General features: G+C 72.1%; 50 protein-coding genes and 1 pseudogene (1 of these 51 running past the window's edge). 24 read left to right on the forward strand and 27 right to left on the reverse strand.

Annotation, left to right across the window (positions count from 1 at the left end):
* Positions 1-510: 510 nt before the first annotated feature.
* Positions 511-819, reverse strand: coding sequence for an AzlD domain-containing protein (locus ACIA5C_RS28265; protein WP_396059827.1), 309 nt, complete (start codon positions 817-819; stop codon positions 511-513).
* On the reverse strand, positions 813-1,511 hold the full coding sequence (locus ACIA5C_RS28270) for an AzlC family ABC transporter permease (protein WP_396059829.1): 699 nt from the start codon (positions 1,509-1,511) through the stop codon (positions 813-815). The genes ACIA5C_RS28265 and ACIA5C_RS28270 overlap by 7 nt, the downstream gene beginning before the upstream one ends.
* Positions 1,512-1,577: 66 nt before the next feature.
* Between ACIA5C_RS28270 and ACIA5C_RS28275 the strand changes: the two genes are divergently transcribed.
* The gene (locus ACIA5C_RS28275) at positions 1,578-2,135 is read left to right on the forward strand and encodes a helix-turn-helix domain-containing protein (RefSeq protein ID WP_396059831.1); all 558 of its coding nucleotides are present in this window, start codon (positions 1,578-1,580) and stop codon (positions 2,133-2,135) included.
* Between the two features lie 19 nt (positions 2,136-2,154).
* Here ACIA5C_RS28275 and ACIA5C_RS28280 read toward each other — a convergent pair whose 3' ends face one another.
* The 6 genes from ACIA5C_RS28280 to ACIA5C_RS28305 all read right to left on the reverse strand — a co-directional run bounded on the left by ACIA5C_RS28280 (position 2,155) and on the right by ACIA5C_RS28305 (position 9,464).
* Positions 2,155-3,120 carry an ATP-binding cassette domain-containing protein gene (locus tag ACIA5C_RS28280; protein WP_396059833.1) on the reverse strand — a complete coding sequence of 322 codons (966 nt, stop codon included), beginning with the start codon at positions 3,118-3,120 and terminating at the stop codon, positions 2,155-2,157.
* Positions 3,117-3,917 (reverse strand): ABC transporter permease, encoded by an 801-nt coding sequence (locus tag ACIA5C_RS28285; protein WP_396059835.1) that lies wholly within the window; start codon positions 3,915-3,917, stop codon positions 3,117-3,119. Before ACIA5C_RS28285 ends, ACIA5C_RS28280 begins: the two co-directional genes overlap by 4 nt.
* On the reverse strand, positions 3,910-4,761 hold the full coding sequence (locus tag ACIA5C_RS28290; protein WP_396060611.1) for an ABC transporter permease: 852 nt from the start codon (positions 4,759-4,761) through the stop codon (positions 3,910-3,912). The genes ACIA5C_RS28285 and ACIA5C_RS28290 overlap by 8 nt, the downstream gene beginning before the upstream one ends.
* 663 nt (positions 4,762-5,424) lie before the next feature.
* Positions 5,425-6,174: a hypothetical protein gene (locus tag ACIA5C_RS28295; protein WP_396059837.1), complete on the reverse strand. Its 750-nt coding sequence runs from the start codon at positions 6,172-6,174 to the stop codon at positions 5,425-5,427.
* A 1,643-nt stretch (positions 6,175-7,817) separates the two neighbouring features.
* Positions 7,818-8,444 (reverse strand): pentapeptide repeat-containing protein, encoded by a 627-nt coding sequence (locus tag ACIA5C_RS28300; RefSeq protein ID WP_396060614.1) that lies wholly within the window; start codon positions 8,442-8,444, stop codon positions 7,818-7,820.
* Positions 8,445-8,459: 15 nt separating this feature from the next.
* On the reverse strand, positions 8,460-9,464 hold the full coding sequence (locus ACIA5C_RS28305; protein WP_396059839.1) for a hypothetical protein: 1,005 nt from the start codon (positions 9,462-9,464) through the stop codon (positions 8,460-8,462).
* Positions 9,465-10,347: 883 nt separating this feature from the next.
* Here ACIA5C_RS28305 and ACIA5C_RS28310 point away from each other — a divergent pair.
* Positions 10,348-11,619: a WG repeat-containing protein gene (locus ACIA5C_RS28310; RefSeq protein WP_396059841.1), complete on the forward strand. Its 1,272-nt coding sequence runs from the start codon at positions 10,348-10,350 to the stop codon at positions 11,617-11,619.
* A 10-nt stretch (positions 11,620-11,629) separates the two neighbouring features.
* On the forward strand, positions 11,630-12,625 hold the full coding sequence (locus ACIA5C_RS28315) for an aldo/keto reductase family protein (protein WP_396059843.1): 996 nt from the start codon (positions 11,630-11,632) through the stop codon (positions 12,623-12,625).
* 37 nt (positions 12,626-12,662) lie between these two features.
* Here ACIA5C_RS28315 and ACIA5C_RS28320 read toward each other — a convergent pair whose 3' ends face one another.
* Entirely contained in the window at positions 12,663-13,457 is a 795-nt protein-coding gene (locus ACIA5C_RS28320) for a site-2 protease family protein (protein ID WP_396059845.1), read from the reverse strand.
* Position 13,458: 1 nt separating this feature from the next.
* Positions 13,459-13,656 carry a hypothetical protein gene (locus tag ACIA5C_RS28325; RefSeq protein WP_396059847.1) on the reverse strand — a complete coding sequence of 66 codons (198 nt, stop codon included), beginning with the start codon at positions 13,654-13,656 and terminating at the stop codon, positions 13,459-13,461.
* 83 nt (positions 13,657-13,739) lie between these two features.
* On the opposite strand from ACIA5C_RS28325, the pseudogene ACIA5C_RS28330 reads away from it, so the two are divergent.
* Positions 13,740-15,584, forward strand: a pseudogene (locus ACIA5C_RS28330) (bifunctional adenosylcobinamide kinase/adenosylcobinamide-phosphate guanylyltransferase); the annotation flags it as partial.
* A 449-nt stretch (positions 15,585-16,033) separates the two neighbouring features.
* Entirely contained in the window at positions 16,034-16,768 is a 735-nt protein-coding gene (locus ACIA5C_RS28335; RefSeq protein ID WP_396059849.1) for an adenosylcobinamide-GDP ribazoletransferase, read from the forward strand.
* Here ACIA5C_RS28335 and ACIA5C_RS28340 read toward each other — a convergent pair.
* Positions 16,727-17,107: an MmcQ/YjbR family DNA-binding protein gene (locus tag ACIA5C_RS28340; protein WP_396059851.1), complete on the reverse strand. Its 381-nt coding sequence runs from the start codon at positions 17,105-17,107 to the stop codon at positions 16,727-16,729. The two genes, ACIA5C_RS28335 and ACIA5C_RS28340, sit on opposite strands and share 42 nt — an antisense overlap.
* Positions 17,104-18,207, reverse strand: a complete 1,104-nt coding sequence (gene gcvT / locus ACIA5C_RS28345) for a glycine cleavage system aminomethyltransferase GcvT (protein WP_396059853.1) — start codon at positions 18,205-18,207, stop codon at positions 17,104-17,106. Before gcvT ends, ACIA5C_RS28340 begins: the two co-directional genes overlap by 4 nt.
* A gap of 113 nt (positions 18,208-18,320) precedes the next feature.
* On the opposite strand from gcvT, the gene ACIA5C_RS28350 reads away from it, so the two are divergent.
* Positions 18,321-19,856 (forward strand): leucyl aminopeptidase, encoded by a 1,536-nt coding sequence (locus ACIA5C_RS28350; protein ID WP_396059855.1) that lies wholly within the window; start codon positions 18,321-18,323, stop codon positions 19,854-19,856.
* A 36-nt stretch (positions 19,857-19,892) separates the two neighbouring features.
* Here ACIA5C_RS28350 and ACIA5C_RS28355 read toward each other — a convergent pair whose 3' ends face one another.
* Positions 19,893-20,279 (reverse strand): hypothetical protein, encoded by a 387-nt coding sequence (locus tag ACIA5C_RS28355; RefSeq protein WP_396059857.1) that lies wholly within the window; start codon positions 20,277-20,279, stop codon positions 19,893-19,895.
* 111 nt (positions 20,280-20,390) lie between these two features.
* On the opposite strand from ACIA5C_RS28355, the gene lpdA reads away from it, so the two are divergent.
* From lpdA to ACIA5C_RS28385, 6 genes are all read left to right on the forward strand, one after another.
* Positions 20,391-21,779, forward strand: a complete 1,389-nt coding sequence (gene lpdA / locus ACIA5C_RS28360; RefSeq protein ID WP_396059859.1) for a dihydrolipoyl dehydrogenase — start codon at positions 20,391-20,393, stop codon at positions 21,777-21,779.
* 56 nt (positions 21,780-21,835) lie between these two features.
* Positions 21,836-23,791 carry a 2-oxoglutarate dehydrogenase, E2 component, dihydrolipoamide succinyltransferase gene (gene sucB / locus ACIA5C_RS28365; protein ID WP_396059861.1) on the forward strand — a complete coding sequence of 652 codons (1,956 nt, stop codon included), beginning with the start codon at positions 21,836-21,838 and terminating at the stop codon, positions 23,789-23,791.
* An 84-nt stretch (positions 23,792-23,875) separates the two neighbouring features.
* A complete protein-coding gene (locus ACIA5C_RS28370) occupies positions 23,876-24,787 on the forward strand; it encodes a TIGR01777 family oxidoreductase (protein ID WP_396059863.1) in 912 nt (303 codons plus the stop codon).
* Positions 24,788-24,806: 19 nt separating this feature from the next.
* The gene (locus ACIA5C_RS28375) at positions 24,807-26,684 is read left to right on the forward strand and encodes a DUF2079 domain-containing protein (protein ID WP_396059865.1); all 1,878 of its coding nucleotides are present in this window, start codon (positions 24,807-24,809) and stop codon (positions 26,682-26,684) included.
* 22 nt (positions 26,685-26,706) lie between these two features.
* Complete coding sequence (gene lipB / locus ACIA5C_RS28380; protein ID WP_396059867.1) at positions 26,707-27,336, forward strand: lipoyl(octanoyl) transferase LipB; 630 nt, start codon at positions 26,707-26,709, stop codon at positions 27,334-27,336.
* Complete coding sequence (locus tag ACIA5C_RS28385; protein ID WP_396059869.1) at positions 27,336-27,500, forward strand: peptide ABC transporter substrate-binding protein; 165 nt, start codon at positions 27,336-27,338, stop codon at positions 27,498-27,500. The genes lipB and ACIA5C_RS28385 overlap by 1 nt, the downstream gene beginning before the upstream one ends.
* Positions 27,501-27,579: 79 nt before the next feature.
* On the opposite strand, the gene aspS is transcribed toward ACIA5C_RS28385, so the two are convergent.
* Positions 27,580-28,842, reverse strand: coding sequence for an aspartate--tRNA(Asn) ligase (aspS, locus tag ACIA5C_RS28390; RefSeq protein WP_396059871.1), 1,263 nt, complete (start codon positions 28,840-28,842; stop codon positions 27,580-27,582).
* Between the two features lie 361 nt (positions 28,843-29,203).
* On the opposite strand from aspS, the gene lipA reads away from it, so the two are divergent.
* Positions 29,204-30,127, forward strand: coding sequence for a lipoyl synthase (gene lipA, locus ACIA5C_RS28395; protein ID WP_396059873.1), 924 nt, complete (start codon positions 29,204-29,206; stop codon positions 30,125-30,127).
* Between the two features lie 107 nt (positions 30,128-30,234).
* On the forward strand, positions 30,235-31,218 hold the full coding sequence (locus tag ACIA5C_RS28400) for a hypothetical protein (protein WP_396059876.1): 984 nt from the start codon (positions 30,235-30,237) through the stop codon (positions 31,216-31,218).
* A 341-nt stretch (positions 31,219-31,559) separates the two neighbouring features.
* On the opposite strand, the gene ACIA5C_RS28405 is transcribed toward ACIA5C_RS28400, so the two are convergent.
* The 3 genes from ACIA5C_RS28405 to ACIA5C_RS28415 all read right to left on the reverse strand — a co-directional run bounded on the left by ACIA5C_RS28405 (position 31,560) and on the right by ACIA5C_RS28415 (position 35,365).
* Positions 31,560-32,012, reverse strand: coding sequence for a hypothetical protein (locus tag ACIA5C_RS28405; protein WP_396059878.1), 453 nt, complete (start codon positions 32,010-32,012; stop codon positions 31,560-31,562).
* Positions 32,013-32,184: 172 nt separating this feature from the next.
* Positions 32,185-35,205 (reverse strand): AAA family ATPase, encoded by a 3,021-nt coding sequence (locus ACIA5C_RS28410; RefSeq protein WP_396059880.1) that lies wholly within the window; start codon positions 35,203-35,205, stop codon positions 32,185-32,187.
* A 10-nt stretch (positions 35,206-35,215) separates the two neighbouring features.
* A complete protein-coding gene (locus ACIA5C_RS28415; protein WP_396059882.1) occupies positions 35,216-35,365 on the reverse strand; it encodes a hypothetical protein in 150 nt (49 codons plus the stop codon).
* Positions 35,366-35,527: 162 nt separating this feature from the next.
* Here ACIA5C_RS28415 and ACIA5C_RS28420 point away from each other — a divergent pair, with 162 nt between their 5' ends.
* Both ACIA5C_RS28420 and ACIA5C_RS28425 read left to right on the forward strand, forming a co-directional pair.
* Positions 35,528-36,220, forward strand: a complete 693-nt coding sequence (locus ACIA5C_RS28420) for a DUF4191 domain-containing protein (RefSeq protein ID WP_396059884.1) — start codon at positions 35,528-35,530, stop codon at positions 36,218-36,220.
* Positions 36,221-36,295: 75 nt separating this feature from the next.
* Positions 36,296-36,514 carry a hypothetical protein gene (locus ACIA5C_RS28425; RefSeq protein ID WP_396059886.1) on the forward strand — a complete coding sequence of 73 codons (219 nt, stop codon included), beginning with the start codon at positions 36,296-36,298 and terminating at the stop codon, positions 36,512-36,514.
* Positions 36,515-36,669: 155 nt separating this feature from the next.
* Here ACIA5C_RS28425 and ACIA5C_RS28430 read toward each other — a convergent pair whose 3' ends face one another.
* The gene (locus ACIA5C_RS28430; protein ID WP_396059888.1) at positions 36,670-37,059 is read right to left on the reverse strand and encodes an RDD family protein; all 390 of its coding nucleotides are present in this window, start codon (positions 37,057-37,059) and stop codon (positions 36,670-36,672) included.
* 180 nt (positions 37,060-37,239) lie between these two features.
* Here ACIA5C_RS28430 and glnA point away from each other — a divergent pair, with 180 nt between their 5' ends.
* Entirely contained in the window at positions 37,240-38,664 is a 1,425-nt protein-coding gene (gene glnA, locus ACIA5C_RS28435) for a type I glutamate--ammonia ligase (protein WP_396059890.1), read from the forward strand.
* Positions 38,665-38,703: 39 nt separating this feature from the next.
* Here the strand turns inward: glnA and ACIA5C_RS28440 are convergent, their stop codons facing one another.
* The 3 genes from ACIA5C_RS28440 to ACIA5C_RS28450 form a co-directional block, all read right to left on the reverse strand.
* The gene (locus ACIA5C_RS28440) at positions 38,704-39,237 is read right to left on the reverse strand and encodes a hypothetical protein (RefSeq protein WP_396059892.1); all 534 of its coding nucleotides are present in this window, start codon (positions 39,235-39,237) and stop codon (positions 38,704-38,706) included.
* Positions 39,238-39,269: 32 nt separating this feature from the next.
* Positions 39,270-40,067 carry a class I SAM-dependent methyltransferase gene (locus tag ACIA5C_RS28445; RefSeq protein ID WP_396059894.1) on the reverse strand — a complete coding sequence of 266 codons (798 nt, stop codon included), beginning with the start codon at positions 40,065-40,067 and terminating at the stop codon, positions 39,270-39,272.
* A 431-nt stretch (positions 40,068-40,498) separates the two neighbouring features.
* Positions 40,499-40,687 (reverse strand): hypothetical protein, encoded by a 189-nt coding sequence (locus ACIA5C_RS28450; protein WP_396059896.1) that lies wholly within the window; start codon positions 40,685-40,687, stop codon positions 40,499-40,501.
* A 163-nt stretch (positions 40,688-40,850) separates the two neighbouring features.
* Here ACIA5C_RS28450 and ACIA5C_RS28455 point away from each other — a divergent pair, with 163 nt between their 5' ends.
* Entirely contained in the window at positions 40,851-41,384 is a 534-nt protein-coding gene (locus ACIA5C_RS28455) for a hypothetical protein (RefSeq protein ID WP_396059898.1), read from the forward strand.
* A gap of 217 nt (positions 41,385-41,601) precedes the next feature.
* Entirely contained in the window at positions 41,602-44,631 is a 3,030-nt protein-coding gene (locus ACIA5C_RS28460; RefSeq protein ID WP_396059900.1) for a BTAD domain-containing putative transcriptional regulator, read from the forward strand.
* Here the strand turns inward: ACIA5C_RS28460 and mptB (ACIA5C_RS28465) are convergent.
* Complete coding sequence (mptB, locus tag ACIA5C_RS28465; protein WP_396059902.1) at positions 44,628-46,082, reverse strand: polyprenol phosphomannose-dependent alpha 1,6 mannosyltransferase MptB; 1,455 nt, start codon at positions 46,080-46,082, stop codon at positions 44,628-44,630. The genes ACIA5C_RS28460 and mptB (ACIA5C_RS28465) overlap by 4 nt on opposite strands.
* Before the next feature lie 30 nt (positions 46,083-46,112).
* Positions 46,113-47,477, reverse strand: coding sequence for a polyprenol phosphomannose-dependent alpha 1,6 mannosyltransferase MptB (gene mptB / locus ACIA5C_RS28470; RefSeq protein WP_396059904.1), 1,365 nt, complete (start codon positions 47,475-47,477; stop codon positions 46,113-46,115).
* Positions 47,478-47,543: 66 nt separating this feature from the next.
* On the opposite strand from mptB (ACIA5C_RS28470), the gene ACIA5C_RS28475 reads away from it, so the two are divergent.
* Entirely contained in the window at positions 47,544-49,070 is a 1,527-nt protein-coding gene (locus tag ACIA5C_RS28475; RefSeq protein ID WP_396059906.1) for a hypothetical protein, read from the forward strand.
* A gap of 18 nt (positions 49,071-49,088) precedes the next feature.
* Positions 49,089-49,892 carry an SAM-dependent methyltransferase gene (locus ACIA5C_RS28480; RefSeq protein WP_396059908.1) on the forward strand — a complete coding sequence of 268 codons (804 nt, stop codon included), beginning with the start codon at positions 49,089-49,091 and terminating at the stop codon, positions 49,890-49,892.
* Here the strand turns inward: ACIA5C_RS28480 and ACIA5C_RS28485 are convergent.
* The 4 genes from ACIA5C_RS28485 to ACIA5C_RS28500 are packed head-to-tail and all read right to left on the reverse strand — an operon-like array spanning position 49,889 to position 55,318.
* Positions 49,889-50,689 (reverse strand): hypothetical protein, encoded by an 801-nt coding sequence (locus ACIA5C_RS28485; protein WP_396059910.1) that lies wholly within the window; start codon positions 50,687-50,689, stop codon positions 49,889-49,891. The genes ACIA5C_RS28480 and ACIA5C_RS28485 overlap by 4 nt on opposite strands.
* A gap of 50 nt (positions 50,690-50,739) precedes the next feature.
* Entirely contained in the window at positions 50,740-53,709 is a 2,970-nt protein-coding gene (locus ACIA5C_RS28490) for a bifunctional [glutamine synthetase] adenylyltransferase/[glutamine synthetase]-adenylyl-L-tyrosine phosphorylase (RefSeq protein ID WP_396059912.1), read from the reverse strand.
* Positions 53,710-53,736: 27 nt separating this feature from the next.
* The gene (locus ACIA5C_RS28495; RefSeq protein WP_396059914.1) at positions 53,737-54,522 is read right to left on the reverse strand and encodes a type 1 glutamine amidotransferase; all 786 of its coding nucleotides are present in this window, start codon (positions 54,520-54,522) and stop codon (positions 53,737-53,739) included.
* A gap of 10 nt (positions 54,523-54,532) precedes the next feature.
* The gene (locus ACIA5C_RS28500; protein WP_396059916.1) at positions 54,533-55,318 is read right to left on the reverse strand and encodes an alpha/beta fold hydrolase; all 786 of its coding nucleotides are present in this window, start codon (positions 55,316-55,318) and stop codon (positions 54,533-54,535) included.
* A gap of 23 nt (positions 55,319-55,341) precedes the next feature.
* Here ACIA5C_RS28500 and ACIA5C_RS28505 point away from each other — a divergent pair, with 23 nt between their 5' ends.
* The 3 genes from ACIA5C_RS28505 to ACIA5C_RS28515 all read left to right on the forward strand — a co-directional run.
* On the forward strand, positions 55,342-56,502 hold the full coding sequence (locus ACIA5C_RS28505) for a low temperature requirement protein A (protein WP_396059918.1): 1,161 nt from the start codon (positions 55,342-55,344) through the stop codon (positions 56,500-56,502).
* 72 nt (positions 56,503-56,574) lie between these two features.
* Positions 56,575-57,117: a uridine kinase gene (locus ACIA5C_RS28510; RefSeq protein WP_396059920.1), complete on the forward strand. Its 543-nt coding sequence runs from the start codon at positions 56,575-56,577 to the stop codon at positions 57,115-57,117.
* Positions 57,118-57,126: 9 nt separating this feature from the next.
* Positions 57,127-57,512: the 5' portion of a class I SAM-dependent methyltransferase gene (locus ACIA5C_RS28515; protein WP_396059922.1), read on the forward strand. The gene runs 226 nt beyond the window's last position; only the first 386 of its 612 coding nucleotides appear in the window; its start codon is at positions 57,127-57,129; its stop codon lies off the right edge, out of view.

Raw genomic sequence — 57,512 nt, forward strand, 5'->3', positions numbered from 1 at the left:
GCCCAGCACGGCGAAGCCCCGCCACGACCGCCCAGCACGGCGAAGCCCCGCCACGACCGCCCAGCACGGCGAAGCCCCGCCACGACCGCCCAGCACGGCGAAGCCCCGCCACGACCGCCCAGCACATCGCAGCCGATCAAGGAAGCCCGGCAAAGCGAACCCCGGCCACCGCAACCCCGCAAAGGGCAGCTGATCACCGCAGCCCGGCGAAGCGAACCCGGCCGCCGCAACCCTGCAAGGCGCGGCCGATCAGGGCAGCCTTGCGAAGGGAAGCCCGGCCAAGACGCCCTGGCGAAGCGAGGCCGCTAAGCCAGGCCGGCGGGCCGGGCAGCACAGGCGGGCAGCACAGGCGGGCAGCACAGACGGGCAGCACAGACGGGCAGCACAGACGGGCAGCACAGACGGGCAGCACAGACGGGCAGCACAGACGGGCAGCACAGACGGGCAGCACAGGCGGGCAGCACAGGCGGGCAGCACAGGCGGGCAGGGCAGGCGGGCAGGGCAGGCCGATCAGGGCAGGCCGGCGAGGCGGAGTAGGGCGGCTACGGCTGCGGCGGCCACGATGACGACCACGAAGGGGGCGCGGCGCCAGGCCAGCAGGGCACCTGCGGCGACGCCGGCTGGGCGGGCTAGTCCGGCGAAGTGGCTGCTCTCCATCAGAGCGGCCGTGCCGGCCAGCGCTGCGAGCAGGGCCGCGGCGGCGATCGGTAGCAGGCGCTGGAATGTGTCCGAGAGCTTGAGGCGGTCTCGCAGCAGCACCCCGGACAGCCGCATGGCGTAAGTGCCTACGCCCAGGGCCACGATCGCCGCGATCAGCATGATTCCGCTGCCTTCGGTGCGTCGCCGGCGGTCCGCGGAGACCCGGGTCTCACCAGTGTCAACAGTCCGGCCAGCGCGCACAGGACGGGCAGGCCGGCGGGCAGGACCGGGGTCAGCAGCACCGCGATCGCCGCGCCCGAGAGGGCGGCCAGCCGGGTTCGGCGGTCTCGCAGCGACGGCATGATCAGGGCGATCAGGCCGGCCGGGAATGCGGCGTCCAGGCCCAGCGCGTCCGTGTTGCCGACCGCGCCGCCCAGGAGTACGCCGAGGGCGCTGCCCAGGTTCCATGATGCGAACAGGGTTACGCCCATCAGCCAGTAGACCTTGCGGCGCCGGGCCGGGTCGGGTTCGGCCAGGGTGAACGCGACCACCTCGTCGGTCATCAGGTGGCTGCCGACCATGCGGGTGGACAGCCGGGAGCCGACCGTGCCGCCGACCGCCAGGCCGAACGGCAGGTGGCGGGCGTTCAGCAGCAGGCCCGCGAAGACGGCGGCCAGCGGGTTGCCGGCGGCGATGAGGCCGACCGCCAGGAACTGGGCGCCGCCCGCGAAGACCACGGTCGACAGGAGGAACGGGGCCCAGGTCGGCAGCCCGTACGAAATCGCAATCGCCCCGAACGACGCGCCCACCGCGATCATCGCCGCGGCGATGGCCGCCGCATCCCGAAGGAGCGTTCGCTCTATCGTCCGCATGGTTTGAAATAATGAACCCGAACCGAATCGTTCGTCAAACCGAACAAACCGATCGACGGAGCGAACATGCAGCAGCCTCCCGCGCCCCCGCTGGCCGACATCGCCGCCGCGCTACGCCGCGAGCGGCAACGTGCCGGGCTCTCGATCACCGAGCTGGCCCGGCAGGCCGGGCTGGCCAAGTCGACGTTGTCGCAGCTGGAGAGCGGCACCGGCAACCCCAGCATCGAGACGTTGTGGTCGCTGGGGGTGGCGCTCGGCGTGCCGTTCAGCCGGCTGGTCGAGCCGCCGCCCGCCCGCGTACAGGTAATTCGGGCCGGTGAAGGCCCGCGCCTGCCGGCCGATGAGGCCGATGTGCTGGTCAAGCTGTTGAGCGCGGGCTCCGCCCGCACGCGCCGCGACCTGTACGTGATGGAGCTCGAACCCGGGCAGCCGCGCGAGGCGGTCGCGCACATCCCGGGCAGCGTCGAACACATGGTGATCGGCGGGGGCCGGGTGAAGGCCGGCCCGGTCGGTGACGAGGTCGAGCTGGGGCCGGGCGATTACGTGACTTTTCCCGGCGACGTGGATCATCACTACGAGGCGCTCGAGCCCTCGTGGCTGGTGCTGATCATGGAACACATCTGATCCGGACCGCCGGGGGAAATCATCGGGACCCCTGTGGATAACCGCCGTAGAGGCGGGCCACCACGTCCTCGATGTCCGGCTCGACCACCGACAGGTCGCGCACCGACGCCGCCCCGACCAGACCGGCCACCGCGGCGCCCGCCGACACCCCGTCCAGCGAGAACGTGACCCGATGCCCGTCCGCCTCGACCGCGCTCAGCGAGGCGCCCGGAATGACGAAACCGGGCGGGAGCGGCGCGTCCAGGTCGACGATCAGGCTGCGCCGCGAACCGTAGCGGGCGTGCAGCGCCTCGATCGTGCCGTCGTGCACCACCCGGCCGTGGTCAATCACGACCAGGCGGCGGCACAGGCGTTCGATGTCGGCCAGATCGTGGGTGGTCAGCACCAGCGTGACGTCGCCGGTGCGACCGAGTTCGGCCAGGAACGAGCGCACCGCCTGCTTGCTCACCACGTCCAGGCCGATCGTCGGCTCGTCGAGGAACAGCACCCGCGGGCCGTGCAGCAGCGCCGCCGTCATCTCGCCGCGCATGCGCTGGCCCAGCGACAGCTGCCGCACCGGGGTGTCCAGGAAATCGTCGAGGCCGAGCAGTTCCCGGCAGCGGCGAAGGCGGACCGCGTGCTCCGAAGGCGGCACCCGGTAGATGTGCCGGAGCAGCTGGAACGACTCGTGCAGGGGCAGGTCCCACCAGAGCTGCGAGCGTTGCCCGAAGACCACGCCGATCTGCAGTGCGAGCCTGGTGCGCTGCGGCACCGGGGTGAGGCCGAACACCGACACCTCGCCCGCGGTCGGCGTGAGCACCCCGGTCAGCATCTTGAGCGTGGTCGATTTGCCGGCGCCGTTCGGACCGATGTAGCCGACCATCTCGCCGGGCTCGATGGTCAGGCTGACGCCGTCCACGGCCGCGACCGTACGTTTCTCTCGGCGGAAACGGCCGGTTTTTACCCGTACGGAAAAGGTCTTTTGAAGGTTTTCCATGCGAATCATGAGCCGGTGCTCCGATAGTGACGGACGCCGGAACGCCACACCAGGGCGGCGATCAGCGTGGCGGGCAGGCAGACGAGCGGCGATGCGTAGCCGGCCCAGGCCGGCAGGCCGAGCGGGTCACGGCGGCCGAGAAGGACCAGCGCCGGCTGGTAGGCGACGAAACCGAAACCCAGGGCGTACGCGAAGAGGTCGCGGAACCACCCTTGATAGACCGAGGTCGGGTACGAGGTGAAGTCGCGCCCGCCGTACGTGAAGCCGTTGCCGATCTCGCCCGAGTCGACCCACCAGAAGGCCAGGCTCGCGCTCAGCACGAAGATCGACGCGAAGAAGAACGCGCCGCCGATCGGTGCCGCGATCGCCAGCGCCACCTTGCCGGGCGTCCAGCGCACGTGGTTGAGGTGCAGGGCGACGCTGTAGAGGGTGACGCCGAACGCGACCCGCAGCACCTTGCGGATCGGCAGATCCATGAAGATCAGCTGGGGCAGGACGCCGAGCGGACGCAGCAGGATGGTGTCGAGGGTGCCCGAGCGTACGAACTTCTTGAGGTCGTCGATGTTGCCGACGATCGAGTCGCAGAGCACGAAGCCGGACATGGCCAGGCCGGTCATCAGCACGGCCTCGGTCAGCGTGAACCCGCCGACGTAGGTGGCCGCCCGGAACAGCACGAACACGGTGAGCACGTCGAGGACCGTGCTGGCCAGATTGCTGAACACCTCGAACACGAACGAGGTGCGGTAGGACGCCACCGAGCGCACCTTCCCGGCGATCATCGCGGCGTACGCCCGCAGCTCACCCACCCTGCACCACGAGCTTGCGCTCGGCCTTCTGCTGCACCTTCCGGGCCAGGTAGAGCAGCACGACCGCCCAGATGGCCTGCAGAGCGACAAGTCCGACTTGTCGCCCAGAGGGGTCGCGTTCGACAAGCACGTCGATCGGGGTCTGCAGCAGACCGGGCAGCGGCGTGCCGATCCAGAGAGTGACCGTCGCCCACCCCGGCAGCAGGCGCAACGGGAAATAGAGGCCGCAGAGCACGGCCGAACCGAGCGTCCACAACATGATCGGGCCGCGGGCGTCCTGCAACCAGTACGCGGTGGCGTTGACCAGGAACCGGCAGCCAAAACAGCCGACCACGGCCAGTGCCGTGCTGGCCAGGAACAACGGCACGGTCTGCCACCGGTGCGGAACCGAAACCGGGAAGACCAGCGCGCCGACAACGACCGGAGGCACGAACCGGGTGAGCATCCCGTGCAGGCCCCGGCCCAGGTCAGCAGCGAGATAGGCCACCACCGGCGACACCGGACGTAACAGGTCGGACGCGACATCACCGGTACGGATGCGGTCGGCCAGCTCCGTCCAACCCCAAATTCCGGTGACAATCAGTAGGCCCTGGCCCACCCAGACGAACGCGGCCAGCTGCCGGACGTCGTAGCCGCCCGGATGGCCGCCACTCGCGCCCGCAGCCACCGCGAGCAGCACGTAGCAGCGAAGGAAGCCGAAGACTATGTTGGTGAACGTTCCGGCTATGGTGGCTTGCCGATAGGTCGCGTACCGCCGGAAACCCGACCACACCAGTGCACCGAAAGTAGCGACGGAGGCCCGGATCGGACGGCCCGGAGAGATCGTCAGCACGCTGGCGTCAATCCGGTCCACGCCGTTAATCTCCTCTCCAAACCCCGCAGTGGAGCCGGGCGACTCTACCCGGGTCTCCGGACGGCCACCGCGCATTTTCTGACGAAGTGGAATTGCCGTGACGGAGCGTTGCCAGCCACCGGGACACCCCTTGGGTGCCCGATGAACGGCTGGAGCTCCTCCGAGGGCAACGACCGGTGGGACGACGAGCCGGCCTGGGTCTACGAGATCACCTGGGAGTGGGAACCCCTCCCCGGACAGCGCTACCCGGGCGACCCCGGACGCCGCAAGGCCGTACACACCCCCGTCTACGAGGCGTCCCGCGGCGACGACCGGGGAGTCGGCCGCGCATCGGTGGGCGCGGCTTCCGGTCCGCCCGCGCCTTCGTCGCGGCCGGCCCCCGAGCCGTACGCCGGGAAGCCGTCTCCCGACCGCGAGAACGGCCCTTACGGCGCCCGGCCGGCAGCGGCCGTCCCGCCCCAGCGCGACGAGCCGTCCTGGAACCGCCCGGTCGCCATGCCCAACCACATCCCCGACGACCGCACCCGCCAGCCCGCCCGGCCCGCTCCCGACGGCCGCCCCGGCTCCGGTTCCGGCGGTCGTCCGGCGGCTCCCGACCAGCGGCGGGCACCCTACGGCCGCGACAGCCAGCCCGGCTTCCGCGACGCACCGGACTCATTCCGCAACGGGCCCGGCCGTGACGCCGGGCCGAACCGCGACGCTGCGCCCGGTCGCGACGGCGCGCCCAGCCGCGACGGCGCGCCCAGCCGCGACGGCGCTTCCGCACGTGAGCGCGCTGACCAGTTTCGCGGTGGACCCGGGCGCGACGCACGCGGCCGCGAGGGCGGTCCAGGGCGCGACCCGCACGGGCGGGAAGCCGCATTCCAGGATGGTCCTGCCTCGGGCGGCCAGTTCCGCGACGGGCCGGGGAACCCTGGCCAGGCTCGCGGACGCCAGCATCCCGATCGGGACGGCCAGCTCCGCGACGGTCCGGGCCGGGAGGCCGCGTTGCGTGGGGGCTTGGGGCGCGACGGCGGGTTCCACGACGGACCGCGCGACCAAGGCTCGCCGCAAGCCGACGAGCGCTTCCGCGAGCGGTCCGGCCGCGAGGGTTCCCCTCGCCCGGAGGACCGTGTCCGCGAGGGTTCCGGCCGCGACAGTGGCCCGCGCCCGGACGGCCAGTTCCGCGAGGCGCCGGGCCGGGACGGTCTCCGCCGTCCGGACGACCAGTTCCGCGAAGCGCCGGGCCGCCGTCCGGACGACCGCTTCCGTGAGGGGCCGGCCCGAGACAGTGCCCCGCGCCCGGACGACCAGTTCAGCGAGGGGCCGGCCCGAGACGGTGGCCCGCGCCCGGACGACCACTTCCGCGAGGGGCCGGCCCGAGACGGTGGCCCCCGTCCGGACGACCACTTCCGCGAGGGACAACGGCCCGGACCGTTCCCGCCGCAGCCGCGGTCGGCTCCAGCGGTGCCCGTCAACCCGGGCAACCCGCAGGCCACCACCGGGCCGGGCCATCGCCAGGCCTCCGCTGCGACCTCGCCGAGCGGCCGCCAGCAGGGCGTCGGCGGCCGTGCCTCGGTAGCACCGGCCTCCGGACCCGCCGGCCGCTCCGCTTCGTCGCCGACCTCCGGACCGACCTCTGCGCCGGCACCGGTCGGCCGCGCGACCTCGGCGCCGGCCTCCGGACCCGCCGCTCACTCGACCCCGCCCACCGGACCGGCCGGCCGGCCGGCGCCGCCGACCGGAGCTGCCGCCCACACGGGGCCGCCCACCGGACCGGCTGGACACACGGGGGCCACGTCGGGGCCGGCTGGCCGTCCGGTGCCGTCGCTTCCCGTCTCCGGGCCTGCGGGCGGCGGTGCGGCGGCCCCGGTTTCCGCTGCGGGCCATCCGCAAAACCCCGAGACCACCCAGCGGGTCGGCCTCGGCCCGCGCCCAGGTTCGACCGGCCGGGCGACCATCCCGCCCGCGCCGAGTCAGCGCGGCCCGACAGCCCCCGCCTCCGGACCGGCCGCGCACGCCGGCGAATCGCCCGCCGCGCCGACTTCCGGCCGCCCGGCCGCGCCCGTGTCGCCGTCGGGTGCCGCCTACGGCAGCGCCCGGCCCGCACCCGCGGGTGCGTTCCCGGCCTACCCGGACGGCCGTCCCACTGCGCGGCCGTCGGACGCCCCGTTCGACCTGCGGGCGGCGCCCGAGGTGGGCACGCCCGCGCCGGCCCGTCCGGCTCCCCAGCCGACCCGCGTCACGCCCAGCGGCCCGGCATCGCCGCCGGCCCCGATCTACCCGAGCGTTCCCGGCCAGCCCGGGCCGGGCGGACGCCGGCCCGCTACCCCGCAGCCCGGCAGCCCCGTCGCGCCGCGGGCCGCCGGTCCGCACCAGCCGCAGGCGGCCGACCCCAACCCGTTCGGCGGTCGCCCCGCGCCGGCTTCAACACCGCGCGATCCCCACGCCTACGGCCCCCGCCCGGCGGGCCCGGCCCCTCAAAGCCCACGGCCCGTGTCGGCCCCGGTCGGCACGCACCCGGTCTCGGCGGCCGGCGACCCCAACGCGTACGGCTCAAGGCCCGGTGCCAACGGCCCGGGCCCCGCCTCGCCGCCCGGGGATCCCCATTTTCCGGATCCGCGGCCGGCCGAGCCGAACCCCTACGCGCCCCGCCCGACCGACACTGGGCACGCGGCGGCTGCAGTCCCCGAGCAGTGGTCGCCGGCGCAGCCGAGCAGCGGGATGCCGCACGTCGGCCGGCCCGGCGCGGGTGCGCAGCACCAGCCGGAACCGTTCGGAAGCGGCCGCGAGCCGGCCGACGAGTTCCGGGCCGACCGCGGAACGCCGGAGCAGTTCGACGTGGCCCCGGTGTCGCCGGCCGGCGCGGATGCGCCGGAGCCGGTCACGGCACCGCCCTATTCAGCGCCGGACCCGGCCGGGATCGAGCCGGTCACCGCACCCCCGGCGGATCCTGCCACGAGCTGGGCCGATTCGGTCTGGGAACGGAGCGCCGCCCCCGAACCGGAGCCGGCCGTCGAGGAACAGCGGCACGGGCTCGGTTGGCTGCTCTCGCAGAGCGGGCTCGGTCAGCCTTCGCCGGGGCCCGAATTCGCGGACCCGGCGGCAGCACAGTCCGGCTTCAACCTGCCGGACGAGACGCGCCCGGTCAGCGCCAAGCCGGCCGGCGCCCAGCCGGTCAGCGCTATGCCCGCTAGCGCGCAGCCGGTCAGCCCGCAGCCGGTCAGCGCCACGCCGGCCAGGACCCAGCCGGTCAGTGCCCAGCCGATGAGCGCAGCGCCCGCCAGCGCGCAGCCTGTGAGCGCAGCGCCCGCCAGCGCCCAGCCGGCCAGCGTGCAGCCTGTGAGCGCTGCCCCGACCAGCGCGCAGCCTGTGAGCGCTGCTCCGACCAGCGCACAGCCGTTCAGCTCCGGTCCGGTCAGCGGCGCATCGAGCAGCCCGACGGCTGCCAGCGGGCCGAGCAGCAGCGGGCAACCGGGTAGCTCGCTGCCATTTGGCGATGCGCCGGGCAGCGCGCAGGCGTTCGACAGGGTGCCCCCCAGCTCCGCGCCGGCAAGTGGGCAGCCCATCAGTTCGCAACCGGACGGGGGTGCGCCACGGTTCAGCAGCGCGCCGACCAGCGGGCAACCCGTCAGCGCCGCACCGGCCAGCGCGCAGCCGTTCAGCACGGCGCCGGCCAGCGCCGTGCCGGCCAGTGGACGGCCCTCCGGCTACCCGCAGTCCGTCAGCGGAGCGCCAGCCGGCGCATCGGCGGTCAGCGGCGGGCCAACCTCCGTCGGAGCGGGCAGTTCGGCGCCGGTGAGTTCGGCGCCGGCGGCGGAGGACTGGTTTGCGCCCAGCGGGGCGCTGCCGATCATCGTGCCGGCGGCCCGCACCGGGTCGGACGCCTTCGAGGACTCGGCGGCGCCGGTCGAGGCCGAGACGTTCGAGGCGCGGTTTGTTGAGGCCGAGATCATTGATGCCGAGATCGTCGAATCGGAGACGGTCGAGGCCGAGATCGTCGACGAGCCGGCCTCCGGCCTGGCCGGCGACGGCCGACGCTTCGAATCGGAGGGGACGGACCAGCCGATCGAGACCGACATCGTCGACGCAGTCATCGTCGATGCCGAGCCGGTCTCGCCCCAGCCCATGCTGGCGCAACCCGTCTCGGCCCGGCCCACGTCGGCCCAGCCCGTGTCGGCCCAGCCCGTGTCGGCCCAGCCCGTGTCGGCCCAGCCCGTGTCGGCCCAGCCCGTGTCGGCCCAGCCGGTGTCGGCCCAGCCGGTGTCTGGGCAGCCCAGCTGGGGCGATCCGATCTCGGTCGAACCGGTCTCGGTCGAGCCAGTCTCAGCGCAGCCCGCGTCCGGTGAGCCGGCTCCGACTGAGCCGATTTCCGCGCAGCCGAGCTGGGGCCAGCCGACTTCGGTCGAGTCGGCTTCGGCGCAGCCAACCTTCAGTGAGCCGGACCCGATCAAGCCAGTTTCGGCGCAACCGAGCTGGGGCGAACCGACTTCTGTGGAGCCGGTTGCGGCGCAGCCAACCTCCAGCGGGCCGACTCCGGTCAAGCCAGTTTCGGCGCAGCCGGGCTGGGGCGAAGCGACTTCAGCCGAACCAGTCTCGGCCCAACCCGCCTTCGGTGAGCCCACTTCGACCGAGCCGGTGTCGGCGCAGCCGAGCTGGGGCCAGCCGATCTCGACCGAACCGATCTCGGCCCCACCCGCGTTCGGCGAGCCCACCTCGACCGAGCCGGTGTCGGCGCAGCCGAGATGGGATGAGAGCAGCTCGAGGGAGCCGATTTCGAAGCCGTCGGCGGCGGCCGAACCCGCCTCTGGTCCGGAGGCATCGGTTCACTTCGCGTCGGCCGCGAACACCTCACCGCATTTGGTCTCCGCTCAGCCTTCGACGACCGAGCCGTCCGCCGCCGCTGAGCCCGTCCCGGCCCGCCCGGTTGCCGCCCGGCCCACGCCCGCCGAACCGACCGTGACTCAACCAGTCTCGGCCCCGCCCACGCCCGCGGAACCGACCCCTACCCAACCAGTCTCGGCCCCGCCCACGCCCACGGAACCGACCGCGACCCAACCAGTCTCCGCTCAGCCCACGCCCGCGGAACCGACCCAGCCCGCCTCTGCTCCGCCGATGGCAGCGGAGCAAACCCTGGCCCAACCGGTCTCCGCGCCGCCGACGGCGGACGAATCGGCCCCAGCCGAGCCGAAACCCGCTCAGGTCACCGCCGTCGAGCCCGAGCCGCCCTCATCGGCCGCCGAGCCGAAGCCACTCGAACCGGCTTCCACTGAGTCGACAGCGGCCGCATCCACGCCGCCCGAAGTCGACCGAGCCGAGACCTCGCCCGCTGAAACTGGCCCCGCCGACGCTCAGCCCACCGAAGCCGGCCCGACCGACGACCAGCCCGCAGAAACCGGCCCAGCGAGTGACCAACCGGCAGAAACCGGCACAGTCGCTGGCGAACCCGCCGAAACGAGCACGGCCGGGGCCCAGGCCGTGGGCGCCCGAGACGACGCTGGGGACCTCCAGGACGGCATCCGGACGGTGCGGGGGCCGATTCGGCAGCGGCGGGCTGCGGCGCCTACCGGGGATCGGCGGCGGCAGGATCCGGAGCAGGTGCTTGCCGCGTACCCTCTGGTTTTTTATCCCGAGACGCTGCGTGAGCAGATCGAGGAGAGCGACCCCATGTGGGTCGTCGTCGACCGGCTTACCGACAAGCTGGAGTATGCCGAGCGCGACGCCGTCCGTGCCCGCCTGCTGAGCCTTCGGGCGGTGGCCGGTCGGCTGCTCGGCGACCTCGGGCCGGCCGAGGCCGATGGGCGGCAGGCGCTGGAGCATGCCCGGAAGGCCGGCGACATCCGGCTTGTCGCGACCGCGCGGGCTCGGCTCGCACAGGTTTTGCAGTGGAAGGGTGAGGTTGCCGAGGCGGACCGGCTCTACGCCGAGGCGGCCAGCCCGGAGGTGCCGGCGCGGCTGCGGGCCGAGGTGCATGAGCTGGCCGGGCGGTCGGCGTTCGAGCAACGGCGTTATCTGGAGGCCGTCAACCACTTCGAGACGGCGCTCGATCTGCGCAAGGGTGCCGATCCGGAGATGGTGGAGCGCATCGAGCTGGCGCTCGATGAGATTACCCGGCACACGTCGGGCGGGTGGGGGCCCTACCCGCGCACCCGGGAAGAGATCATGGGCGAGGCGGCGGCCCCACGGCCGCTTCGGGACGAGAGTTCCGGGCTTTTCGGGTACGTCGGAGCAGTGTCCCCTCGTTTTGCGCAGGCTCAGCCGTTTGCCGATGGGGTGGCCTGGGTGCGGCGTCCGGAGGCGCCGGCCTGGGAGCTGATCGACGAGTCGGGCCGGGTGCTTATCGACGCCTCCGCGGGCTATCTGGCTGCCGAGCGGTTCGCCGAGGGGCTGGCCTGGGTGTCCCGCGAGCAGCGGGGCGGCTGGGTGGCGATCGACCGGCACAACCGGGTGATCGTGCCGGTGGGGTTCGACGACGCGAAGCCGTTCCACCGGGGGCTGGCCCTGGTGCAGCGGGGCGGCTGGGGTGCGATCGATCCTCAGGGCCGGGTCGTGGTGCAGCCGCGCTACCGCGGGTTCGCGACCGCGCTGGTGCACGGCGGGCTGATCGACGGGTTCACCGAGGAGGGCCTGGCCGTCGTGGACGCCGGTGACCGTTACGGGGTCATCGACCGTTCCGGGCAGCTGATCGTGGCCCCGGTGCACGCCGCCGTACGCATCCACCCGACCGCGTTCCTGATCGCCGACAAGTACGGGCTGTGGGGTGCGCTCGACCGGGACGGCGAGCCGATGGTCGAGCTGAAGTTCAAGGACCGGGCCGATGTGCTGGACGAGATCGACCGCCTTTCTCCCGAGCCGCGCCCCGTCCTGTAGAAAAGGGCTCATGGAGTTCCGTCATCTGGGCCGTTCGGGCCTGCTCATCAGCGAGATCGCGTACGGCAACTGGATCACTCACGGTCTGCAGGTCGAGGAGGAGGCCGCCGCCGCGTGCGTGCGGGCCGCCCTCGACGAGGGGATCACCACCTTCGACACCGCCGACGCCTATGCGACCGGCGCGGCCGAGGCGGTGCTGGGCCGGGCGCTGCACGGTGAGCGCCGCGAGGGTCTGGAGATCTTCACCAAGGTCTACTGGCCGACCGGTCCGGGGCCCAACGACCGCAGCCTGTCCCGCAAGCACATCATGGAGTCGATCAACGCGTCGCTGGGCCGGCTGCAGACCGACTACGTCGACCTCTACCAGGCCCACCGCTACGACTACTCGACGCCGCTCGAGGAGACCATGCAGGCGTTCGCCGACGTGGTCCGGCAGGGCAAGGCGCTCTACATCGGCGTGTCGGAGTGGAACGCCACCCAGATCCGGGCCGGGTGGGAGATGGCGCAGGATCTGAAGATCCCGTTCGTCTCCAACCAGCCGCAATATTCGGCGCTGTGGCGGGTCATCGAGGCCGAGGTGGTGCCGACCTCGATCGAGCTGGGCGTCGGCCAGGTGGTGTTCTCGCCGATCGCGCAGGGCATCCTGACCGGCAAGTACAAGCCCGGCGCCTCCCTGCCGGAGGGGTCGCGGGCGACCAGCGAGGCCGGGTCGCGCTTCATCCAGCGCTTCCTCACCGACGACGTGCTGACCGCGGTGGCGAAGCTGCAGCCGCTGGCCGAGCAGGCCGGGCTGTCGATGGCGCAGCTGGCGGTGGCCTGGGTGCTGCAGAACGACAACGTGTCGGCGGCGATCGTCGGGGCGTCGCGGCCGGAGCAGGTGCGTGACAACGTGAAGGCTTCGGGCGTACGCCTGGACGCCGACCTGATGCAGGCGATCGACGAGGCCCTCGACCCGGTGGCCGAGCGCGATCCGTCGAAGACGGAGAGCCCGGCCCGCCGGCCCTGAGCCGGTTCCGCCCGGCGGCATCGCCGCCGGGCGGATCTCAGGACCAGAACCGCATCAGATCGAACCCGGACGCGATGAGCCCGCTGTCGAGCCCGAGCCGGTCGGTGAAGAAATAGACGAAGCTGAAGAAGTATTCGTTGGCCCGTGACTGCCAGAGCAGCACGAAGAGCAGGATGAAGCCGTACGGCGCGAACAGGTTCCACGCCCGCTGATATTCGCGGCTGAGCCACGGATAGACGATGCCGCCGCCGTCCAGGCCGGGGATCGGCAGCAGGTTGAGGATCGCGGCCGTGACCTGCAGGAAGGCCAGCAACGCGAGCGCCGCCCAGAACGCGTAGTGCGGGTCCGACGGGTCGGCGAAGGTGAAGTCGCGGGCCAGGAACGGCACCGAGGCGATCAACGCCAGCACGATGTTGGCCAGCGGGCCGGTCGCGCTGATCAGCGAGTCCTTGACGCGGCTGTTGATGTGCCGGTGGTCGATCCAGACCGCGCCGCCGGGCAGGCCGATGCCACCGATGATGACCACGATGACCGGCAGGATGATCGACAGCAGCGGGCTGGTGTATTTGAGCGGGTTGAGCCGCAGATAGCCCTTGTCGGCGACGCTGTGGTCGCCGGAGAAGTAGCCGGCGACCGCGTGACCGTACTCGTGGAGGCAGAGCGACACGAGCCACCCGGCCACCACGAACAGGAAGACGTCGACGCCGACGTTGCCGAAGCGGGTCCACGCCATGAAACCGCTGACCGCGAACACCGCGACAATGCCCAGAAAGATCGGGCTCGGCACGAAGGCGCTGTTGGGGCGCCGGGTGGAGACCGGTTCGTAAGTCACGTCACTCCGCCGGTAGGAGGCTCATCTGATAGTCGACCCGATCATCCTCGACCAGCGCCACCTGGGCGACCCCGGCCTCGGCCAGCGTGCGCCACTCCTGACCGATCCACGACTCGGCATCGGCCTGGCTGCTGAAGGTCTCGGCCGGACCGCTCACCGGCTGTCCGTCGACGTTCTCATAGCGCCAGCTCCACGGCATATCCGTGTTCCCTCCAGGTCCTCGGTCGGTGCGCCTCCACCCTACGGCGTCGCGCTGTGACGCCCGGCCTTAAGGTACGGGGCATGTCCGATGATCGGTGGAACACGGTCCTGGTGCTCGGCGGGACCCGGTCCGGCAAGTCCGCGTTCGCCGAGGCACTGGTGTCCGGAGCCCCGTCGGTCCGTTACGTGGCGACCGCTGTCGGCGGCGAGGACGACCCGGAGTGGCTGGCCCGCATCGAGGAGCACCAGCGCCGCCGGCCGCAGTCCTGGTCGACCGAGGAGACGGGCGCCGATCCGGCCCGGCTGACCGAGGTGCTGCTGGACGCCAAGCCCGACGAGACACTGCTGGTCGACGACCTCGGCGGCTGGGTGGCGGCGGTGCTCAACCCGTCCCGGCAGCCCAACGACGACCAGGCCGACGTGGCCGCGCTGGCCGAGGCCGTACGCGCGTGCGCGGCCCGCGTCGTGTTCGTCAGCCCCGAGGTCGGCCTGTCGCTGGTGGCCGCGACGCCGATCGGACGGGCGTTCGCCGACGCGCTCGGCACGACCAACCAGGCCCTCGCCGGCGCCTGCGACGCGGTCGCCCTGGTCGTCGCCGGCCGCACGATCTGGCTCAAGGGCCGCGCCGCGGCCACCGCCGACCGGAAGATCACGTTCGAGGCGCCGACGATGGTCGGGGCGCCGCCGGTCGCCGATCCGGTCGCCGAGGCGGCGATCGTCGAGGTCGAGCCGCTCGCCCTCGACAGCCTGGTCATCGAGGTCGGCATGGACCTGCCGCTGCCCGACGACGACGCCGGTGTGGAGGCTCGCGAGCGGCTGGACACTTTGGACTTCGCCGGGGCCGGCCTGGGCGTGCTGGTCGAGGCGGTCGAGTTCGCGGCGTCCGCCCAGGGCACCGTCACCCCGAGCCCGTGGACCGCGCCCCGGGTCCTGCTCATCACCGGCGGCCACTCCGGCGGCGCCGCGGCGGGCGACGACGCGGCCGACGTCGAGCGGCGGGTCGCCCAGGTGACCGACGGCGCCGGCGTGCTCAACCGCCTGGCCGGCCCGGCCGGCGCCGACATCGCGGTCGTCCGCACGTCGACGGTGGCCGAGATGGAGGACGGCCCGGTCCTCGACGAGGCGGCCGCCGAGGCGGCGCTGCACCGCGGCTGGCAGCTGGCCGACGCGGCCGCCGACGCCGGACGCGACGTGCTGGTGCTGGCCTCGATCGGCGTGGGCACCGACGCGGTGGCGACCGCGGTGATGGCCGCCACGACCGGCGCCGAGCCGGTCTCGATGCTTCCGCGGGTGCTGCTGCCGGGCGGCCGGTTCGACGACGACGCCTGGATGGTGCGCTGCGCCGCGGTCCGCGACACGATGCACCGCATCCGGCAGGAGCCGCGCGGCGCGATCGACATCCTGCGCCAGATCGGCGGCCCCGACCTGGCGGTGGCGACCGGCGCGATCCTCGGCGCGGCCAACCGCCGCCTGCCGGTGGTGCTCGACGGCCCGGTCGGGGTGGCGGCGGCCCTGATCAGCCGCGACATCGCCACCCAGGCCCGGCACTGGTGCCTGCTGCCGGACACCGGCGATCTGGCGCTGGTGCGCCAGGGCGCCGACGTACTCGGGCTGGCCCCGCTGGTCGACCTGGGGCTGGGCCTCGGCGAGGGCGCGAACGCCCTGGCCGCGCTTCCGTTGCTCCGCACCGCGATCGGCCTGGCCGGCGCGGCGGGCAAGCACCCGGCGCTGTCGGACGAGGCCGTGTCGGACGAGGCGCAGTCGGACGAGGCGCAATCGAGCGAGGCGCAATCGAGCGAGGCAGCGGCCTACGAGGCGCGCGTGGCCGGCACGACCGACCTCATCGTGCCCAACGACGACGCCGACGTGGACCTGGCCGAGCCCGAGCCCGCCGGCCCCGGCCCGGCGTCGACCGAGCCGGAAGCCGACTCGGAAGCCGAGGCGGAAGCCCAGCCGGAAGCCGAGGCGGACGCCCAGCTGCACCAAGCCGAGGCAGACGCTCAGCCCCGAGCGGCGACGGCTACGACGAACGTCCAGCCGGACCAGGCCGAAGCGGGAACTCAGCCCGGCGGCGCGGCGACGGCTGCGGCGGACGGCCAGCCGGACCAGGCCGAAGCGGGAACTCAGCCCGGCGGCGCGGCGACGGCTACGACGAACGTCCAGCCGGACCAGGCCGAAGCGGACGCTCAGCCCGGCGGCGCGGCGACGGCTGCGGCGGACGGCCAGCTGGACCAGGGCGAGGCGAACGGTCAGCCCGGCGGCTCGGCGGCGGCTGCGGCGGATGCCCGGCCGGACGGCACCCCGGCCGAGGCAAACGGTCAGCCCGGGGGCTCGGCGGCGGGCGCTGAGCCGAGGCGCCCGGCGACGACCGAGGAGTGATCGACGGGCTGCGGCTGGCGTTCACCACGCTGACCGTTCTGCCGATCCGCGGCGGCCGCGTCGACCGGGCCGCGGCCCGGGTTGCGATGAGTGTCGCGCCCGCGGTCGGCGCGCTGCTCGGGCTCGTGCTGGGCGGGATTCTGTGGCTGCTCCGTGAGGCCCACGCGCCCGGCCTGGTCGCGGCCGGCGTCGCCGTCGCCGCCGCCGGCCTGCTGACCCGGGGCATGCACCTGGACGGGCTGGCCGACACGATCGACGCGCTCGGCTCCTACCGCCGCGGCGACGAGGCGCTGGCCGTCATGAAGAAGGCCGACATCGGCCCGTTCGGCGTCGCCGCCATTGCGGTCACCGTGCTGATCCAGGCGGGCGCCCTGACCGGGATGCCGGTTGCCGGGGTCGTCGTGGCCTGGGCGGCGGGCCGGCTCGCGATTCCGATCGCCTGCCGCCGCGGTGTTGCGGCGGCCCGGCCGCAGGGCCTGGGCGCGCTGGTCGCGGGCACGGTGCCGGTGCCGGTCGCAGCCGTCGGCGCGGTCCTGGTGGCGGGAGCGGCGATTGCCGCGGCCCCGGACCGTCCGTGGCAGGGGCCGGCCGCCGTCGTTGCCTCGGGCGCCGTCGTGGTCCTTCTGGTGCGACATGCGGTACGCCGGTTCGGCGGCATCACCGGCGACGTACTGGGTGCGGCCGTCGAGCTAGCCACCACGGTGGCCCTGATCGGCCTGTCCCTGGGCTGAGTCGTACGCCTTCACGACCCGCTTCGGCGCGGTTCGCCGCCATGCGTCCTCGACGACCCGTCGCAGTTCCTCCGGGTCGGCCCGGCCGAGGTCGACCCGCACCCAGCCGAAGCGGCCCACGTAGGCCGACTTCGCGTACACCGAGGGTGCGCCCGCGATCAGCTCGGCCTGCTCCTCCGGCGACGCTTTGACGGAGGCGAAGGTGGAGTCGGGGTCGCCCATCACGAAGATTTTCTCGCCGTAGCGCAGCGTGTGCTCGTTCCAGCGCTCGACGAAGACTTCCCGGGTGCCCGGCAGCGCCAGCACCCAGGACCTGATCTGCGCGTAGGTGAGGCTCACCGCACCGAGGTCTGCACGAACGGCGGCCGGGTCACCCGCGCCTCGACCTTGCGGCCGCGGATGTCGATCTCGACGACGTCGCCGTCGGCCACCCCGGCCGCGGTGTCGAGCAGCGCCAGCGCGATCCCGACCTTCCTGGTCGGCGAGAAGGTGCCGCTGGTCGTCTCGCCGATCGCCTGGCCACCCGCGTACACCGTCATGTGGCCGCGGGGGATGCCGCGGCCGGTCAGCTCGAGGCCGCGCAGCGTGCGCCGGGCGCCGACCGCCTTCTCGGCCAGCAGCGCGTCGCGGCCCCAGAACGCCGGTTTGTCCCAGCCGACCGCCCAGCCCGACCGGGCCTGCACCGGGGTGATCTCGCGGGACAGGTCCTGGCCGTGCAGCGGGTAGCCCATCTCGGTGCGCAGCGTGTCGCGGGCGCCCAGGCCGCACGGCTGCACGCCCTCGGCGACCAGCGAGTCCCACACCGTGACCGCGTCGTCGGATGCAACGACAAGTTCGTAGCCGTGCTCGCCGGTGTAGCCGGTGCGGCACACGATGACGTCGGCCTCGCCGAGCCCGGTCTGCACGAACGACATGTAGTCGTGGCCGGTCGGCAGGCCCAGGTGGGTCAGCGCCTCGACCGAGCGTGGGCCCTGTACGGCGAGGACCGCGTACATCTGGTGCTCGTCGCTGATCGTGACGCCCTCGGGGGCGGCTGCCGCCAGACGGCGCACCACCTCGGCCGTGTTGGCCGCGTTGGGGATCAGGAACACCTCGTCGTCGGCGATCAGGTAGGCGATGAGGTCGTCGACCACGCCGCCGTCCTCGGCGCAGCAGAGCGTGTATTGCGCCTGCCCGGGTTTGATCCGGCCGAGGTCGTTGGTGAGGCAGGAGTTGACGAACTCGGCCGCGCCGGCCCCGCGAACGCGAGCCTTGCCGAGGTGCGAGACGTCGAAGGCGCCGACCCCCTCGCGTACGGACGCGTGCTCGCGGAGAACGCCGCCCCCGGCGTACTCCAAAGGCATCTCCCAGCCGCCGAAGGCGGCGAACTTCGCGCCCAGCGCGACGTGCCGCTCATGCAGGGGCGAACGGAACAGGGCATCGGTGACCTCGCCAGACATGAGAGTCAACTTACCCGTGACCTCGCCCTTGGTTAGAGTCGCGGGGACACCCCACCCGAAACGACCGGCGCGCCCACCAGGCGCCCGGCAATCCAGATGCCCGGAGAGCCCGAGTGAGCCTGCCCAGCCTTCGCCTGGTCGACACCGACCCGGCCGAACTGACCGTCGACGCCATCGTCATCGGCCTGCACAGCCAGCCCGATGAGGACGGCACCCTGCTGCCTGCCGCCGGCGCGGAGAGCATCGCCGCGGCCTTCGACGGCCGGCTCACCGCGACCCTCGCGCTGCTCGGCGCGACCGGGGCGGCGGGCGAGGTGACGAAGCTGGCCACCCTGGGCACGATCACCGCGCCGCTGGTGGTCGCGGTCGGCCTGGGCGACGAGCCGTCCGGTTCGGCCCCGGCACCGGAGACGTTGCGCCGGGGCACCGGCGCGGCGGTGCGCGCGCTGGCCGGCAGCGGGACGGTGGCGCTGGCCCTGCCGGTTCCGGACGACGCGGACGGCCCGGGGGTGTTGCGGGCGATCCTCGAGGGTGCGCTGCTCGGGTCGTACAAGTTCGCGGGCTACAAGACCAAGCCGTCGAAGACCAGGCGCGACCCGGTCGCGGCGCTGCAGATCCACGTGGCCGACGCGAGCGACACCGCGGCGGCTGCCGAGCTCACCCGGGCCGAGGTCGTCGCCCGGGTGGTGCGGCAGACCCGCGACTGGGTCAACCAGCCGGGTAACCTGCTGCGGCCCCCGCAGTTCGCCGACGCGGTGGCGGCGGCGGCCGAGGGCACCGGCCTCGAGGTCGAGGTGCTCGACTTCGAGGCGCTCAAGGCCGGCGGGTACGGCGGCATCGTGGCGGTCGGGCAGGGTTCGGAGGCGCCGCCCCGGCTGGTCAAGCTCACCTACACCCCCGAGGGCGTCGACAACCCCAAGAAGGTGGCGCTGGTCGGCAAGGGCATCACCTTCGACACCGGCGGCATCAGCATCAAGCCGAACGCCGGCATGTGGGAGATGAAGTCGGACATGGCGGGTGCGGCCGCGGTCGGCGCCACGCTGCTCGCGGTGGCCGCGCTCAAGCCGGGCGTTGCGGTGACCGGCTACCTGGCGATGGCGGAGAACATGCCGTCCGGCTCGGCGTACCGCCCGGGCGACGTGATCACGATGTTCAACGGCAAGCGGGTCGAGGTGCTCAACACCGACGCCGAGGGCCGCATGGTGCTGGGTGACGCGATCGCGCGGGCCTGCGCCGACGGTGCGGAATACGTGTTCGAGACGTCCACCCTGACCGGCGGCCAGGTCATCGCGCTGGGCACCCGGGTGGCCGGGCTGATGGGCTCGGACGCGGCGACCTCGCTCGTCAAGGCGGCGGGCGACGCGGTCGGCGAGCCGGCCTGGCCGATGCCGCTGCCGGACGAGGTGCGCAAGGGCATGGAGTCGGAGATCGCCGACATCTGCCAGACCAACGCGAGCCTCGACCGGGCCGGGCACATGCTGCAGGGCGGTGTCTTCCTGCGGGAGTTCGTGGCCGACGGCGTGGAGTGGGCGCACATCGACATCGCGGGCCCGAGCTTCCACACCGGGGAGCCGTCGGGCTATATCAGCAAGGGCGGTACGGGTGTTCCCGTGCGTACATTCCTCAAGCTGATCGACGACCTGGCGTAAGCCTGTCATCAGCAATCCGAAAAGCGACAAGAGGGGTCACGAAGCGTCGCCCGCGCCTTGCGGGCGGCGTTTCTGCCGCGAGTTGTAGTCGCGCATGCGTGGCGGGTAGCCCAGCAGGCGGACGTCGTAGACCGGCATCGACAGCTGGTGGGCGAAGCGGCGGGCGACCTCGGGCGACTCGATGCGCCGGCGGGTCCACTCGCCGTCGTGTGCGACGAGCAACAGCGTGGTCTCGGTCACGGTGGTGCGGGGTTCGATGAATGCCTCGACCCCTCGGCGCGAGCGGACAAACTCGGCGAGGTAGTCCAAGTCGGCCCGGTCGACCGGTGTCACCCGTACCCCACGCGGCTCTCTGCCGCGCCGAAACCAGGCCACTTCCCGCTCCTCACGCTCAATTGCCGCAAGGGTACGTCCCGGCCGCATGTCGCGGGGCACCTGAGTGCATTGACCGGTTATCCAAGTGACAAGATGGCGTGGACGCATTGTCTTCCATTGTGTGACCCACATGGCGACGACCCGACCTCTGGAGTCAACGTGAGCCAGCCGAACGGCGGAACCTTCGACCTCGTCATCCTCGGCGCCGGCAGCGGTGGTTATGCGGCCGCCCTGCGCGCGGCCGAGCTCAACCTGTCGGTCGCGCTGATCGACGAGGCGGAATGGGGCGGCACCTGCCTGCACCGCGGCTGCGTGCCGACCAAGGCGCTGCTGCACGCCGCCGAGATCGCCGACCAGACCCGCGAGAGCGAGCAGTTCGGCATCAAGGCCGACCTGGTCGGCATCGACATGGCGGGCGTCAACGCCTATAAGGAAGGCGTCGTCTCGCGGCTTTACAAGGGGCTGCAGGGTCTGCTCAAGCAAGACAAGATCACCCAGATCGCGGGCCACGGCAAGCTGGTCGCGAAGGACACCGTCGAGGTCGACGGCCAGCGCATCACCGGCCGCAACATCATCCTGGCGACGGGGTCCTACTCGCGGACCATCCCGGGCCTCGAGATCGACGGCACCCGGGTGATCACCAGCGAGCACGCGCTCAAGCTCGACCGCGTGCCGTCCTCGGCGATCGTGCTCGGCGGCGGCGTGATCGGCGTCGAGTTCGCCAGCGTCTGGAAGTCGTTCGGCGCCGACGTGACGATCATCGAGGCGCTGCCCCGGCTGGTCGCGCTCGAGGACGAGGACATCTCGAAGCAGGTCGAGCGGGCGTTCCGCAAGCGGAAGATCAACTTCAAGGTCGGCAAGCCGTTCGAGAAGGTCGAGCACACCGAGAACGGCGTCCGCGCGACGATCGCCGGCGGCGAGACCGTCGAGGCCGAGGTGCTGCTGGTCGCGGTCGGCCGCGGAGCCCGCACCTCCGACCTGGGCTACGAGGAGCAGGGCATCACGCTCGACCGCGGCTTCGTGATCACCAACGAGCGGCTGCACACCGGCGTCGGCAACATCTACGCGGTCGGCGACATCGTGCCCGGCCTGCAGCTGGCGCACCGCGGCTTCGCGCAGGGCATCTTCATCGCCGAGGAGATCGCCGGGCTGCACCCGGCCGTGATCGACGAGACCGGCATCCCGCGCGTCACCTACTGCGACCCCGAGGTCGCTTCGATGGGTCTGACCGAGGCCAAGGCCAAACAGCAGTACGGCGCTGACAAGGTCACGACGTACAACTACAACCTGGGCGGCAACGGCAAGAGCCAGATCCTCAAGACGCAGGGCTTCGTCAAGCTGGTCCGGCTGAACGACGGGCCGGTGCTCGGCGTGCACATGGTCGGCGCCCGGATGAGCGAGCAGGTCGGCGAGGCGCAGCTGATCTACAACTGGGAGGCTTTCCCGGAAGAGGTGGCCCAGCTCGTGCACGCTCACCCGACGCAGAACGAGGCGCTCGGCGAGGCGTTCCTCGCGCTGTCCGGCAAGCCCCTACACGCCCACAGCTGACAGTACGCCCACAGCTGATCTCGTTGGTCCACGAAGCGGTTAAGGAGTTCTGAGACATGCCGACATCGGTCACCATGCCGCGGCTGGGTGAGAGCGTCACCGAGGGCACCGTCACGCGCTGGCTGAAGCAGGAGGGCGAGCGCGTCGAGGTCGACGAGCCCCTTCTCGAGGTCTCGACCGACAAGGTCGACACCGAGATCCCGTCGCCCGCCGCGGGTGTGCTGACCCGCATCGTGGTCGGTGAGGACGAGACCGCCGACGTCGGCAGTGAGCTCGCCGTCATCGCGGGCGAGGGCGAGGACGCCGGTTCATCCGAGCCGGCCCCGGCGCAGGAGCAGGCGGCGGCCCCCGAGCCCGAGCCGGAGCCGGCCGCTCCGACCACTCCGTCGACCGAGAAGCCGGTCGAGGAGGAGGCCCCGGCGCCCCAGACCGCGTCCTCGGCGGCCGAGGGCACCGCGGTCAAGATGCCGGCGCTCGGCGAGAGCGTCACCGAGGGCACCGTGACGCGCTGGCTCAAGCAGGTCGGCGACACGATCGAGGTCGACGAGCCGCTGCTCGAGGTCTCCACCGACAAGGTCGACACCGAGATCCCGTCGCCGGTGGCCGGCACGGTCCTCGAGATCAAGGTCCCGGAGGACGAGACGGCCGACGTCGGCGCCGACCTCGCCATCATCGGCACCCCGGGCGGGGCGCCCGCCGCCGCTCCGGCCCCCGAGCAGACTCCGGCCCAGCAGACTCCGGCCCAGCAGACTCCGGCCCAGCAGACTCCGGCCCAGCAGGCCCCGGCCCAGCAGGCCCCGGCCCAGCAGGCCCCGGCCGCTCAGACTCCGGCTCCGCAGCAGGCTCCGGCTCCCCAGCAGGAGTCGGCGCCGGCCGAGGAAGCGCCGCGCATCGAGTCGGCCCCCGCGCCCGACCTGTCACCGGCCGGCGAGTCCTACTCCGAGCCGGCCCCGGCCGCCGAGGTCTCCAGCGACCCGGCCAAGGCCGAGGCGGAGGCCGAGCCGCCCGCGCCGACCACCGGCTTCGCGCCCGACCCCACCCAGGTCAAGGCCAACGGCGCCGGCGACGCCGGATACGTCACGCCGCTCGTCCGCAAGCTGGCCGCCGACAAGGGCGTCGACCTGTCGTCGCTCGCCGGCACCGGCGTCGGCGGGCGCATCCGCAAGCAGGACGTGCTGGATGCGGCCGAGAAGGCGGCCGAGAAGGCTGCGGCGGCCGAGGCCGCTCCCGCGGCCGCTCCGGCCCGGTCGGCTCCCGCGGCCGCCCCGGCCAAGGCGGCACCGAGCCCGCTGCGCGGCCGCACCGAGAAGCTCACCCGCACCCGGGCCACCATCGCCCGGCGCATGGTCGAGTCGCTGCAGATCTCGGCCCAGCTGACCACGGTGGTCGAAGTCGACCTCACCCGGGTCGCCCAGCTGCGCGCCCGGGCCAAGGAGGCGTTCCAGGCCAAGCACGGCGTCAAGCTGACCTACCTGCCGTTCCTGGCGCTGGCCACGATCGAGGCGCTCCAGCAGCACCCGGTGGTCAACTCGTCGATCGACGTCGAGGCCGGCACGGTCACCTACCACGACGGCGAGCACCTGGGCATCGCGGTCGACACGCCCAAGGGCCTGATCGTCCCGGTGATCCGCGACGCCGGCGACCTCAACCTGGCCGGCCTGGCCAAGCGGATCGCCGACGTGGCCGACCGCACCCGCAACAACAAGATCAGCCCGGACGAGCTGTCGGGCGGCACGTTCACGCTGACCAACACGGGCAGCCGGGGCGCGCTCTTCGACACCCCGATCATCAACCAGCCGCAGGTCGGCATCCTCGGCACCGGCGCCCTGGTCAAGCGCGCCGTGGTCATCGACGACCCCGAGCTGGGCGAGATCATCGTGCCGCGTTCGATGATGTACCTGGCGCTCAGCTACGACCACCGGATCGTGGACGGCGCCGACGCCGCCCGCTTCCTGGTCACGCTGAAGGAGCGCCTCGAGGCCGGACACTTCGAGGCCGAGCTCGGCATCTGACACTGCGTACGCAACGAAGCGCGCCGGGAACTCCCGGCGCGCTTCTTCGTTTTGAACCTGTTCTAGATCGGGAATGATGCAGTCATGCGGATCCTGATGGCCGGCGCGTCCGGTTTCCTCGGCACGCGGCTGGTCGAGCGGCTGCGGGCGAGCGGGCACGATGTGACCCGGTTGGTGCGGCGCCCGGCCTCGGAGCCCGACGAGATCACCTGGGAGCCCTCGCAGGGGCGGCTCGACCCGGCCGTCGTCGCGGCGGCCGACACGGTGATCAACTTGGCCGGCGCCGGCGTGGGCGACCACCGGTGGACACCGCGCTACAAGAGCCTGCTGCGCTCCAGCCGGGTCGACAGCACCGGCACGATCGCCCGCGCGATCAAGCAACTGCCGGCGGCCGACCGGCCGGGCACGCTGCTGCAGGCGTCGGCGGTCGGCTGGTACGGCGACACCGGCGACCGCGAGGTGACCGAGGAGGAGCCGGCCGGCCGCACGTTCCTGGCCGACGTGTGCCGGGTCTGGGAGGCGGCCGCCCGGCCGGCCGAGGACGCCGGCACCCGCGTCGTGCCGATGCGCACCGGGCTGGTCCTCGACCCGGGCGCCGGGCTGCTCAAGCCGCTGCTGCTGCCGTTCAAACTGGGCGGTGGCGCCCGCATCGACGCCGGCCGCCAGTGGATGCCCTGGATCGGGCTGGCCGACTGGATGGACGCGGCCGAGTTCCTGCTCACCCACGACGAGGTGGCCGGGCCGGTCAACATGGTCGGGCCGCAACCGGTCACCAACGCCGAGTTCACCAAGGCGCTCGGCCGGGCCGTGCACCGGCCGGCCCTGCTCGTCGTGCCGAGCGTGGTCATCCGGGCCGCGCTCGGCGAATTCGGCGGCGAGATCCGCAACAGCCAGCGGGTGCTTCCGTCGGTGCTCGAGCGGGCCGGGTTCCGGTTCACCTACGCCGACATCGACAGCGCGCTCCGGAACGCGCTGAATCGTGAACCTTCGGCGTGAGCTTGCTAACCTGCGGCTGATGTCCGTCGCCGCCAAATCCCCTGCCCCGTCATCGTCCGAGGACCGGCCCGCGCCTCCCGCGCGGCCCACGGCCCGGGCCTGGCGCGCCCACGTCATCGTGGCGGTCATCGCGCTCGCGATGGCCTTCTACGTCACGTACGGGCTGTGGATCGACCCGCAGGGGCACACCATCGCGGGCAACGTCGGCGACCAGTCGTTCTTCGAATGGACCCTGGGGTACGGGGTCTATCTGCTCCAGCACGGCGGCAACCCGTTCTTCACCCCGCTGCTGAACGCCCCGCTCGGGGTCAACCTGGCCGCCAACACGTCGATCACGGTCTACGCGATCGTGCTCGCGCCGCTCACCAAGCTGGCCGGCCCGCAGGTCAGCTTCGTCACCGTGCTCACGCTCAACCTGGCCGGCTCGGCGTACGCCTGGTTCCTGTTCCTCAGCCGGTGGGTGGTCCGCCATCGGCTCGCGGCCGCGGCCGCCGGGCTGTTCTGCGGGTTCGCGCCCGGCTTCGTCTCGCACGCCAACGGTCACCTCAACTGGACGTCCGGCTGGATCGCCCCGCTGGTGCTGTGGCGGCTGTTCAAGCTGAGGGCGGACGGCCGCCTCGGCTGGCTGCGCAACGGTGTCGCGCTCGGAGCGGCGCTCGGGCTCGGCTTTTCGATCGCCGCCGAGGGCCTGTTCTTCACCGCGCTGGCCGGCGGGGTGTTCGTGGTCGCCTGGGCGCTGCAGAAGCCGACCCGGGCCGAGGCCCGGGCCGCGCTGCCCGGGGTGCTGGCCGGGCTGGCGGTGGCCGCGGTGGTGGCCGGTGCGCTTCTGGCCTACCCGCTCTACATGCACTTCGCCGGGCCGCAGACCTTCGGCAAGACCGGGTTCAGCCAGCGTGACTACTCCGAGGACTTCGCGTCGTACCTGGCGTACGCGGACCGTTCGCTGGCCGCGGTGGCCGGGCTGCGCAACTCCCTGGCCGCCAACCCGACCGAGGAGACGTCGTTCTTCGGGGCGCCCCTGATCGTCCTGGTGATCGCCGCGCTGGTGCTGCTGTGGAAGCGGGCCGACCCGGGCCGGCGGGCCACCCTGCGCGCGCTGATGATCGTCGGAGGCGTCTTCGTCGTCATCTCGTGGGGGCCGCGGTTCCAGTTCTTCGGCACCGTCACGCCGATCCCCCTGCCGTACGCGATCCTCACCCGCCTGCCGCTGTTCGACGCCGCCCTGCCGGCCCGGTTCTCGCTGGTGCTGGTCGGGGTCTTCGGGGTGGTGCTGGCACTGCTGGCCGAGGAATTGCTCGACGGCAGGCCCGGCCCGCGGGCGACCATGGGTTTCGCGGCCTGGTTCGCGGTCGCGCTGGTGCCGCTCTTCCCGCTGCCGGTGCTCGTCTCCGACCGGGCACCCGAGCCGCGGTTCATCGCCGACGGCACCTGGCAGCAGTTCGTGCCCGACAACGGGGTGATCAGCGCGCTGCCGTTCGGGCTCAACGTGTCGGCGGACGCCCAGCGCTGGCAGGCCTACACGATGGCCCGGGGTGGCCCGCAGTTCCGCATCCCGGACGGATATTTCCTCGGCCCGGAGGCCGCGCCGGACCAGGACGGCGAGGTGCGGGGCCGCATCAGCGCGCCGCCCCGGCACACCGACTGGCTGTTCCTGCGGGCCGCGTTCTACGGCTACCAGACCAACATCACCAATCGCGACCGGCAGTGGGCGCGCGACGACTTCGCCTACTGGAACATCGACGCGGTGTTCCTGACCGCGTCGGTGACCGGTCCGACCGGGATGCTCGACCGGGCGGCGCTCGAGGCGACCACAACCGAGTTGCTGGGGCCGCCCGAGCACGTCGACGACGTGCTGGTGTGGCGCATCCGTCCCGGGCTCGATCCGATCGACCGGTAGGCACGGCGTTAGTGTGGGTCCCGTGACAACACCCACGCTCACCGTGCTGCGCCCGGGCCTGGTCGACTACCGCGAGGCCTGGAGCGAGCAGCAGCGTCGGCACGAGGCGGTGGTTGCCGGCGACCAGCCCGACACCGTCCTCCTGCTGGAACATCCCAGCGTCTTCACCGCGGGCAAGCGCACCGAGCCCGCCGACCGCCCGTTCGACGGCACCCCGGTGGTCGACGTCGACCGCGGCGGCAAGATCACCTGGCACGGGCCGGGGCAGTTGGTCGGCTACCCGATCCTCAAGCTGGCCGATCCGATCGACGTGGTCGCCTACGTGCGCCGGGTCGAGCAGATGCTGATCGATGTGTGCGCCGAGTTCGGGGTGACCGCCTCCCGGGTGGACGGGCGCAGCGGGGCCTGGGTCCGCGGCGACGGCACCCGGCCCGACCGCAAGATCGCGGCGATCGGCATCCGGGTCGCGCGTGGGGTGACCCTGCATGGGTTCGCCCTGAACTGCGACTGCGACCTGGCCAACTTCGACCGGTTCGTGCCGTGCGGCATCCGCGACGCCGGGGTGACGTCGCTCAGCGCCGAACTCGGCCGCGACGTGACCGTGGCCGAGGCGCTGCCGGTGGTCGAGAGCCACCTGTCTACCCTGTTCTGATGGTCTTCTACCGGGATCCGACGGACGGACGCGTGTTCGTGCCCAAGGAGGGCGGTGGGGTGTCGCTCAACTACGCCCACGGCATTTCCTGGGCGATTCTGATCTCCATGACGGTCGTCCCGCTGGTGATCGTCGTCGTGGTGACGATCGCGGTGCTGGCCTGACGACCCGATCAGATCCGTGCGGGCGGGCGGGGCTCGGCGCGTACATCTGAAGGCCGCGCCCCGCGGCCGTAAGCGATCGTCAGGGTTTGATGCGGTGCAGGTCGCGCGGGAAGGCTGTCACCTCGCGCACGTTGGCGATGCCGAGCAGGCGCGCGACGAACCTTTCCAGGCCGATCGCCCAGCCGCCGTGCGGCGGCATTCCGTAACGGAACGCGTCGAGATAACCCTCGTACGCGTCCAGCGGCTCCCCCATCGCCCGAATAGCCTTGACGTAGTCGTCATAAAGATGCAGGCGCTGGCCTCCGGTGACGATTTCCAGGCCCCGGAAAAGCAGGTCGAACCCGTTCGAATATGTCGGGTCGGCCGGGTCGGGGTGGGTATAGAACGGCCGTTTCCGCATCGGATAACCGGTGACGTAAACGAATTCCGAACCGTGCTCCCGCAGCGCCCATTCGCCTATCGCGCGTTCGTCGGCGGGCGCCAGGTCGGGCTCGTCCGGCGACGCCCCGGCGATGCGCAGCGCCTCGGCGAAGGGCACCGCCGGGATCTCGGACGGCACCTTGGGAGTCTGCGTGCGGGCGCGGGCCGTGATGGTCGCCATCATCACGCTGAGCGTCCGGGTCAGCGTGGCCATCACGTCGCGGTGGTCGGCGACGAAGCCCATCTCGGCGTCGAGCGACGTGTACTGCGCGAGGTGGCGGGCGGTGTCGCTGGGCTCGGCGCGGAACACCGGGCCGACCTCGAAGACCCGCTCGAACACCCCGACCATCATCTGCTTGTAGAACTGGGGTGACTGGGCCAGGTAGCCGGGGCGGCCGAAGTAGTCGAGCCTGAACACGTCGGCGCCCGACTCGGTGGCGCTGGCCACGATCTTCGGGGTCTGGATCTCGACGAAGCGCTGCTCGGTGAGTGCCGTGCGGAAACCGGCGACCGCGGCGGCGGCGGTTTTCAACGCCGCCCGGCGGGCCGGGTGCCGCAGCGCGAGTGCCGCGTGGTCGAGCTGGGTCGGCAGGGTCGCGGCCAGAGCGGGTCTGTGCAGCTCAAACGGTATTTCGGCCGCCTTCGCCAGCAGTGTCACGGCCGGCTCGGTCAGCTCGACGCCGCCCGGAGCCTGCTCGTTGGCGGTCACCGTGGCCGTGACCTCGACCACGCTCTCCTCGGTGAGGTCCTCGAGCTGCGCCCTCGCCTCGGTCGACGAGACGACGATCTGCGCCAGGCCCTCGGCGTCCCTCAAGATCAGGAACGCGACGGATTTGAGAAGCCGCCGGCGGTGGATCCAGCCCGCGACCGTGACGGTCGCGCCGATGTGCGCCTTGAGCTGGCTGGAGAGGATGCGTTGCATAACGTGGGACCTCCTCTGGTCGGCAACGCGGCCCCAGGGAGGTGTGGGCGAGCGGGAACCTCGCGGTGCCACCACACCTTCGCGCCTCCTTTGATCGGCGGGCGCCTCTTGGTCGTGCAACGGCTCTTGAGTGTCTTCACGCCCCGGCGCACGGGCCACCTTCACAGCTCGTGGTGGCTCTCTCGGCCGGCCGATCGGGGCGTTACTTGGCTCCGTCACTGCCGTCGACGAACCTTAACGTTCGGGGACCTGCAGGAGAAAGGCAATTTACGGCGTACGGGTGAGGGCAGTCACATCACCGTTCACGTGAGCCTCGTCGCCCCTGTCTTGGCACCGCCCTATTCAGGCGTAGCCTCGGGGCGTGACTATTGCTCCCGAGGGCCGCCGCATGCTGCGCATCGAAGCGCGCAACGCCGAAACTCCCATCGAGCGGAAGCCTCCGTGGATCAAGGTCAAAGCCAAGATGGGCCCCGAATACACGCAGATGCGCGGGCTGGTGCAGAAGGAAGGCCTGCACACGGTCTGTCAGGAGGCCGGCTGCCCCAACATCTACGAGTGCTGGGAAGACCGCGAGGCGACCTTCCTCATCGGCGGTGACCAATGCACCCGCCGCTGCGACTTCTGCCAGATCGACACCGGTAAGCCGGCCGAGTTCGACGCCGACGAGCCCCGCCGGGTCGGCGAATCGGTGGCCACGATGGGCCTGCGCTACGCGACCGTCACCGGGGTGGCCCGCGACGACCTGCCCGACGGCGGCGCCTGGCTCTACGCGGAAACGGTCCGCCAGATCCACAAGCTTCAGCCGGGGTGCGGCGTCGAGCTGCTGATCCCCGACTTCAACGCCGACCCCGACCAGCTGGCCGAGGTCTTCGGTGCGGCGCCCGAGGTGCTCGCCCACAACGTCGAGACCGTGCCGCGCATCTTCAAGCGCATCCGGCCCGGCTTCCGCTACGAGCGCTCGCTCGACGTGATCACCCAGGCCCGGGCGGCCGGGCTGGTCACCAAGAGCAACCTGATCCTGGGCATGGGCGAGGAGCGGTCGGAGATCTCGGTGGCCCTGCGCGACCTGCACAACGCCGGTTGCGAGCTGGTGACGATCACGCAATACCTGCGCCCGACGCCGCGGCACCACCCCGTCGAGCGGTGGGTGAAGCCGGAGGAGTTCGTCGAGCTGAGCGCCGAGGCCACGCAGATCGGCTTCGCCGGGGTCATGAGCGGGCCGCTGGTCCGGTCGTCCTACCGGGCCGGGCGCCTTTACAAGCAGGCGCTCGAAGCGCGCGGCTGAGTCGCCCCCTTTTCTTCGGAGCCCCGGCGGTTCGCCGGGGCTTCGCTGTTTTCCGGCTCGCCCTCCCGGCTTCCCCGTAGCCTGGTGCAATCGGGACAAAACGGTTCTTGCTGGCGTTCGTCGGCGCGCTTTCCCTGACCGGCGCGGGCCTGGCACCGCCGCCCGCGGCGGCCGCCGCGGCCTGCGTATCGGCCGGCGCGGCGACCTACCGGCATTCGTTCGACGGCGGCGAGGGCGCCGCGCGGGTTGTTGCCGTACGCCCGTTGTGCGCCGGCCAGAAGCAGACGTTCTCGATGATCTCCTACACGACGTCGAGCGCAAGCTTCGCCTACCCGCAGTTCATCTACGACGCCGACCACGCCACGATCGACGCCGGGCACAGCACGGCACGCCTGGCCGTAGCCGTGCCGCCCTGCTACTTCCAGGTCGACCTGATCTTCGGCTCGGCACTGTTCGACGAGGTCGTCAACGCCGACTCGAACTACGCCAACCTCAAACTGGGCGCGCCGTACGGCACCGGCAGCCGCTCCGCCGGCCCCTACGGCGGCGACGCCGACGGCGCCACCCCCTGCACCCCGAAACCGCTGATCACCTACCAGAACGCGTGCGACGGCACCTTCACCGCGACCCTGGCCAACGACTCCACGGCCAACGTCGACGCGGTCTTCATCGTGGCCGGCCAGCGCGTACGCGTGAAGCCGGGCCACACGGTCCGCGCCCAGCGGCATTCCGGCAGCCTGAGCATCCGCGACAACACCTTCACCACCCACATCGCATCCTGGGAGAAGCCGGCGTCGTGCTCGTCGACCGCCGGGCCACCCACCGCCACGTCACCGCCGGCCGGTCCGGTGCCGCCGGCGCCCTCGGCCTCGGTCCCGGCCGGCGCTTCCGGCTCCCTCCCACCGACCGACGAGGACCCGACCTACGACGGCGGCGTCCCGATCAACGCGGGGGCGCCGACCTCGGCCGCGGCCGCCCCGGCCAGCGACTCGGGCAGTTCCAGCGCCCTGATCATCGCCCTGGGCGTCCTGCTGATGCTCGGCGGCCTGGTAATCCTGGTCCGGGTCCTGCGCACCTTCCGCCGCCCGTAACACCTCACCGCGAAGCGCGGTGCTTGCCGCTAGGGGCGCTCACCGCGAGGGGCACTCACTGCGAGGGGCACTCACCGCGAGGCACTCACTGCCCGGGGGCACTCACTGCCCGGGGGCACTCACCGCCAGGGGGCACTCACCGCCAGGGGGCACTCTCCCGCTAGGCGGGCCCCACCGCAAAGCGGGTCTCACCGCGAAGCGACACTAACCGCAAGAGGGCACTCACCGCTGGGAGGCACTCCTGATAGGGGTCGCACGCCGCTAGCAGGCACTCCCGCTCGGGGCACCCCGTTAGGCGGGTCCCACCGCGAAGCGGCTTCACCGCAACGGGGCACTCACCGCTAGAGGAGCACTCCCGCTAAGCGGGCGCTCACCGGTAGGCGGGCACTCACCCGTAGGCGGGCACTGACCCGTAGGCGGGCACTCACCGGTAGGCGGCCAGGAATGCGACCCACGCCGCCTCGCCGGCCACGAGGAGAACGCCGGCCAGCCGTCCGGCGAGCGATCGACTGATATTCAGGCTCGTCCCGCGCCGGCATGTGTAGCGGCAGCCGGCCGACCGGTAGCACAGCGAGGGCGGCAATCGCGAAGAACCCACCGGCGAACCACAGCGTCAGACGGTCGGCTCCCCCGGTGATCACCAGAACCACCACCAGCATGACCACCAGCGAGACCGCGCCGCGGCGGGTGCGCATGGCAGGAGCCCGCATCCAGCGCAGCACCGCGAGCATCAGCCCGCCGCCGATCACCGCGAACGCCCACGCCGCCCACACCGGCGCCGACCGCAAATCCATCCCCGGCCCCGTATCCCGCCCGCTGCTGCCCGCCGAATCGAGCGGAAATGATCTCATCCTGATGGATCTTCGCCCCGCAGGCCACCCCCACCCTTTCTGGGTGGGGCCCGATTCAAGCACCCCCCCACCGACAATTTCGGGCGCTTGCCCGCACAGGAGGCGGCCCGCGTTGTCAGTCGGCGAGAAGACCCAGCCGATGCGCCACCGCGGCGGCCTCGACGCGGTTGGCGACCTCGAGCTTGGCGATGATGCGGGAGACGTGGACGCTGGCCGTCTTGGGCGAGATGTAGAGGCTCTGCGCGATGCGGCTGTTGCTTTGCCCCTGGGCTACCAGCCGCAACACTTCCCGCTCGCGTGCCGTCAGGATCTCCGGGCCGTCGGCCGGTGTCATGCCGGTTGCCCGGACTCCCAGCCGCCGGGCCAGCACCTCGGCCTCCTCCAGGAGCGGACGGGCATCGAGCGCACCGGCGATCGCCACCGCCTCGCCGAGCGCCGCCGCGGCCGCCGCGCGGTCGGCCGCGCGGGCTTCGGCCAGCGACAGCAGCGCGCGGGCCAGCTCGTAGCGCTGCCCGTCCCGCCGCCACGCCTCGACCGCGGCCGCCCAGCACACCTCGCCGCCGGTGAGGAGCGCCTCCAGCGTGGCCGCCTGAGCTCGTTGGGCCGGATAGAGCTGCGGAACCCCAGCCGCAGCCTCGCGCAGCGCCGGCCACAGATCGCCCACGCCAACATCGGCCAGACCACGCGGGCCGTCGGCGACGCCACGCGAACCGCCGGCGGTGCCACGCGGGCCGTCGGCGCCCGCCGCAGCCTCGCTCGAGCGGCCCGCACCGATCCCAGCGCGACCCGCCGCAACCCCGCCCGGGCCGCCGGCCAAGATTGCGGCGCGGGCCGCCGCGGTCAGCATCGCCCACGCGTAGCGCGGACGCTCGGCCAGCCCCGGCTCGGCGACTGCGGCTCGGGCGGCGGTCACGGCGGCGATCGTGTCGCCGACCGCCATGGCCTGCAGGATGCGCAGCTCGTGCAGGCTGAACCGCTCCTCGGCGTGCAGGAACGGCCGGCCCAGCAGAGCGACCGCGCGCGCCAGCAACGGCGAAGCGCCCTCGTGGCCGCGGGCCAGGCGCAGCATCGCGCGCAGCCGCAGCCAGGGCAGCGCCAGCTTGCCGGGCGGGTCGAGGCGGGCCGCCTCGGCGAGCCGGGCGTCGGCCTCGTCCCAGCGGCCGAGGGCCATCAGGGCCTCGGCGTGGTTGGCCAGCAGGAACACGCCGGTGGTGCGCCCGACGCCGACCCGGTCGGCGTGCGGGACGCCCTCGCCGGCGGCCTCGGCCGACTCGGCGTAGTGGCCCAGTTCGAACTCGGCGTCGGAGATGTTGACCAGGGCGCGGGTCAGCGCGGACAGGTCGCCGGCCTCGCGGGCCCGGTCGGCCGCCGCGCGCATGGTGGGCAGGCCCTCGGTCGGCGGCATCTGGCCAGCGCACACCCGTGCGAACGTGATTTCGGCGTTGACCAGCGTCGACATGTCGCCGATGCGGGTTGCCTCGGCCATCGCCTCCTGGGCGACGACACCCGCGCGGGCGGCGTCGATGCCGGCCAACACGTACGCCACGTCGGCCAGCAACCGCACCCGGTCGGCGCCCGGTGCGGCCAGCGACAGCAGGCGATGGGCCTCCAACGTCTCGGAGCGGCCGTCGCTCTTGCCGGCGTTGCGCAGGAGCTTGGCGCGGCGTACGAGAAGGCGCGCCGCCCGCAGCGGCTCGGCCTCGGCGTCGAGATCGCAGAGTGCCGCCCGGGTGAGGCTGAGCGCCCGCATGTGGTCGCCGGAGTCGATCGCCACCAGGGCGGTCTCCTCGAGCAGGTCGAGGTGGTCGATGCCGAGCAGCTCGGACGCCTGCGGAACGTCCTCCCACAGCTCGATCACGCGGTCGAGAAGGCGCGCCTGCTCGCCGTACGCATAACGCCGCGCCGCCTCGTCGGCGGCCCGTTTCGCCGCGACCAGGGCCCGCGGATGATCGTGAGCGGCGTGCCAGTGATGGGCGATCTCGGCCGGCGCGCGGCCCATCGCGACCAGGTGCGGCTCGCTCTCGACCGCCTGCGCGTAGCGTGCGTGCAGCCGGGCGTGCTCCCCCGGCAGCAGGTCGTCGTGCACCGCCTCGCGGACCAGCGCGTGGCGGAACTCGTAACCCCCGTCGGGGTCGAAGCCGATCAGCTGGGCGGCGACGATGGTGCGCAGCGCCGACTCGAGTGACGCCTCGTCGACCCCGGCGACCCGGGACAGCAGCTCGTGACCGAACTGGTTGCCGCCGACGGCGGCCACCCGCAGCACGCGCTGGGCCGGCTCGGGCAGCAGGTCGACCCGGGACAGGAGCAGGTCGCGCAGGCTGGTCGGGATGTCGCCGCAGCGCGGATCGCCGGTCGACGCGAACTGCTCGATGAAGAACGGGTTGCCCTGGGCGCGCTCGTTGACCGCGTCGACGGTCGGCGGTTCGGGCTCGGCGCCGAGCAGGTGGGCCAGCATCTGGGCGGTGCCGTCGCGGTCGAGCCGGTCGAGTTCGTGGCGCTGCACACCGCGTACGCGGTCGAGCTCGGCCAGAAATGGCCGCAAGGGATGCCCTCGGTGCAGTTCGTCGGTGCGATAGGTGGCAATCAGCAGCAGGTGGGGCAACCGGGCGGAACGGACCAGGAAACCGATCAGGTCGCGGGTCGAACGGTCGGCCCAGTGGAGATCTTCCAGCACGAGGACGACCGGCTGGTCGGCGCTGAGCCGGGCGAACAGCTCGCCCACCGACTCGAGCAGCAGGCCGCGGCGGGCGTCGGTGACGTCGGGCGGCGGCCCCAGCTCGGGCAGCAGGCGCGCGAACTCGCGCTCGCGCCCGGCGAAGACCTCGGGCCCCTCGGCCCGCAGCACGTCGCGCAGCGCCCCGGCGAAGGGCGCGAACGGCAGACCCTCCTCGCCCAGCTCGAGGCACTGGCCGGTCAGCACGCGCGCCTGATCGGCGGGCAGGTTGCGCACGAACTCCTCGATCAGCCGGGTCTTGCCGACCCCGGCCTCGCCGCCGACCAGGACGGTCGACGGCTCGGCGCTGCGGGTGCGCTTCAGCGCGTCGCGCAGCACGGCCAGGTCGGGCTCGCGCCCGACCAGAACCTCGCTGTGCACATGCGCTGTCATGAGGTCGAGCATGCCATGGGGGTACGACATGAATCGCCCCTCAACTGTGCCGCCGCGGCCATCGTCCGAACCGGCGGTGCCGGCCCCGTCCGGCGCGCGCCAACCGATATTCGGAGGCCTGGCGGATCAGTTCGTCGGAGCGCTGGTGGTAGAGGTCGAGCTGGGCCTGGGGGTCGGTGTGCAGAAACATCGCGCTCTCCTTCGTCTTCGTCGTCGAGTCAAGACTTCGCGCGAAGGCCCCCGGCCGGCATGGGGCGGCTGCCTCATTTAAGGGCGGCGAACCCTCCTTACTTATCCACAGGCAGCCTCCCGGCCCGCGTAAGGAGGGTGAGTCCCTCTACACTTCCGGGTTATGGCAACAAAGCCCCAGGAGAAGGTGTCGTTCGGCGAGCGCCTGAAGCAAATCGGTCAGGTCATCAAGTTCACGGCACAGCAGGACAAACTGTTCGTGCCGTTGCTGGCCGGCGCGGTCCTGATCCCGCTCGCCCTCACCGTGCTCGGCATCGTCCTGGGCCTGAGCCTGATCTACATCCCGATCGGCATCATGGTCGCCCTGCTGGCCGCGGTCGTCGTGCTCAACCTGCGCTCCAACACCGCGATGATGAACGCGGCCGAGGGTCAGCCCGGCGCGGCCCCCCAGCTGATCGAAAACATGCGCGGCGACTGGCGCGTGCGCCCGGCGGCCAGCTCGACCACCCAGTTCGACATGGTCCACGTGGTCATCGGCCGCCCCGGCGTCATCCTGATCGGCGAGGGCCAGCCCCAGCGCGTCCGCGGCCTCCTCGGCCAGGAAAAGAAGCGGCTCTCCAAGGTCATCGGCAACGCACCGATGTTCGACTACGTGATCGGCAACGAGGAGGGCCAGCTCCCCATCCGCAAGATGCGGACCACGCTGATGCGCCTCCCCCGCAACCTGAACGGCAAGGACGTCAACGCCCTCGACACCCGTCTCGGCGCTCTGATGGCGCGCCCGCAGATGCCGAAGGGTGCCATTCCGAAAAACATGCGCCCCACCAAGGGCATGCGCCAGCAGCGCCCCCGCTGACTTTCGCTTACGCTCCTGCGGAGCGTCGCTTTCCCGTACGCGGGTGGGCCGCACCCGGCCAGCCGTCGCCGCCCCGTGCGTTTCCGGCGGGCACGGGCCGCTGACGAACCCGGCTCAGCGCCGGCGTACCGACCGCGACGGCCGCTCCGCCACGACGCCGCTCATGTCGACCAGGTCGAGGTCGTCGAGGTCGTCGAGGTCGTCGAGGTCGTCGAGGTCGTCGAGGTCGTCGAGGTCGTCGATTCCGCCGACAGGCCGGCCGCACTCTGCCTGGCCTCGCGATCCCCCACTTGACCGAAGTCAACTCGGCCGGTGCCGGACGGTGAGCGCGGGTGACGACCCGGCACCGCATATCCACACTGCACGGTCCCGGCGGACGGCCCTTCCGGTACGGGTGCGGTGCTCACCGCGTACGCCCGGGGAATGCGCCCCTCGGGCGCAAGAGGAAGTCAGGTTCTCCGGATCATGATCGAGCGGGCGGCGCGGTCGTGGAGGCCGCGGCCGTCGCCGTCGGAGATGACCGCCGGGATGACCAGGGCCAGAAGGATGGCTCGGAGGATGGCGCGGGGCAGGCCGATCGCGCCGCCGTCGACGGTCGAGACGCAGCGGATGCGGGCCACCCACATGCCGGGGGTCTGTCCGAAAAGGCCGACGAAGAACGCGTGGACCAGCACGAAGACGCCCAATTGGGGCCAGGGGTTGGCGCGCAGGTCGTCGACCAGCAGGCTGGCGACCAGTGTGCAGAGTGCCCAGTCGATCAGCAGCGCACCCAGTCGGCGGCCGAAGCCGGCGATCTCCGTCTGGGCCGGGCTTACCGCGCCGGGGGGCGATGCTGCCATGCCGACCAGCCTAACCGGGGCGGTTTGGGTGTCCGGAAGCGCGGGCGGCCCCGATCGCGATAGCCTCAGCCGGGCCGTAACACGACGGAAACAGTCGGGACACGCCGGGGCAACCCGGTGGCCATAGCGTCGCGACCAGCCTAGCCGCGTCCGCGCGTCGCGGAATAAACAGGAGGACGTGTGTTCGCCAATCCCGAGGAACTCCTGCGATACCTCACCGACGAGGACGTCAAGTTCGTGGACGTCCGGTTCTGTGACCTTCCGGGCGTGATGCAGCACTTCAACATGCCGGTCGAGTCGTTCGACGACAGCGTCGTCACCGACGGTCTCGCCTTCGACGGGTCCTCGATCCGTGGGTTCCAGGCCATCCACGAGTCCGACATGATGCTGCTCCCCGACGTCACCACCGCGTTCATCGACCCGTTCCGGACGCAGAAGACGCTGGCGCTCAACTTCTTCATCCACGACCCGTTCACCCGCGAGGCCTACTCGCGTGACCCGCGCAACGTGGCGAAGAAGGCCGAGACCTACCTGGCCTCCAGCGGCATCGCCGACACGGCATACTTCGGTGCCGAGGCCGAGTTCTACATCTTCGACTCGATCCGCCACTCGACCGCCGCCAACCAGGCCTTCTACTACATCGACTCGATCGAGGGCGCCTGGAACTCGGGCCGCGAGGAAGAGGGCGGCAACCGGGGCTACAAGACCTCCTACAAGGGTGGTTACTTCCCGGTCGCGCCGCTCGACCACTACTCCGACCTGCGCGACCACATGGTCCGCCGGCTGATCGACTCGGGCTTCACCGTCGAGCGCTCGCACCACGAGGTCGGCACCGCAGGCCAGGCCGAGATCAACTACAAGTTCTCGACGCTGCTGCACGCCGGCGACCAGATGCAGATGTTCAAGTACATCATCAAGAACACCGCCTGGGAGCACGGCAAGACCGCGACCTTCATGCCGAAGCCGCTCTTCGGTGACAACGGTTCCGGCATGCACACCCACCAGAGCCTCTGGCTGAACGGCGAGCCGCTGTTCTACGACGAGACCGGCTACGCGGGCCTGTCCGACACCGCCCGGTGGTACATCGGCGGCCTGCTCCAGCACGCGCCGTCGCTGCTCGCGTTCACCAACCCGACGGTCAACTCGTACCGTCGCCTGGTGCCCGGCTACGAGGCCCCGGTCAACCTGGTCTACTCGCAGCGCAACCGTTCGGCCTGCACCCGCATCCCGGTGACCGGCAGCAACCCGAAGGCCAAGCGCATCGAGTTCCGGGTGCCCGACCCGTCGAGCAACCCGTACCTGGCGTTCTCGGCCCAGATGATGGCCGGCCTCGACGGCATCAAGAACAAGATCGAGCCGCCGGCTCCGATCGACAAGGACCTGTACGACCTGCCGCCCGAGGAGTGGGGCAACGTCAAGCAGGTGCCGGCCTCCCTCGACGCGGTGCTCGACTCGCTCGAGGCCGACCACGAGTTCCTGACCGCGGGCGGCGTCTTCACCGACGACCTCATCGAAACCTGGATCGACTGGAAGCGCACCAACGAGATCGACCCGGTCCGGCTGCGGCCGACCCCGCACGAGTTCGAGATGTACTACAACGTCTGACTCGGGCACCACTTGGGGAACGGCGGTCATGCTCGGCGCTCAGCCGAGTGGGCCGCCGTTTCGCGCGTCCCGAGCGCCCAGCTCCGTAGGCGTGCGGTCAGTCGAGCCGACGATGCGGCGTGCCTCGGCGTTGACCTCTGCGTCGACGTCTTGTTCGGTCATGTCGGTGACGTCCAGGCAGTCGTAGACGTCGTCCAGTTCGACGAGGCGCTCAGCCTGCTCCAGCGTGTCGTGGCCGAAGGTGGTGTGTGCCCACACGGTCAGGGCGCTGGGCTCCATGCGTCCGGCCAGAACACGCCGAGCGAGTGCCTTGACCGCGGCCTCGGCGCCCGCGCGACTGCCTGGCGGGTAGTAGTCCAGACCGATTTCGTGCAGGGCTGCTTCCAGCAGATCAGGAACTTCCTGGTCGGCGTGCCGGGTGTGCACGCCGGCGAGCATGGCGAGGGTGCGACCGTCGTGCCCGGTGACGAGCAGATCGCATGCGGCGTCGACAAGTTCGGCGGCGCGGACATAGCCGACGCTCCAGAGAGCGGCTGCGTCACGGGCGTTGTCCAGGGCTTCGGCGGGTTCCACGGGCTCATGATGGATTAATGGCGAGGGCCGGGTCACGGTGTCTTGTGCGCGATCGCGAGCCGGGTTCTGTACTGCTTGATGATCTGTCCGTTGTAGACGTTATCGATCAGGTGGGTGATGCAGGCGAACAGCTCGCTGCGGGCCTGCGGTTCCATGGCCCGGTGGCCGGAGTAGGTCATGAGCAGCTTGAGGTACTCGGGGGCTGTGTACGTCTGTTGGCACTGGTAGCGGCGGAACTCGACTCGCCCGAAGCGTGCCGAACGGTCGAACTCTGCCGCTTCTTCGGGGCTCTCGTCATCGGTGGTCAGGCGCATACCGGGCGGCGTTCTGGGGTCGAAGCGTTCGTAGCATCGTTGCGCGTCGGCGAAGAAGGCATCCGTCCCGCCGGCGATGTGGTGGGTCGAGATGATGCCGAGGGCCCCGCCGGGACGCAGCAGCTCGGCTGCCTTGATCATGCGCACTTCGGGGTCAAGCCAGTGGAACGCGGTCGCGGAGAGCACCGCGTCGAAGGTGCCGTTCGAGGGCTGCCAGTCCTCGAACGCCGACGCGACGACGGTGACGTCCGGAAACTGTGCGAGATTGCGCCGGGCGACGGCGGCCATGTCGGGGCTGAGGTCCATCGCGACGACGGTGCATCCGAGTTGCGCCAGGGGCAGTGTCGCCTGGCCGGTGCCGCATCCGATCTCCAGCACCCGAGCGCGCGGGCCCAGGGCGGCGAGCATGGCGAGGTCGGTGAACAGCGGGGGTGGGTAGCCGGGACGGCATTGGTCGTAGAGTTCGGCGTCCTGGCCGAATGTGGTGCGCAGCATTTCTCGGTCGATGTCGGTCATGGTGATTGGTCATCCTTCAGGTGGCGCAGGCTGGGCTGATCGAGCACCCCAGGCAGAAACGGGCGTCACTGCGGAGTCCAGCCGTGGTCGGGTGGCCGCTGCGGGTCGGGCATGAGTACGTCGGACATCAGGGGTTCGGGAGAGTGCCGCGACGGCGGGGCTGTCGCTGGGCCGGGACGGCTCCTTGTCGGGGATGGGGTCCACGGGCACGCCCGGCATCTTCCCAGCGAGGGCCTGTCGTTGGCGACGGATTTCCGTCCCTCCGGCGGTCAGGATTGATCGTTTCCGCCGAGGTCGAGGTGGCGGAGCCCACCGCCGACGAGTTGGATGCCTTCGCGCCCGTTCAGCAGCCCATAGAGACCGCCGACTACCTCAGGCCCTTCACCTTTCGGTCCGACAGGCGTGCTATTTGAGCTGCCGCTCGTCGAACCCTATTCGACTGGCCGCCGACGTTTGGCCTCTCGCGCCTGCACGATGTACAGGCCCACGAATCCGACTGCGATCACCGGCAACGCAATCTGCTTCACGCCCCGGTTGGCGGACAGCAAGACGCCGGCGAAGGCCGCGAACAGGGCACAGTCGGCCACGATGTGGAGCGTACGTTTCGGCAGGGTACCCATATCGATCATGGTAGAAGTCGCAGCAAGACGGGCGCGATCGGCTGAACGCCCGAGGATCGGTTCCGGGCCGCACCTCGTTCCAGATGTCGTAGGGCCGGGTGCGCCGGGGCCGGAGCAACCGCACCCTCTAGCCACAATGGACGCCCTCCGACATGCTGGGAGCATGTGGGACCTGGCGACCATCTCCGCGGATCGGTGGCGCCTGGCCAACCGCACCGGCGGGCCGGCGCGCAACGTCGAGGTGACGTTTCGGGGCTCGCTCGACGGGCGGGGCTGGTTTGAGCGGGTCACCATCATGCCGTTGACGCTGGCCGCCGGGGGCGCGACCGAGATCCACATTTTGCGTTCCGACTCGGTCGGCTTCGTCGAGGTCACCTGGCTGGACCCGGGCGGCAAGGCGCAGCAGTGGACCCGGGACTGGACTGCGGACACCGGGCAGCGCCGCGTCCGTACCGCCGTGCTGCCGCTCGACCGCAAGACCGTGCTGCCGCTGCCCTACGAATATGATGCGGCCGAAGGGTTGTTCCGCACCCTCGGCTTCGTGCGCTTCGGCCCGGCCATGGTCACCACGGTCGACCACACGGCCGCCGACACCCCGGCCGGCCGCGACGAGTTCCTGAGTAAGGTTCTGCGGTTGCTGCTGGTACCGAACCGGCGCTTCCGCCGAATCTTGGGCAAAACCCAGCACATCGGGTGATTCGGCCGGCCCAGGCCGGGACCCGGTAGTCGAGACAGGACAGGAGGCCTGCCCGCGGGGCGGGCAGCGGCTGGTGGGACGCCGAGCGGCGGGATCGGACCGGGGCGGCGGCGATCAGCCGGCCGCGACTCCACGCGTCGTAGCCTCGGTAACGACTCATAGCGCGGAAGAACAGCGGAGACAGCGGCCGCGCGCGGCGGGAAGGCAGAATCATAGGGTGGACGTCGCGGTGCTGGGGCCGTTGGAGCTGCGCGACCGCGACGGGGAAGCGCTGCCGGTCGCGGGCGCGCGGCTCCGTGCGCTGCTGATTCTGCTCGCGCTCGACGCCAACCGGGTGGTGTCCACCGAGCGTCTCATCGACGGGGTCTGGGCCGATGAGCCGCCGGCCGCCGCCACCAATGCGCTCCAGGCGCTCGTGTCGCGCCTGCGCAGGACCACCGCCGAGCTGGTCGTCGAGGCCATGCCGAACGGCTACCGACTGGTCATCGACGCCGACCGGGTGGATGTGCACCGGTTCCTCCGGCTGGTGCAGCGGAGTCCGGCCGAGGCGCTCGCCCTGTGGCGGGGTGACCTCGACTTTCCGGAGGCCGCCCGCGCCGACGCCGTACGCCTCATCGAGCTGAAGCTCGCCGCCCAGCGTCGCCACCTGGCCGAGCAGATGACGCGGCGCGACGTCGTCCCCGAGCTCGAGGGGCTGGTCGCCGCCGATCCGCTCGACGAGCGGCTGGTCGTGCTGCTCATCCGGGCCCTGAAGGGCAACGGCCAGGTCAGCCGGGCGCTCGAGGTCTTCGCGGAGACGCGGCGCCGGCTGGCCGATCAGCTCGGCACCGATCCGAGCGCCGAGCTCGCCGAGCTGCACCTCGAGCTGCTCCGGGCCGACCCGCCGGTCCGGCGCGGCAACCTGCCCGCCGAGGTGAGCAGTTTCGTCGGGCGCGACTCGGACGTGCGTACGGTCAAGGAGTTGATCGCCGGGAACCGGCTGGTCACCCTCCTCGGCCCGGGTGGCAGCGGGAAGACCCGGCTGTCGGTCGAGGTCGGCAGCCGGCTGCCCGGTGAGGTGTGGCGGGTCGAGCTGGCGCCGCTGACCGACCCGACCGAGATACCGCAGGCGATCATGACGGCGTTGGGGCTGCGTGGGCAGGTGCAGCTGGGGCGGCCGGTGGCCAAGGCCGGTGACTCGCTGGTGGAGGCGCTGGCCGGACGCGAGATGTTGCTGATCCTCGACAACTGCGAGCACCTGGTCGCGGCGGCGGCCGAGGTGGGTGACGCGCTGCTGCGGGCGGCACCGGGGCTGCGCCTGCTGACGACGAGCCGCGAGCCGCTGGGCATTCCGGGCGAGCGCCTCCACGCGGTCGAGCCGTTGGCTCTCCCGCCGGTCGGTGCGGGCGCGTCGGTCGCTTCCGGGTTTCCTTCCGTACGCCTCCTGCTCGATCGCGCCGCCGCTTTCCGTCTCGCCGACGACAACGCCGAAGCCGTGGTCCGAGTCTGCCGGGCGCTCGACGGCATGCCGCTGGCGATCGAACTGGCCGCGGCCCGCCTGCGTACGCTGCCCGTCGCGGTCCTCGCCGACCGCCTGGCCGACCGGTTCCGCCTGCTGACCGGCGGCAGCCGGACCGCTCTCCCCCGCCACCAGACGCTGCGTGCGGTGGTCGACTGGAGCTGGGATCTGCTCGGCGAGGGCGAGCGGCGGCTGTGGCGGCGGTTCGCGCTGTTCCACGGCGGCGCCGACGTGACCATGGTCGAGCGGGTCTGCGACACCGACGTCGACCTGCTCGCGGCGCTGGTCGACAAGTCGTTGCTGGTGCTCGGCCCGGACGCGCGCTACCGCATGCTGGAGACGATCCGGGAGTACGGCCTGGAGCGGCTGGCCGAGGCCGGCGAGACCGAGTCGCAACGGCTCGCGCTGGCCCGCTACCTGCTCGCGCTGGCCACCGAGGCCGAGCCGCACCTGCGCGGCCGCGACCAGGTGGCCGCGCTGGGCCGGCTGGGCGAGGAGCACGACAACCTGCACGCCGCGGTCCGGGCCGCGATCGACGCCGGCGACGGGGCGACCGCCTACGCGCTGGTGGCCCGCCTGGGCTGGTACTGGTGGCTGAGCGGCCATCGCATCGAGGGCGCGACCCTCGCCTCCGAGGTGACCACGCTGCCCTACGCCGCGGCCGACTCCGAGGACGTCGGGCTGAGCCACACCTTCGCGGCGATCAACGGTCTCGAGGGCGCGATCGCCATCGACGAGGTGCAACGCCACTTCTTCGCCGCCGAGGCGCACGGCGCCGGACCGGACGCCCGGCACCCCGGCCTGCGCCTCATCCGGCCGCTGGCCGGCGTCTTCGAGCAGCCGGATGCGTCGGCGGGGTTCGAGGCGGTCGAGCCGCTCTTCGACGACCCGGATCCGTGGCTGCGGGCCACCGCCCGGATGATCACGGCGCATCTGCGGCTGAACTTCGGGCAGAGCAGCGAGTCGGCCGCGGCCGACATGCGGGAGGCGCTGGCCGGCTTCCGGGCCATCGGCGAACGCTGGGGCATCGGCTTCTCGCTCAGCGCGCTCGGCGACATGGCGGCCGCCGACGGTGACTTCGCGCAGGCCGTCCGCTGGCAGTACGAGGCGCTGGCCCTGGTCCGCGAGGTCGGCATCCGCGAGGACCTCCCGCAGATGGAGGTCAAACTGGCCCACCAGCTGTGGATGGCGGGCGAACTGGCCGAGGCGCGCCGCATGCTCAAGCAGTCGCGGCAGTCGGCCGAGGAGATCGGGCTGCCCGAGGTGCTGGCGTCGGTGCAGTCCGGTTACGCCACGTTCGCCCGGCTCGAAGGCAACCTCGACGAGGCCCGGGCGGCGGTGGCGGTGGCGGCCGAGCGGATGGAAAATCCGACCTTCGCCCCGCAGTTCCGGGCGCAGACCCGCAGCACGATGGGTTCGATCGAGGCGGCGGCGGGCGACTTCTCGGCGGCCCGGTCGCATCATGCGGCGGCGCTGCGGCTCGCGGTGGCCTCCCGCGACCAGCCGGTGATCGCGTTCGCGCTGGTCGGGGTGGCCGATCTGGCGTTGCGTCAGGGCGACCCGGAGCAGGCGGCGTTCCTGCTCGGAGCCGCCGACGCCGTACGCGGATCGCGGGACCGGTCGGTGCCCGACACCGACCGGATCATCGTTCAGGCGCGCGCCGCACTGGGCGACGCCGGCTTTGCCGACGCGTACGGGAAAGCAGCGGAAGTGACAGTCGCCACCGCGACCGAGATCGCGGGTTTTTAATCGGCCCGGATCTCTTCCGGTGCCGACGTGCGCCTGCGGATCAGCCAGACCGACAGCGCGACCATGCCGGCGGTCATCAGCAGCGCGCCCTGGGTCTTGGTCTGCAGCGCGATGTTGTAGCCGTCGGAGAGCGCGAGCACCGACACGACCGCGGCGGGCGCCAGCACCCAGCGGGTCAGGATCTTCTCGTCGCCGGTCCAGGTGGCGGCCAGCGCGGCGAGCGGCCACACCGCGTACCACGGGTGGAAGACCGGTGCCAGCAGCACGGTGGCGGCCAGCGCGTACGCCGCGTGCTGCAGCGGGGAGGAAGCCGCCCGCGCCCGCCACCAGAGCACCACCAGCAACGGGAGCAGCAGCACCGTGCACACCAGCCGGACCGCCGGCACGAGGTCGACCTGGGCGAACGGCGAGACGAGCCGGGACAGGGTCAGCCCGAGCGCGGTCGGCGGTGACGTCCATTCGACCGTGTCGCCGCTGCGCAGCAGGCCGTTGACCCAGCCCAGGCCGAGGCCGGAGAGCAGGCTGAGCGCGCCGAGGGCGAGCACGGCGCCGCCGCCGGCCAGCGCGGCCGGGCGCCACAGCCGGCGCAGCGGGGTGCCCGTCGGCACGGCCGCGAGCACCACGAACGGCAGGACCACGCCGGCGGTCGCCTTGACACCGGCGGCCAGGCCGATCAGCGCGCCGGCCGCGAGCAGCGCGGCCGGGCTCAGACGGCCGGCGGCCGGGCCCTGACGGCCGGCGGCATTGTTGTGGCCGGCGGCCACGGCGAGGCCGGCGGCCAGCAGGCCGACCATGAGCGCGTCGTTGTGCATGCCGGACACGAAGTGGATCAGCACGAGCGGACTGGCCAGCACGATCCAGGTGGCCCGGGCCGGGTCGGCGCCGACCCGCCGGGCCAGCACCGGCACGGCGGCGGCCATCAGCGCGACGCCGGCCAGCGCGATCAGCCGCAGGCCGGCCAGCGTGACGACGAGGTGCTCGCCGGGGGTGACGGTCAGCCCGGCGAGCAGGAGGAACAGCGGACCGTACGGCGCGGTCGTGTCGCGCCACACCGGCGAGACCGACATCTCCCACGGGCAGCCGAGTTGGTTCGTGGTCACGTGGTAGGGGTCGCCGCCCCAGTGCTGCACCCAGCCCTGACACGCGTACGAATAGGCGTCCTCGCTGCCCAGCGGCGCGAACGGCAGCAGCGGCAGCGCCCACAGGGCGGCCGTGACCAGCGCCCACCGGGTCGACGGCACCACTCGGCGGCCGGCCCACCAGGCCCACACCACCAGCGCGAGCCCGAGCGTCCAGAAGATCGGCAGCGCGACGCCGTGCTCGCCGCCGTAGAGCCGGACGAGGTTGAGATTGTGGCCGCGGGTGAAACCGGCACCGCCGAGGCGGGCACCGACGGCCAGGGAGATGCTGCCCGCGAGCCCTAGGTAGCGGACGAGGCGGGGGCTGGGCACGCGGGCCAGCCTACGGGAGGCGGTCCACCGTCACGGCCCTGTGCGGGCCCAGCGTGGGCTGGGCCACGCCGCGCGCACCGCGAGGACCAGCAGGAACAAGGTCATCAGGACCGCGCCCTGGGTCCGGGTGGCGAGCGCCAGGTTGTAGCCGTCCGGCAGGCACAGTGCCGCCGCGACCGCGGGCGGCAGCACCAGCCACAACGTCTCGCGCCGCACGGTCGCGGCCAGCACAGCGAGCGGCCACGTCGCGTACCACGGGTGGAAGACCGGGGCGAGCACGACGGTCGCGGCGAGGGCCAGACCGGCGTAGAGCAGGGGGTCGGCGCGCTGGGCACGCCACCACAACGCGACCAGGACGATCACCAGAGCGGCGATGCCGATCACCCGGGTGACGGGTACGGCGTCGACCCCGAACAGCCGGAACACGATCCCGACCGCGGTCGACGGTGACGTCCACTGCACCGAGACGCCGCTGCCCTCCAGCCCGGTGATCCATCCCAGGCCGCGGCCCGAGAGGGCCGTCACGAGCACGAGCACGCCGACGACGCCCAGCAGTAGTTCAGCCGAGGCGCGGAGCAGCATTTTTCGCTGGTCCCCGTTCATCCACAGGAGGACGGCGAACGGCACGGCCACGATCGCGGTCGCTTTCACCCCGACGGCGAGCCCGAAGAAGAGCCCGGCCAGCAGCAGCTTCCGGTCGGCGGCCAACGCCAGCGCCGCCACCACAAAACCGACCATCACCGCGTCGTTGTGGGCCCCCGAGATCAGATGGATCGGGACCAACGGGCAGGCCAGGGCCAGCCACACCGCCCGGGACAGCGGAACACCGGACCGGCGGGCCAGCGCCGGCAGGCTCACCGCGATCAGGCCGACCCCCGCCACGGCGATCACCCGCAGGGCGATCAGCGTGCCGACCAGCGAACCGCCCAGCTTGGCCGCCGCGCCCGCCAGCACCAGGAAGACCGGACCGTAGGGGGCCGGGGAGGACAGCCAGGTCGGCGCGACGGCGTCGCGCCAGGGGCAACCCACAAGATCAACCCCACCGGCGTACGGGTCGAGGCCCGCCGCCTGCTGCCAGCCCTGGCACGCGTACGAGTAGGCGTCGTAGCTGCCCAGCGGCAGGAAGAACAGCAGCGGCAGCGCCCACAGGCCGGCCGTCACGTACGCCCAGCGGGCCGACGGCACCGATCGCCGGCCGGCCCACCAGGCACCGATCAGGAACACCGTGCCGAGCAGCCAGGACAGCGGGGCGAGGACGCCGTTCGTGCCGTGGAAGATCGTGGTCGGCGTCATCGTCGGGTGCCACGGGCTGCGCGCGCCGCCCCGGTAGGCGGCGATCGCCAGAAGCAGGCTTCCCGCCAGGCCCACATATCGGACGACGGCGGGTCGGAACATGGCGAGCACCCTACCGTGACGTGCCCGGATCCAGGACCCGAGCGCCCGACCCCTAGGATCGGCCGGGTGTGGGCCCGTCGACGGCTGGAGTGGATCACCGCCGTGGTCGCGGCGGTGCTCGCTGTCGCGTACACCCTGGCCCCGCGGATGGGTTCCGACCTGGCCGCCCAGACCGCGCGGGCGCTGTTCTTCGCCGGGCACGGCTACACGCCGGTCGACCTGAGGTGGTACGCGGGGGTTGACCAGCTGGGCTACAGCCTGGTGTCGCAGCCGCTGATGGCGCTGTTCGGGGTGCGGGTGACCGGCGCGCTCGCCCTGATCGTGACCGCGGTGCTGTTCGCGATTTTGGCGCGGCGCACCGGCGCGGCCCGCCCGTGGCTCGGTGCGCTGGCCGGCACGGTCTGCATCGCGGCCAATCTGGTGAGCGGCCGGGTGACGTACGCGCTGGGGGTCATGCTGGCGATAGCCGCGCTGACTGCCTTGACCGCATCGCCCAGGCTGCGTCTTCTCGCCCCCGTGGCGGCGTTTCTGGCCTCGGCGACCAGCCCGGTCGCCGGTCTCTTCGTCGGTCTGGCCGGCGTCGCTCTGCTCCTCAGCTCGAGGGTCAGGACGGGCCTCGGCATCGCCGTCCCGGCCGCCGTGCCGCTGATCGTCACCGCGGGACTCCTCGGCGACGGCGGCTGGATGAACATCAGCCACGCCGACATCGTCCGCGCCATGATCGCGAGCCTGGCCGTGGCCGCTGTCGTGCCGATCCGCCCGGTGCGCATCGGCGCTGTTCTGAGCGCGGCGGGCGTGCTCGCCGCCGGGCTGATCCACACCCCGGTCGGGCTGAACGCGACCCGCCTGGCCGTCATGTTCGCGGTCCCGGTGCTGGCCGGCTGGGCCGTCCTCCCCCGCCGTGTGCCCCGCCTGGTGCTCGTCGGAGTGCTGCTCGTCGTCTGCTTCGTCGAGCCGCCGGTCGTGACCGCCGACATCGAGGACATCGGCAACCCGACCGCCGATCGCGCCTACTTCGCCCCGCTGATCGACCGTCTCGGCCGGGAACGCCTGACCGGCCGGGTGGAGATCCCGTCGACCCGCGACTACTGGGAGGCCGCCTACCTGGGCGACATCCCGCTGGCCCGCGGGTGGTTGCGCCAGGCCGACATCGACCGCAACCCGCTCTTCTTCACCACCATCCCGGGGGCGTCCGGCACGGGCGTACCCCTGGACGCCACCACCTACCGTGACTGGCTCGCCCGGCAGGCCGTGCAGTTCGTCGCCGTGCCCGACGCCGTGCTGACCTGGAGCGGCAAGCCGGAGGCGGCCCTGGTCGGCGGCGGCCTGCCCTATCTGACCGAGGTGTGGAGCGGGGCGCACTGGCGGCTCTACGCGGTCGCCGACCCGCAGCCGATCGTCGGCGCCCCCGGTTCGCTGACCGGTTACACCGCGGCCTCGCTGACCATCGACGCCCCGGCGGCCGGTGACATCGAGGTGCGGGTCCGCTACTACCGCTGGCTGCACGCTTCCGGTCAGGCCGTGGTGCGCAGATCCGGCGCCTGGACCGTCCTTCACGTTCCCGGTCCCGGCCGATACGAGCTCACCAGCTAGGGCGGCTATCGTTCCCCTGTGGATCAAAATACCGCGATCGACACCACGGTCGCCCACCCCGCACGGCGCTACAACTACTGGCTCGGTGGCAAGGACAACTTCGCGGCCGACCGGGCCTCCGGCGACGAACTCGAGCGCTTGTTCCCCAAGGTCCGGCTGGGTGCGCTCGCCAACCGGGCGCTGCTGCAGCGGGCCACCCGGTTCCTGGCCGCCGAGGCCGGCATCCGGCAGTTCCTCGACATCGGCACCGGCCTGCCGACCGCCGACAACACCCACGAGGTGGCGCAGACCGTCGCCCCCGACAGCCGGATCGTGTACGTCGACAACGACCCCCTCGTGATGAGTCACGCGCGGGCGCTGCTGACCAGCACGGGAGAGGGGCGTACGGCCTACCTCGAGGCCGACCTCAACGACCCGGAGGCCATCCTGGCCGACCCGGTCCTGCGGGACACCCTCGACCTGTCCCAGCCGGTCGGCCTGATGCTGATCGCCGTCCTGCACTTCGTGCACGGCCACGGCGCCGCCCGTCCGATCGTCCAACGGCTGCTCGAGGCCCTGCCCTCCGGCAGCTACCTGGTCGCCACGCACGCCACCCAGGATTTCGGCACGCCCGAGCAGCAGGCGCTCTACCAGCAGATCCTCGAAGAGGGCAAGACCGACGTCTGGACCCGGCCGAAGGCCGAGTTCGCCGCCCTCTTCGACGGCCTCGAACTGGTCGACCCGGGCGTCGTGCCGGCCAGCGAATGGCGCCCCGCGCCGGACGAGGAGCTCCCGGAACGCTCGGACATCAACGTGTGGACGGCGGTCGGCCGCAAGCCCTAGAGCGAAACCGCCGTTCGCCGGAGGGCGTACAGGGTGATGGCGGCCGCCACGACCAGGGGTGCGCCGTCGCGGATCAGGCCGTCGACGCCGAGCAGGATGCGGCACAGCGGGAGGTCGAAGGCCAGGACCATCAGCGTCACCCAGGTCAGTGTCGTGCGGGCGCGGTGGCTGCCGCGGCGCAGGAAGATGGCGGACAGCAGGGCGACGTAGCTGACCGCGATGCCGGCCAGGATCCAGAAGACCACGGCCAGGGTCCACTCCAGGCGGTGCCGCAGCGTGCCCGCCGCGATCAGCGCCGGCACCAGCATCAGCGGGCTGTAACTGAAGGAGGCCAGGCGGGCGGTCAGGACCCACGGGTCGCCCGGCGGGGCCTCGCGGAAGCTCAGGCCCTCACGGGTCACGACCGGGCGGCGCGGCTGATGGATCAGGTGGGCGTCGACGGCCGGGTGGCGGTAGAGCAGGACCACCACGGTCAGGCAGAGCAGGGTGAGCACGCCGAAGCCGATCAGGCCGGGCAGCGGCGGGCGGCCGGAGGCCGGGACGATCAGGCGGCCGACGGCGAACAGCGTGGTCATCGAAAGGATCAGGCTCAACGGCTTGGCGGTGGCCCGGGCCCGGCGGACCTGGGAGATCAACACCAGCCAGCCGAGCGTACGGGCGAAGGCCCAGGCCGTACGGACCGCGAAGCCGGCGCCGTGGTCCGGGGCGTACCAGAAGTTGAGCACCTCGACCACGACGGTGGCCGCGGCCGTGGCGACCAGCAGGGCCGTGAGGACGCGGACCGGGCGGGGAGTCATGGTGAGGGCATTACCCGGGCCGCGCCGTCGTCACGCCGGGTGGGGCGCGGTCAGCTTTCCAGGACGCGCTCGGTGGCGGCTCGGGAGCGCCTGGTCAGCCTCAGGTAGCGATCGACGAACTCGCCCGGGTCGCCTCCGCCCAGGAGTTGCACCACGCCGGCCAGCTCCGCCCCGTGCGTGGGCAGCTGGTCGGTCGGACGGCCGCGCACCAGGGTCAGCGCGTTGCGGACCTGAGCGGCCAGGGTCCACCCCGATGCCATCGCCGCCGCGTCGGCCTTGTCGACCAGGTCGGACTGCAGTTCGGCGGTCAGGGCCTCCAGCGTGCGGGTCTTGCGCAGGTCGGGCAGCGCGTACGCGTGCCGCAGCTGCGTCAGCTGGACCGCCCACTCGACGTCGGCCAGGCCGCCGCGGCCCAGCTTGGTGTGGGTGTTCGGGTCGGCGCCGCGGGGCAGGCGTTCGGTTTCGACGCGGGCCTTGATGCGGCGGATCTCGGTGACCTGTTCGCGGGTGAGGCCGCCCGCCGGGTAGCGCATCGTGTCGGCCAGAGCCTCGAATTCGCGGCCCAGCGACTCGTCGCCGCAGACGAAGCGGGCCCGCAGCAGCGCCTGCGCCTCCCACACCTTCGACCAGCGCGCGTAGTACTGCTGGTAGGCGTCGAGGCTGCGCACCAGCGGCCCCTGCCGGCCCTCCGGCCGCAGGTCGGCGTCGATGCCGAGGGGCGGGTCGGGCGCCGGCGAATTCAGCAGACGACGAAGGTCCTCGGCGATGGCGTGGGCCGTGGCGGAGGCGCCACCGGAGACGACGAAGAGAACGTCGGCGTCCGACGGATAACTCATCTCGTATCCGCCCAGACGCCCCATCCCGATGATGGCGAACTGGCCGTCGAACGCGTGAGACGACCGCGCGATGGTCAGCGCCGCGTTCAGCGTGGCATCGGTGACGTCGGACAGCGCGATCCCGACCGCGTCCACATCGAGCGTCTGCGCCGGCGCCAGATCTCCACCCCGACTGAGGATGTCGGCACACGCGATGCGGAACAGCTCCCGCCGCCGCCGCGCCCGTACGGCGGCGATCGCCTTGTCCGGGTCTCCCGCATAGCGCGAGGCCGCGTTGTCGAAGCCCTCCAGCAGTGACGACCGCGACCGCGGCAGCAACTCGGCGTCGTCGGCCAGCAGCCGCAGAGCCTCCGGGTCGCGGGTGAGCAGGTCCGTCGCGTACCGGGAAAGGCCGAGAACCCGCGCCAGGCGCCGGGCCACCGGGCCGGCGTCGCGCAGCAGCCGCAGGTACCACGGCGTGCTGCCCAACTTGTCGGAGACGTGCCGGTAGTTGAGCAGTCCGCGATCGGGCTCGGGCGAGTCGGCGAAGTCCTGCAGCAGCATCGGCAGCAGCGTGCGCTGGATCGCCGCGGTGCGCGTCACCCCGCCGGTCAGCGCCTGAAGGTGGCGCAGAGCGGCGGCCGGATCGGCGAAGCCGAGCACCTCCAGGCGGTGGCGGGCCGACTCCGTGGTCATCCGCAACTCGGACGCCGGCACCCGGGCGACCGACTCGAGCAGCGGACGGTAGAGCAGCTTGACATGCAGCCGGCGGACCTGGGCGGCGTGCCCGACCCAGTCGGCCCGGAACGCCTCGACCGCGTCCTGCCCCGGCATCGCCGTGTAGCCGAGGGCCGCCGCCAGCCAGCGCAACCCGGCCGGATCGTCGGGCACGGTGTGCGTACGCCTCAAGCCCTGCAGTTGCAGGCGGTGTTCGACGCCGCGCAGGAACCGGTAACCCCGCAGCAGGGTCTCGCCGTCCTGCCGCCCGACGTAACCGCCCGCGACCAGCGCGCGAAGCGCGGGGAGCGTGCCCGGCACCCGCAGGCTCTCGTCGACCCGGCCGTGCACCAGCTGCAGCAGCTGGACCGCGAACTCGATGTCGCGCAGCCCTCCCGGTCCCCGCTTGATCTCGCGGTCGACCTTGTCCTTGGGCACGTTCGCGATGATCTTGCGGCGCATGTCGCGCACGTCGTCGACCGCCTCCGGGCGTTCGGCCGCGTGCCAGACCAGCGGCGCCAGGTCGTCGATCCACTCCTTGGCCAGCTCGAGGTCGCCGGCCGCCGGACGCGCCTTGAGCAGCGCCTGGAACTCCCAGGTGCGAGCCCATCGACGGTAGTAGGCCTGGTGGCTGGCGAGCGTGCGGACCAGCGGTCCGCGGCTGCCCTCGGGGCGCAGCGCGGCGTCGACCGGCCACGCGACGTGCCCGCAGATCTCGATCAGCCGGGCGGCGACGGTCGTGCCCCCGCTCAGGTCTTCGTCGCTGCGGGCGACGAAGATGACGTCGACGTCGGAGACGTAGTTGAGTTCGTTGCCGCCACACTTGCCCATCGCGACGACGGCAAGATGAGGATCGGCCGGCAATCCGGCGACCGCTATGCCGTACGCCGCCGCCAGGGTCTCGTCGGCCAGCCTCGACAACGCGGCCATGGTGGGCTCGAGGCCCCGCCCGCCGGTCAGATCGGCCGCGGCGATCCGCAGAAGGCCGGCCCGGTAGGCCCGCCGCAACTCGGGAATCTTGTCCGATCGGGCCGACAGGCGCCCCTCGGCGTTCGGCGGCAACCCACTCGGTCCGGTCGCCAGCACCCGCCACTCGTCCGGCTCGGCGACCAGATGATCACCGAGGGCCGACGACGCCCCGAGCACCGCGATCAGGCGTCGCCGCAGGCCGTGATCTCTGCTCAACGCGCCGAGCAGCTCCGCCGTCGCGGCGTTCGCCACGATCTCGCCGGCCGGCCCGGTGACCTTCTCGCCGTTGCTGCGGGCCGCCGCCCGGCCGACCGCGTCGACGATGCGGTGCAGCTGGCGCAGGGCCAGGTTGGGGTCGGCGGCCTTGGACAGCGACTGCAGCAGTTCCGCCGCGTCGGTGCCGGTCGGGCCCTGCGCCTGGAGGTCCCACAGTTGCAGCCCCTTGGGCCCGAGCAGCTCGTCGGCCCGGATCCCGTCATCGGTGAAGCCGTACCGGGCCAGCCGGCTGAGCCTGTTCACTGGCGCGCTGTTCACTGGCCCACTGTTTCACTGGCCCAGGATCGGAAGAGTGCGGCCGGTGCCGGCGTCCGGAATGTCGGCGTCCGGAAGCTCGCCGAGCACCAGGGCGGCGAACCGGGCCGCGAACGGCTGCCAGACCTCTTCCACGTCGGCCAGGATCCCGGCGGTCGCGTAGACCACCGCCTCGGCGTCGAAGCCCAGCTCCTCGAGGGTGGCGGCGTCGTCGGCCGCCCAGTGCTCGATCATCGCGGTGTCGCACTCGATGTGGAACTGCACGCCCCACGCCCGGTCGCCGAGCCGGAACGCCTGATGCGGATAGCGGCTCGAAGCGGCGAGCAGGACCGCCCGCAGCGGCAGCTCGGTGATCTCGTCACGGTGCCACTGGATCACGTCGGGCAGCAGCGGCACCCACTTGAACAGCGGGTCGGTGTCGGCCGCGTCGCGCTTGCCGACCAGGCCCGGCCCGATCTCGGGACCCGAGGTGCTGCGCTCGACCAGGCCGCCGTGGGCCTGGGCCAGCAGCTGCGCGCCGAGGCAGACGGCGAGCGTCGGCACCCGGTTGCGGACCGCCTTACGCAGAAGATTTTCCAGTTCCGGGAACCAGGGCGCGCCGGGCGCGCCATCCGGTCCCGCGTACGCCGTCTGGTCGCCCCCGAGGACAACGACCCCCAGGTAGTCGTCCAGGCTCTCGGGCAGCGCGTCGCCGGCGTGCGGGCGCAGCACGGTCAGCTCCAGCCCGGCCCCGGTCAGCCACTCACCCAGCCGGCCCAGGCCGTCGGTCGGATCGTTCTCGATGACAAGTGCGGTTCCCACGGCATCGAGGCTATCGCCTCGTCAGGAATCCACGGATCGCAGCCAGCCACTCCACCGGATTGTCGAACTGCGGCATGTGCCCAGCGTCCGGGATCACCGCCAGCTCGCTGCCGACGACCGCACGGGCAAGCCGCTCGGCCGCCGCGACCGGAAACGTCCGGTCGTGCTCGCCGTGCACCACCAGAACGGGACGTCCGGTCAACACCCGGACCGGGTCCGGCGGGCGGGCCGGCTTCACCTTGCCTTCCGCGTACGGGCGGTCCCACGCGCTGGAGAAGCGCACACCTCGAAGCACCGCGCGCCACTCGTCGGCCCGGTCCTGCCGCCAGATCGTGGTGGGTATGTCGGCCTCGGCCTTGGCCCGGGCGAAGGCGCCGTCCCCCTCGGCCAAGCCGGTGCCGACGTCCCAGTTCCCCGGGACAGCCATCTCCGGATAAGCGGTGGTCGAGCTCAGGACCAACCTCCGCAGACGGTCGGGATGCTGAGCGGCCACGCGCATCGCGACGCCCCCGCCGTAGGAGTGCCCAAGCACGTCGGCCCGCCGGCCCGGCCCGATGAGGGCCGCCACGTCGTCGGCGACCAGATCGGGCTGCAACTCGGCGTCCCGCGTCGAGCGCCCGCAGCCGCGCAGGTCGAAGAAGACCACGTGCCGGATGTCCTGCAGCTCGGACGCCGGTAACAAATATGAGTGGTCCCAGCCCGGCCCGCCGTGCACGATCACCAGCATCGGCCGGGCCGGGTCGCCGAAACGGCGCACGAACAGGTCGACGCCGTTGATGGGCTCGGTACGGTGCACGCAAACGACCTTAAGGGGGTGCGATGACCGAGGCGGCTCCGGAAGTGCGGGTGTCGACGTTGGAGCTCTTCTTCGACCTGGTCTTCGTCTTCGTCATCACCCAGCTGGCCGACGCGCTGGCCGAGCATCTCACGTTCGCCCGCCTCGGCAACACCGTGCTGATCCTGGCCGTGGTCTGGTGGATGTACTCCGGATATGCCTGGCTGACCAACGCGATCGCGCCCGACAGCACGATCCGCCGCACCCTGCTGCTCACCGGCATGGCCGGCTTCCTCGTGATGGCGCTGACCATCCCGGAGGCTTTCGGCGAGTACGGCTGGCTGTTCGGCGTCAGCTACCTGGTCGTCAACCTCGTGCACTTCGTGCTGTTCGCCGGCGTCGACCAGGGCCGGGCCCGGGCGATGCGGCTGCTCGGCCCGCTCAACATCGTGGCCGCGCTGCTGGTGCTCGCCGGCGGTGTGGTGCACGAGCCGTACCGCCACATCCTCTGGGTGGCCGCCCCGGTCCTGCAGATCACCGCGAGCTATCTGCACCGCATCGAGATGCACCAGATCGCGGCCGGGCATTTCGCCGAACGGCACGGCCTGGTCATCATCATCGCGATCGGCGAGTCGATCGTCTCGATCGGCGTCGGGTTCGCCGGCGTGCACCTGAGCTGGGGCCCGATCCTGGTCGCGGTCCTCGGCCTCTGCATCGCGTACTACCTTTACTGGTTCTATTTCGCCGGTGACGACGCGCGCGGCGCCCGGGTGCTGGCCGCCACCGATCACCCTCGGCAGCGGGCCCGGCTCGCCCTGCAGGCCTGGGGCTACGCCCACTACCCGATGCTGCTCGGCATCATCGTCGCGTCGGTCGGCATCAAGATGACGGTCAGCCACGCCACCGGTCCACTGCACTGGGGTCAGGCGTCGGCCCTCGGCGGCGGGGTGGCGCTCTACCTGGTCGGGCACGCCGCCTTCCTGGCCCAGCTGCACCTGCGCGGCGTCCCGCACCGGCTGGTCGCGGCCGCCCTCGCGCTGGCGACGATCCCGCTCGGCCACTGGTTCGCGATCGCCCAGCTGGTCGCCCTCCCGGTGGTCATGGTGGTCACCGCGATGGTCGAGGACCTGCCGGAGGTCCGCCGCAGCGGCTCGACCGCGATCGGCACCTTCGGCCGCACCCCCACGAGCGAGGAACCGTCGTGACTTCGCCGACCCGGACGCTCGAGATGCTCCCCGCGTCGGGGGCGGCGGTCCTGGGCATCGGCGGGGGCCGGCGTGCCTGACATCGCGGCCTTCGTCCGCGCGGCGGAGCCGGTCCACGGCATCCGCCTGGTGGGTGTCGACGGGCCGAGTGGCGCCGGCAAGACCACGCTCGCCACCGCGCTGGCCGCCGAACTCGCCGCCCCGATCATCGAGATCGACGACTTCGTTTCCTGGAATCCGCCCACCGACTGGTGGCCGCGCTTCGATACTCAGGTGCTGACGCCGCTGCTCGCCGGCGACGACGCGGTCTACCAGGCCCGGGACTGGACCGACTGGTACGGCTCGTCCCTCGGCGCGTGGAAGACCGTCCGATGGCAGCCGATCATCGTTCTGGAGGGCGTCACCTGCACCCGCCGGGCGGCCGCCGACCGTCTGGTCTGCCGGGTCTGGGTCGACGCCCCGGCAGAGGTCCGGCTGGCCCGCGGCCTGGCCCGCGACACCGACGGGCACGCCGGCGCCCGCGAACTCTGGGAACGCTGGATGGCCGACGAGTCCCGGTTCTTCGCGCTCGACGACACCCGCTCGCGGGCCGACTTCATCATCGACGCCGCTTAAGGTCGCACGGTGGAAACGGACCGGGTGCGGCTGGCGTACGGCGCCGTCGCCGACCTTTACATCGACCTGTTCGGCAGCAGCGACCAGGTGGACGCCGACGATCTGGCCTTCATCGGGCGGCACCTCGCGGGGTGTGCGGGCCCGGTGTTCGACCTCGGTTGCGGGCCGGGCCAGATCACCGGCTACCTGCACTCGCTGGGAGCCGACGTCACCGGCATCGACCTGGTGCCCGAGTTCATCGACCACGCCCGCGCCGCGCACCCCGGTGTCGGATTCCGGCTGGGCACGATGGACGACGTCGACGAGGCCGGCGGGCTCCTGGCCTGGTACTCGCTGATCCACCGCCCGCCCGGCGAGCTCGATGCCGTGCTCGCCGGCTTCCGCCGGGCCCTGTC

It is taken from the genome of Actinoplanes sp. NPDC051343 (genome assembly GCF_044455125.1).
In the GTDB taxonomy this organism is placed as follows: domain Bacteria; phylum Actinomycetota; class Actinomycetes; order Mycobacteriales; family Micromonosporaceae; genus Actinoplanes.

Bases quoted from the DNA above. Each gene is read 5' to 3' on its own strand.
- ACIA5C_RS28265 (WP_396059827.1), bottom strand. From the start codon at position 819: ATGCTGATCGCGGCGATCGTGGCCCTGGGCGTAGGCACTTACGCCATG.
- ACIA5C_RS28270 (WP_396059829.1), bottom strand. From the start codon at position 1,511: ATGCGGACGATAGAGCGAACGCTCCTTCGGGATGCGGCGGCCATCGCC.
- ACIA5C_RS28275 (WP_396059831.1), top strand. From the start codon at position 1,578: ATGCAGCAGCCTCCCGCGCCCCCGCTGGCCGACATCGCCGCCGCGCTA.
- ACIA5C_RS28280 (WP_396059833.1), bottom strand. From the start codon at position 3,120: ATGATTCGCATGGAAAACCTTCAAAAGACCTTTTCCGTACGGGTAAAA.
- ACIA5C_RS28315 (WP_396059843.1), top strand. From the start codon at position 11,630: ATGGAGTTCCGTCATCTGGGCCGTTCGGGCCTGCTCATCAGCGAGATC.
- ACIA5C_RS28325 (WP_396059847.1), bottom strand. From the start codon at position 13,656: ATGCCGTGGAGCTGGCGCTATGAGAACGTCGACGGACAGCCGGTGAGC.
- gcvT (WP_396059853.1), bottom strand. From the start codon at position 18,207: ATGTCTGGCGAGGTCACCGATGCCCTGTTCCGTTCGCCCCTGCATGAG.
- ACIA5C_RS28355 (WP_396059857.1), bottom strand. From the start codon at position 20,279: ATGCGGCCGGGACGTACCCTTGCGGCAATTGAGCGTGAGGAGCGGGAA.
- sucB (WP_396059861.1), top strand. From the start codon at position 21,836: ATGCCGACATCGGTCACCATGCCGCGGCTGGGTGAGAGCGTCACCGAG.
- ACIA5C_RS28370 (WP_396059863.1), top strand. From the start codon at position 23,876: ATGCGGATCCTGATGGCCGGCGCGTCCGGTTTCCTCGGCACGCGGCTG.
- ACIA5C_RS28375 (WP_396059865.1), top strand. From the start codon at position 24,807: ATGTCCGTCGCCGCCAAATCCCCTGCCCCGTCATCGTCCGAGGACCGG.
- ACIA5C_RS28385 (WP_396059869.1), top strand. From the start codon at position 27,336: ATGGTCTTCTACCGGGATCCGACGGACGGACGCGTGTTCGTGCCCAAG.
- aspS (WP_396059871.1), bottom strand. From the start codon at position 28,842: ATGCAACGCATCCTCTCCAGCCAGCTCAAGGCGCACATCGGCGCGACC.
- ACIA5C_RS28405 (WP_396059878.1), bottom strand. From the start codon at position 32,012: ATGGATTTGCGGTCGGCGCCGGTGTGGGCGGCGTGGGCGTTCGCGGTG.
- ACIA5C_RS28410 (WP_396059880.1), bottom strand. From the start codon at position 35,205: ATGTCGTACCCCCATGGCATGCTCGACCTCATGACAGCGCATGTGCAC.
- ACIA5C_RS28415 (WP_396059882.1), bottom strand. From the start codon at position 35,365: ATGTTTCTGCACACCGACCCCCAGGCCCAGCTCGACCTCTACCACCAG.
- ACIA5C_RS28420 (WP_396059884.1), top strand. From the start codon at position 35,528: ATGGCAACAAAGCCCCAGGAGAAGGTGTCGTTCGGCGAGCGCCTGAAG.
- ACIA5C_RS28430 (WP_396059888.1), bottom strand. From the start codon at position 37,059: ATGGCAGCATCGCCCCCCGGCGCGGTAAGCCCGGCCCAGACGGAGATC.
- ACIA5C_RS28445 (WP_396059894.1), bottom strand. From the start codon at position 40,067: ATGACCGACATCGACCGAGAAATGCTGCGCACCACATTCGGCCAGGAC.
- ACIA5C_RS28450 (WP_396059896.1), bottom strand. From the start codon at position 40,687: ATGGGTACCCTGCCGAAACGTACGCTCCACATCGTGGCCGACTGTGCC.
- ACIA5C_RS28455 (WP_396059898.1), top strand. From the start codon at position 40,851: ATGTGGGACCTGGCGACCATCTCCGCGGATCGGTGGCGCCTGGCCAAC.
- mptB (WP_396059904.1), bottom strand. From the start codon at position 47,477: ATGTTCCGACCCGCCGTCGTCCGATATGTGGGCCTGGCGGGAAGCCTG.
- ACIA5C_RS28485 (WP_396059910.1), bottom strand. From the start codon at position 50,689: ATGACTCCCCGCCCGGTCCGCGTCCTCACGGCCCTGCTGGTCGCCACG.
- ACIA5C_RS28505 (WP_396059918.1), top strand. From the start codon at position 55,342: ATGACCGAGGCGGCTCCGGAAGTGCGGGTGTCGACGTTGGAGCTCTTC.